Source organism: Aureispira sp. CCB-QB1, from assembly GCF_000724545.1.
Lineage (GTDB): Bacteria > Bacteroidota > Bacteroidia > Chitinophagales > Saprospiraceae > Aureispira.
The window spans coordinates 1-57,671 of the sequence record NZ_JHBV01000023.1; the positions used below are offsets into that span (position 1 = coordinate 1).

Consider the following 57,671-nt stretch of genomic DNA (forward strand, 5'->3'; position numbering starts at 1 on the left):
GCAAAATACAACTCTAAAGAACTAATCGATCAGAAGAGATGTAATTTTTTAACTGAAAACTATTTCTTTTTCTAGCTTGTCAATTTCCCCGCCTCATCTAATACAATTATCTTAAGACAGAATATAATCAATCATTATTTATTCTAATTTAATGGACAGTTAATATTATATACTATGTAAGAATTTTACTTGCCTCTCTGAAAAATAGTACAATAGAAGTGGTGTTGTGTCCAGTTCTAACAAATAACTTATTTTGTTTTTCTTAATAAAAAAATAGTTTTGTCCTATTTTATAATTAAGAATTACAAACTTAAGAAGTTTTATTTTTATGCATATTGTTTTGGTAATCAGAGCTTGGTGAAGTTTTGTTGTTCTTGCAGAACTTAAGGGGATCGCAATAGATATAGGCAATTGATATTGGGAAAGTAGAAGTTTCTTTTTATTCTGTAGCTTATGAAAAGTCAGAAAAGTAAAAATTGCTTAGCTTTGCACAATAATTTAATTGACAGGTTATTAAATCCCCCCAAGGATATGAAAAACAAACTGCATTTCGTCCCAAATTATGGGATGTTTCTGTGTTTACTATTTATCTTCTTTGCACAGTCCTCCAAAGCCCAATTAACCAATTTTCAACAGGTAACAACCAAATGTTATGGTGGGCCAACGATAAGTATGGGAAATACGACAGGAACTTTGGTTGGTAATGTAGGGTTTACGCCTTCTGACATACCTGTTGGGCACAAAATAGTCGATGTCTTGGTAGAAATTGTCTGGTCTAAAACAGATGATGGAAGTTGTACCTCAATAACAGGGATACCTGCCGATTTAAGTCATGTTGGATTTGTTATTCAAGCACCTTTTGGTCCGACAAGATACCTAGCGGCATCTGCTTTAACAGGTCCTTTTGCAGGAACTTCTTCTAGTTTTACAGGATTGTCAAATATTGTTCGTGACACCATTGTTTTTAGAGATATAGGCAATTCTTTATTGCCAGCATCTACACCAGTGCCAGGACGCGATACCGTTCGACCCAATCAAGATCCACTACGATTTTATTGTGGAGAAAATCCACATGGTTTGTGGAGTATTGGAGGAATTGATGATGCACCCACTTCAGGTCCTCAATTATGTATTCACTCCTATTGTATTACTCTTATCACTTGCGATGCGACACAATTAAAAGCTAGTTGCAAAACAAACCCTACTATTGGTGTTGGTGCAACGGGTGTACACGCCTTTCAATTTGTAGATTTAGATAGTATTAGCGATGTATCGTGCATGGTCAAAAATATTAGTTTTTCACCTGCTACTATTAATTGTTCGGATGTTGGCAGTTCGGTTCCAGTAACCATGACAATTCGAGATCATTTAGATAGTGTAGAGTCATGTGTTAGTTTGGTTTCTGTGATAGACAACGAACCTCCAGTAATATCTCAGTGTTTTCCAAATGTCTTAGGGACATTGTACTTGGATGCTACTGGACGAGATACTTTTTGGGCAGATTCTATTATTGCAACCGATAATTGTGGTTCAATGATTAAGCAAGTACGACCATTATCAGGAGGTCCGTGGCGTCCATACCTTCCCATTAGTTGTGTGACTGGCTTTCAACAGTTTGCGGCTCAAGTAAGTGATCCAAGTGGTAATATAAGCAATTGTAATATTATTGTTAATGTCATTGATACCATCGCTCCAACTGCAGTTTGTGGTCAAGATACCGCCTATTTAACAAATAATCCAAATGGGGCTGTGACGGTGTCTGCTACAGATGTAGATGGAGGTAGTTTTGATGTTTGTCCTCCTGTTATTGGACGATGGATTGGCAATCAATTTGCCCCACCTCCTGTCTATACTTGTGCCGATTTAGGTATTGATACTGTTCGTTTAATTGTTGCTGATGCTTCTGGTAATTTAGATACTTGTCACAATGCTATTATTGTAGTTGTCGATACTGTTGCCCCTGTTGCAATCTGTAAAAATGATACAGTTTACCTAAATTCAAGTGGGGTAGGAACTGTTTTTGCTAGTGATATAGATAATAACTCGGCAGATAATTGCAGTATAGATAGCATTAATATCAATGGTCTTTCTAGTATCAATTTTGATTGTTCTCATTTAAATAGTATTCAACAGGCAACTTTACATGTTTTTGATGCTAATGGAAATCGAGATTCATGTATTGGTTGGATTACAGTTGTTGATACGTTTCCTCCTATTGCGAATTGTAAAAATGCGTCTATTTATTTGGATGGAACGGGCAATGCTATTATTCAGGCAGATAGTTTAAATAATGGTAGCACGGATTTGTGTACAGGGACCAACCTAACCTTTGAAATAGCAGGAAATCCAACAGCAACGTTCAATTGTTCTAATATAACTAGTAATCCTAATGTAGTTGTTCTTACGGTTATTGATAGTTTTGGAAATAGCAGTACATGCAATGCTTCTGTTAGTGTGTGGGACACTATTCGACCTATAGCCTCCTGTACGAATACAAGTGCTTACCTTAATAATTCTGGAATTGCAACCGTATATGCTGCTGATTTGAGTGCAGGAAGTTGGGATAATTGCGGAGTAACCGACAGTTTTGTGAATGTATTAGGGAATGGCTTTACAACATTTAATTGTACGACTATTTTTACCCCACAATCTGCTACACTAATTGTTGAAGATGCACAGGGAAATACAGCTACTTGTATAGGAACAGTAGATGTTATTGATACGATCCGCCCAAGGGCATTGTGTGAGGCATCTATTGTAGCACAATTAGGACCAACAGGAGTCGTGACTGTTTTGCCCACTGCTATTGATTCGAATAGTACGGATAACTGCGGATTGGTGGAATATTTGATTAATAATGCGAGTTCAGAAGTTTATACTTGTGCAGATTTAGGTACGCAAGTTGCTACGTTGACGGTTCGTGATTCTTCTGGAAATAGAGCTACTTGTACGTCAAATATTACGATACAAGATAATATTGCTCCAACGGTATCTTGTCAAACTAGGACATTTTATATCAATACTTCAGGTGTTGTTTCGATTACACCTGATAGTGTGTTGGTGTACCCAACAACAAGCGATAATTGTGGAATAGCAAGTGCTACTTTTTCTACGGGAAATAGTATTACTTATAATTGTGATAGTATTGGAAGTCGCTCGGTGCGTGTATTAGTAGTAGATAATTTTGGGAATACATCAAGTTGTGTCACAACAGTAACGATTGTAGATACAATTGCACCAACGGCAAGCTGTCGACCCGTTCCTTTTACCTTGCAATTGGATTCATTTGGTATTGGTTGTGTTACTCCTTTTGATATTGATAATGGAAGTGGCGATTTGTGCAATTTAGATACGATGTTGGTCAATGGAGTAGATTCTTTTTGCTTTAACTGTAATAATTTAGGAACCAATACCGTCACATTATCTGTTTTGGATAGTTCTGGAAATCAAAGCACCTGTACGGCTAGTGTATTAGTAACAGATGCCATTAATCCAACAGCTTTATGTCATGATACAACAATCTATTTGGGAGCAACAGGAGTTGTAACAGTATTCCCAGCAGATATAGATGCAGGAAGTAGCGATAATTGCTCCTTTACGAGTAAAATAAACAATCAATCTTCTGTTAGCTTTAATTGTAACCAAGCTGGTGTCAACTCTGTTCAGCTGACAGTAACCGATAATGCAGGATTACCTGGCAATCAATCTCAATGTTCGGCTAATGTCACTATATTAGATACGATTGTCCCTGTTGCAGATTGTATTGCACCAGGAAGTCTCAATATTTACTTAGATGCCAGTTGTTTTGCCTCGATTCCTGCGGCTACGTTTAACAATGGAAGTACCGACAATTGTAATCTGACTAGTAGTGCTTATACGGTAAGTGGCTTACTAAATGCTACATTTAATGCGGCTAATTTGGGAACAACCCCAGTTACTTTAACCGTAACGGATCCTAGTGGGAATGCAACAACTTGTCATACAACAGTCAATGTAATTGATACCATTCGTCCGACAGTGACATGTGTTGTAGACACACTCCAATTAAATGTTTCTGGGACTGCAATGCTTACGCCCACAATGGTTCTAGGAACGTCTACAGACAATTGTAGTAATGGTTTAACCTATACCTTGAATGGAGGACAGTCGTCGTTAAATTTTGATTGCTCTGATGCAGGAATCAATCCAGTAACTCTAACGGCAACAGATTCTAGTGGAAATAGCAACTTTTGTACAACTACTGTATTTGTCGAAGATAATATTGCTCCCAATGCAAGTTGCCGTCCCAATCGAACCTTGAATTTAAATTCGGGTGGAACTTTTGGAGTATTGACTCCAAGTATGATTAATTTAGGAAGTGCTGACAATTGTTCCATTACATCTTATGATCTGTCTAAAGATACGTTTTTCTGTAACGATATTTATACCAATCCTCATACTGTTACAATGGTAGTTACTGATGTGAATGGAAATACAGATTCTTGTACTTCTCAAATTACAGTTCAAGATAATACAAATCCTACTGCATCTTGTCAGACAGCTACCGTATATCTAGGAGCTGGAACAGTAACTGTAACTCCAACGACCGTTTTGGTGCCGCCAACGGGAGATAATTGTACGGCGTTGACCTCTACTTTTGCAGGTCAAGGAAATAATATTGTTTATACTTGTGATAGTATAGGAACACATATGGTGACTGTTGTTGTAACAGACATTTCTGGAAACACAGCAAGTTGTGTAACAACCATAACAGTATTAGATACTGTTCCTCCTGTTGCCAATTGTACAACGGTTCCTTATACGGTACAATTAGATACGTTTGGAAATGGTTTTGTTACTCCGCAGGATATTAATAATGGAAGTTATGATTTTTGTGGTATTGACACCATGTTAGTGAATGGTACAGATTCTTTCTTCTATTCGTGTGCAAATATCGGAAACACAGCTGTAACATTATCTGTTTTAGATGCTTCGGGCAATCAAGAAAATTGTGCTGCCAACATTATTGTAAACGATCCTGTTAATCCAACCGCTTTATGTCACGATACAACATTGTACTTAGGGAGTACAGGAATTACAGTTATAACACCAAATTTGATTGATGCTGGTAGTTATGATAATTGTTCCTTTACGTCAACTGTAAATGGCTTTTCTTCTGTAAACTTTAATTGTAATCAAGTTGGAACCAATACTGTGCAGTTGATTATTACGGACGTATCAGGAAATACGACACAGTGCGCTGCTAATGTAACCATATTGGATACGATACCTCCTACTGCTAATTGTATAGGAGCTGGAAACTTGACCGTTTATTTAGATAATACTTGTTTTGCTTCGATTCCAGCGAGTTCTATTAATAATGGAAGTACAGATAATTGTAGTGGATCTTTGACTTACAGTGTTGGAGGCTTGCCTAATGCAACATTCAATGCAACTAACTTAACCAACAATCCCAATCCTATTACGCTAGTTGTTCGAGATGCTACAGGAAATGTGTCTACTTGTACAACGACTATAATTGTGAGCGACACGATTAAACCAATTGTCTCTTGTCAACCTGATACAATACAACTAACAGGACCCAATGTAGTTGTAGGACCTTTAGCAATTAATGCGGGGTCATCAGACAATTGTAGCGTTCCTACTTTAACAATTAATGGGCAGCCCTCTCTAACACTTGATTGTACAAACTTAGGAGTAAATACGGTTACATTAATTGGTACAGATATTAGTGGTAATGTAGATTCTTGTTCTACGACAATCTATGTAGAGGATATAGCTGCACCAGCCGCCAACTGTAATTTAAATACAACAGTGTCAATCGACCCTAGCAATGGATTGGCAATATTGCAACCCTTAGATGTTGATAACGGTAGTGTTGACAATTGTACGATTGTTAGCTATCTTTTGTCAAGGGATACGTTTGATTGTAGTGATCTAGTTTCTAATCCACACGCCGTTCAACTTTATGTTGTTGATCAGAGCGGAAATGCAGACACTTGTACCACACAGGTTACGGTAAGAGACACCATTTCTCCTACAGCTATTTGTCAAAACGATACGGTATATTTTTCAGGAACGACAATTAATATTAATGCGACTAGTCTAGATGGAGGTAGTTTTGATAATTGTGCGTTACAGAGTTTTACTTTGAGTCAAGACACCTTTGATTGTCCAGATATAGGAGTCAACTCCATCACCTTGACTGTTATGGATAGTAGTGGCAACACATCTACCTGTATCGCAGAGGTTACAGTGTTAGACACTGCGGCTGTTGCTATGGCTGGTACAAACCAATTACTATGTTCCGTTGATTCTACAAGGTTAAATGCAGCAGCTCCTCCGAGCCCATTGGTGGGAACATGGACGACTAATTCGGGGGCAATTATCGATGATCCTAATGCCGCCAATACCTTATTGACTAGTATTCCTGTTGGTATCCACGTATTCTACTGGACATTGTCTAATGCTACTTGTGCGAATCTATCTATGGATTCTATTGTAATAGAAGTGATTCCAGCAAGTCCAGATATTGCCAATGCAGGTATTGATCAAAACTTGTGTCAAGATACAACAACCTCTTTAGAAGCAAGCCCTGTTAGTGTTAGTACGGGAATCTGGACTCAAAGCACAGCGCAAGCTAATGCAGGGGTAATTATAGGAGACCCTTCCGATTCTTTGGCTACAGTATCTGGCTTGGTTCCTGGCAATGCTTATATGTTTGTTTGGGAATTGGCAAATGGTTCTTGTGGTGTTTATGCTAGTGATACAGTGGTCATTAATATTGATGCTATACCAACGGATCAAGCCGATGCTGGACCAGATGTAACATGCAGTCCTGATACCATCAATCTGGCGGCGACTATTTCTACAATGGGAGTAGGACAGTGGTCAACTCCAACAACGGCAATCATAGACAATCCAAGTCTACCAACTACTGTGGTTAGTAATTTTGCACAAGATACGACTATGCTAATCTGGTCTTTGTCAAATGGGGTTTGCGTAGATTACTCTTCTGATACAATGTATGTTATTTTAGATGATGTTAACCCTATAGCTATCATAGATAGTTTTAATCTTGTACCAGATGGAACGATAGCTACAATTGATGTTATCCTAAATGATGCACTGCCACCCAATTGGGACATTTTTATCCAAACGCCAATGATTGATGGTCAAATGACGAACTTGAACAATGGACAGTTTGAAGTAGATATTAATCGTGCCGTACTGAACCAATATTTTATTTACGAAATTTGTAATTCAGATTGCCCTGTTGTCTGTGATACGGCATTGGTGACAGTAGCTATTCAACCTCCAGGGGATTGTTATACTCCAACAGCATTTACACCTAATAACGATGGACAAAATGATTTCTTTGTTATTCCTTGTTTGCAGAATACTACTGAAAAGGCAGCTTTGGTCGTCTTTAACCGTTGGGGGAACTTAGTCTTTGAAACAGACAATTACGTTAGCGATTGGGATGGGACACACCAAAATCAACCTTTGCCAGATGGTGTCTATTTTTATATCCTACATATAGAAGGCAAAACACCACAAAATGGATCTATAGAAATTAAACGATAAACAACGACGCTATGAAAAAGTATATATATTTATCTTTATGTGCCTGTTTGCTTTCTTTTAATAGCCAAGGTCAACAGGATATTCAGTACACTCAGTTTATGTTCAATAAATTGAGTTTTAATCCTGCCTATGCGGGGGCAAAGTCTTCTTTTTTGCTTTCTGCTATCTATCGCAAGCAATGGGTAGGTATTAATAGAGCACCACAAACCATTACCCTTAATGGACATGGTGCGGTTCTCAAAAAAAAATTAGGACTAGGCTTATCCCTTAGTTATGATGAAATTGGTTTCTCAAATCGTGTTAATATAGAGACTAGTTATGCTTATATTATTCGATTTAAGAATGAATCCTTTTTGAGTTTAGGCTTAAGAGGTTCTATGTATTATACTCAAATACGTTGGGACCAAGCTGATTTAATTGATAATTTTGATGCTGCAATTCCTCAATCTACCACAAGCAGAATTTTACCGAATTTTGGAGCAGGGGCATATTATCAAGCTAAAAACTGGTACTTAGGTCTTTCGGTGCCGCATATTTTTGTGAATGAAGGGGATTTTAATATTGTAGCATCTAATGGTGCTGTCGAACCAGAATTTACACAGCATTACTATATGATGGGAGGGTTTATTTTTAACCTATCTAAAAAGGTTCAAGTACAACAAAATCTTTTATTAAAATACGTCGTTAATGCACCATTAGCAATAGATATTAATCTAAGTTTTGTGTTTGTGCATCGAGTTTTGTTTGGTGTAACTTATCGAGTAGGGTCATCTATTAGCGCTATTGTACAAATACAAGTAGCACCTCAACTACGTATAGCGGCAGCGTACGATTACAGTACCAATGCACTGAGAGAATATAATTCTGGGTCTATTGAAATGATGATGAGTTATTGGTTTATCAAGCGCAAAAAAATAGGAGAGTTGTACAACGAACGTTTCTTTTAGACCAATAGTCAAAAGAAAAGGGCATGAAAATTCTCAAACAAGTTAACTTTATAGAATAGAAAAAGCCTGCTTAGTTCCTTTTGGTGGATAAAGCAGGCTTTTGTCATTAATAAATCTCAAAATATTGTTGCCGATTTTTATAGTTGTTTGGTATAACAATTACTAACAACGGTTATCAGAACATACTAAGCAGGAAGTTGAACATTAGGAACTTCTCTAGAGTAGTTTAATAGATCATTAGGAGGCAGTTGTTCCACAATGTTGATTGCTTGATCATGGACTTTGATAGTAGGAATTGCTCCAAAGATCCAAAATAAATTGGTCAAATTGGGGAAGATGTTTTGTTTGATATTGATTTCAAAGCCATTATTATAGGTAGAACGATAGATGTAGTACATAAATTCTGGCAACATCTCTGCTTCGTTAAAAGCCTTAGCAACCTCGTCTTTTAGTTGGAAATTGATAAAATCTAAGTTGTGAAATAGACTCCCTTTGTTGGTTGAACTTAACTTCTTAACAATATCCGTGAACCAACCTTTAGGTTGACTATATTTAGAGGTTTGTACAAGGCGATAATGGCGGTTTAGATGAACTGAAAGCTCATCGCCATAACCACTGCTTTCTTTTGTCCAGAGTAGGGCATTTAATTCCGTAGTATTTTTAGTTGTCTTGGCAACTTGAATATATTTATTGATATCCATACAACCAGCAATAACTCCTCCGATTAGGTTGATGAATGTTTTACAGTCTTCTGGGCTTGCAAGTTTCAGGTTTAAAGTATAATTTTCGATGTCCAAGAATTTTTTGGAAGTAATTAAATTAACTTCCTTCTTGCTAGGCGAGGCAGCATACATATCAGCCAAAGTAGCTTCAGGATTATTCAGCCTAAGTCGTATTAGAGGTAAATAACGCCTTTCTGCAATTCGTTTATAGTGAACATTCCACTCCAATTCTTCTAACGCTTTGTTTATCTTTTGCTCATTTCTAGACTCTAGTTTTAGTAGAATTTTGACTAACTCTTCGTTATAAGCCGTATAATAAGGACCATGATTGAAATCAGAAATATCGGCTTCGATTTTAAAATGAACATTTTGATTTAACTCTAAAGATAGCGGAGAAGGAGAAATAGCTACTTGAGTGGTATTTTTGATAACAAAATTAGTTCGGTATATCAGGAGCCAAATCGCTTCCGTTAAATTAGGGGGAGTAGATTGGAAAACATCAATTTCAATAGAAGGAGCCCAACTATCCAGATCATCTTTGTGCTTTTTCTCAAATAGAAAGTAAATAAATTCTTTTAAAACCAAGGATTTGTTGGCTGTTTCAAAGTTGGTATGATCAAATCGCCACTGGTAACATCGTTTTGCCGCTCTTACCTTTTTGGCAATTTTAGCAAACCATCTACTATTAGAAGACAAATCAATAGGATCCTTTAAAGCATTTTTTAACATCTGAAATTGAGTTTCATAAAATTCCCACAATTGGTCGTAACTCGTAATGGATTTAGCTTTTGTTATATAAGCATCCATATCCAAACAACTCGCGACAATTCCACCCACCAAATCTACTACAGCTTTAGAGTTGCTTTCATCCAAGTATTCAAAATCATAGCAATTTCCTGAAGAGAGTACCTTTTTGACCAAATCTACCTCTTCATCACTAGGCGAAGCAGCATGAATGTCCGCTAGAGTAGCTTTAGGATTATTTAGTCGAGCTTGAATAAGCTTTAGGTAACGTTGTTCGGCTTGTTGTTTTAAAACAGGCTCATTTTCTAATACTTGAAGAGCGGCATTGATTTTTTGCTCATTGCGCGATTCTAAGTCGCTGAATAATTGTTTAATCATGTTAGGTGTTTTATTGTTAGTGGAGGTGGATGAATTATTATTACTATCATTAGGAACAACTATGTTGGGAATTTCTCTAGAGTAGTTTAATAAGTTGTTGGGAGGGATCTGTTTTTTTATGTCGATAGATTGATCGTGAATTTTAATAGTAGGTACGCTTCCGAAGACCCAAAATAAGTTGGTTAGATTAGGGAAAACATCTTGTCGAATGTTAATTTCAAAACCATTGTTATAGGTAGAACGATAGATATAATACATAAACGCTGGTAAGACAATAGAGTTGTTAAATGCTTCAGCAGCTTCTCTGTCCAATTCAAAATGTATAAAATCTAAGTTGTAAAATACATTATAGTTATTGGTCGATAAGAGTTTTTGGATGATTTGACCAAACCAACCTTTAGGGTTGAGGTCTTGTTGACGCAAAAGAGATAGTTGCAAGGTATTGCCATAGCCATCTTCATCTCGGCGCCATAATAAATTATTTAATTCTTCTTGGTTTTTGGTTGATTTAACCGCCTCTATGTAATTGTTGATATCAATAGAACCAGCAATAATCCCTCCAATCAAATCAACAAAAGCTTTACTTTCTTTAGCCGATAAATTTGTAAGGTTTAAAGTATATTTTTCAGGATTTAGATATTTTATCTTTTTTACGAGTCGAACTTCTTCTGGACTAGGGCTTGCTTCTAAAATATCGGCAAGTGTTGCATTGGGCTTATTGAGTCTCGCTTTTATAAGTGGCAAATATCGTTGTTCTGCAATTTTTTTTAAATCAATATTTTCTTCTAAGGCACGTAGTGCTTTCTCAACTTTTTCTGCTTTTCGAGACTCTAGTAACGTTAGAATTTTCTCAAGTTCAGATTTTGTGACTCTTGATAAAAAGAAATGGTCATTTTGAGAGAATGCCCAAGCTGATTCATTGCTAATTCTGAAAAGATCCCATTTTTTTCGACCTAGGCTTAGGGGATTGTCTGGTAACTCAATGGTACTATCCAGTAAATTAATATGGTATTTCAGTGGCAATATCCAAGCAACTTCTGTTAGGTTAATAGTAGTTGATTGAGCAATATCAATGTAAATCGTTTCATATCCTGCCAAAAAAGCATTAGAAGGGGTGTGAGGATGTTTTTCTCGATACCCAAGGATGAAATACATAAACTCTTTTAAGACAAGAGATTGGTTGGCATAGACAAAAACAGTATGATTAAAATAAATGGTTTTAAAAGTTTTGGCAGAATAAATTTTCCTAGCAATTTTGGCAAACCACCGGCTGTTACTAGATAAATCAATTTGTTCTTTCAAAGGGGCTTTTAGCCCATAGTTATTATTGTCCAAAAAGATTTTTAGATCCTTGTAATTGTCAATACTTTTGGCTTGTGTAAGATGAGCTTCTATGTCCAAGCAACTTGCAATAACCCCTCCAACCAAATCAACAAAAGCTTTGCTTTCGGATTGCGAAAGATTATCTTCCATCAGCCCTTCAAAACTCAACGATTCGTCGGAAGATAGGCGTTCTCTGATTAAATCAACCTCTTCTTTGCTAGGAGAGGCAGCATAAATATCTGCTAAGGTAGCCTCAGGGGTATTCAATCGAGCTTGAATAAGTTTTAGGTAACGCTGTTCAGCCTGTTGTTTAAGGGCAGGCTCATTTTCTAGTTGTTGAAGTGCTGCCTTAATTTTTTTTTCGTTGCGTGATTCTAAATCACTAAATAGTTGTTTGATCATATTTGATTTGGTATGCTTTTGAAGACCAAACAAAACTATCTAGTATTATTATTAAAAGCAAATCAAAAAAATAGAGCTTTTAAGATGCTTACAGTTGTTGTTAGTTGGTTAATGTGTTGAATACTAGTTGGTTTTGTGCTTGTGTTTGTATATTTGTAAAAATAATTCAGATAAAATTTTCTAAGTAATAAAAAATAGTAGCAGCGCAGCTAACTATTGAAAAAAGAAAACCACCTCAAATATTGAAGCGGTTTTCAAATTCATTAAAACAAAGTACTTAAATTCTAAGCTTTGTGTACAAAACAAAAAAGTATATTAAATATAAAATTATACTATTCCAATTTACATTTATTTAACCAAGAGTTGGGTAGAGTTACTATTTTATACTTGATAAAAAAAATTCTGTTCTATACGATAGCCTAAAGCTAAAAATTAAAAATCTTACTGTTTGATAATACGTTGGGTCCATTTTTCTTGATCTGTTTTTGCTGTCAAGAAGTAGACACCTGTAGGGAGTGATTCTATATTAATCGTCTGTATTTCGGAAGTAACTTGTTTGCTGTTGACGGTTTTTAGTACGCGTCCCATTGCATCAGTTAAAGTATATTGAACGTCGGTAGCAGTGGTAAGATTCATCTCTATCTGAATATTCTTTGTAGCAGGATTTGGAGTAACCATCAATGGAGAGTTATTCGCTTCTACTTGAGCAATGCTTGTTGTTGTTGAATCTGGTGCAAAGTGAATACCAATTGAAGGTACATTATCCAAGCCATATCCTAATCCATAAGAATTAGGGGTTTGCCCCACAGCAGTTTGTGTAACTCTAGATGTATTAATAAGAAGTGTATCAGGTATGCTCATAAGTCTGTTTAAAGCATAGTTTTGATATTCACCAGCTATAGATATACCATTGCTATAGTTGAATGAAGCACCTCCACCAGAAGCAGCAGTTTGCACAATCGATATGAAATACATTTGATCATCTTCTAAAGCACCCATCGGATTTCCTAAAGCATCAACAAAGTTGGTTGCTGTTGCAATGCCATAACTTTTGGGAGCCATAGACGTCAGATTAGTTAGCAAAACATATCCTTCAGCTACCAAAGTCAACTCATCGCTTCCAATATAGCCATTCGCAGGAGTAGCTCCTGAACCATCGTCTATGGTGTAAATATTCACAACCAGTGTTTGAGAATCAGGTCCACTGTAAGTAGGAATAAAGTAGCGGAAATCAATAGAATCTATTCTAATATTGTTGGTCTGCCCTTTTGGAAAATGGTATGCAGATCCCCACTCAAAGTGTGTATAATTGCCATTGCCAGGGAAATAACGTCTAGAATATGCTACACGATTATCGGATGTACTCAAACCTGCTTTAGATAAATAACTAGAAGTTTTACTAGTAATGTTGAATGAATGGTAAGCAGTATCGTTATCTGTAGTAGCATCTGAATGGTCGTGAGTTACCCAGTATTTTACACGATATTCTCCAGCGCCATTATTAATAATAAAATCAAGATTTTTTAAATAGGCAATAAAAACCTTGCCATTGTACTGTCCGGCTTCTAAGGTGTCCACGTTGAGTGTATCACTATAAACATTGCTCACTAGGTTTCCTGTATTGCTTTCATAAAAATCAATTGAAACACGCATTTGTGCATTGTCTTGCGGATACAATGTTTTGCCACCAAAATTGATCAACTTAGCACCCCAGAACCACTCTTTTAAATCGGTAGGATCTATGTTTGATAAAGGAAAGTATTGGTTGCCACTTATTCTAACAATATCTCCTTTACCCAAAACATTGTTAACGTGTGATGATTTTCCAATTGCAATATCATAATCAGGAGCAATTTCAATGCTAATATCATCAATAGATGCAAAGAAATAGTATGTATCAAAGACAAATCGTATGCGGCATTCTGTTAAATTGGTTACTCCTGCTGTTACGGTAGGCATAGGCACACTAACAAAACCAGCTACATCTTCTTCTTGCAAAATTCTATAATCAAAAGGCGTACTCCAAGTAGTACCATCGTCTGTTGACATAGAAACGCTCAATTCGTCGGTGTTTACTCCATTGGCAACATATTGAGAGAAAAACTTAACGACAAGAGCGGAGTCTGTATACCCAGTTAAGTCAATTCGAGGTGAAATTAATTCCCCTCTATGCTTTGCAGGAGAAGAACCCGCTCCTACGCTGATACTATCGTTATCCAAAAAGTCAGAATCAAAGATAGCAATTCCATTACTTAAAGATGGCGAAGGAAGTGGAGTTGGATTATAATAAGGGGGGCTAGAATATAGACCTTGAGAATGTCCTAAAGTACTTCTTGTCCAAAAAGCGTGGCTAGCACCTCCTGTTGTATTGCCCCAATTTTCATAAACAGTTAAAGCCGTCCAAGCATTGGGATCATAAGGTCCTATGGTGTCTTGAATAAATGAATTCTGAAATTCAGCTTCTGCAACACCTACAGAGGAGCCAACTCCCCAGATTTTTGTTTGAGCAAGGGCATCAGTGTTAAGAAATAAACTTAGTGCAAGCGCACTAGTGAATAATAGACTAGATTTAAACATATAGTTTTAGTTGTAATTAAGATAAATAATATTTGATAATTGTAAGGAGAGTAGATAAATAACTATATAGATGATATTAAGTAATCTAACGAGAAGCTAAAAAGCTTCTCGTAGAACTACTAAATTGCTAAATGAAAGGATAAACTAAATTTAACAGTAACTTTGTCTTTTTCTTTAATGCTAAAGAAAAGGGCAAAATTTTGATTGCTGCTGCTAAGGGGAAATGAAAAAATTAGTATCAAGCTAATGCATAGGAGACTTGATGTGTATTGACTAAGTCTTCTAAAGCTCTTTTTAACAAAAACAAAGCTTCTTGATGCTTTTCATTTTGAATTAATATTCTAAACGGAGTAATCGCATTGTTATACAAATCTTTTAACAATTCGTTTTTGTTAGGGTGATGAGCAATAACCGAGGTCACAAAAGGCGATATAAAATAATACATTTCATAAAGCATTCCTCCATAGAGATAGTCTCTCATAGAAGTATCTCTAAATGCTCTAAATAAATTCAGTTCTTTTTCAATAGATAATGTTTCAACAGCTAACGTTGCTATACATGGAGCATCTGGTATGCTATCTGGATCTAGTTGACCATAATCCATATAAATATCAGGAATTGGTTGCCCTAATTGATCCAAAGGTTGAAGTACTGCAGGAATTGTCTTATCTTTAAGTCCTAAGTGGAATTGAATGGAATGTGTTTGAGGAATATTTAAGATACCCAACAATGAATTAATTCCAAAATAAATTCCTCTAGTAGCATCCTTATAGGTTGCATGAATCCCTTCGGCATAATACCCCACAAAGTTATGAACCATTTCAGCAACTTCTGTTATTGTAAACAAATCGCCTTGGTGATTATAATAACCACTTTTTGATACCAACGGGCTCCAATTTTCAACATCGTCAGCAGGAGTAACGCATGGTACTAGAAATAAGTGAATAGAATTAGGATTGAGTAAATCTCTCAAACCATACATAAAGCGTATTCCTGTGATTTTATCAGAAGATTGAAGCGTTTGATAAATTAAATCACAAGGAATAATGCAGGTAGCATTGTTGATACTAGGGAAATGGTTTTTAAAATTGCCAGTCAAAAATTGAAAGTATTCATTAGAAATAAATGAACCCACATTCTTGGCGTTTGTCTTTTTTGTTTCTTGCATATTTTTGGATTTTAATTAGAATGACGCAAAGTTATGAGACTAACTGAAGTAAGGCAAACCTAAAAAATGGTACTTTTAATACCCCCAACGTTACTTAAAATCATATAAGATTTTGATTAATAACTAAATAGAATGAATAGGATAAACACAGCCAAACTACATCGATTAATTAAAACACTAAAAAAAGAAGAGAAGCGATTTTTTAAACTATTTACTAAAAAACAAGACAGAAAAGGAGATGTTTTATATCTAAAAGTATTTGACTATTTAGATAAGTTAGAGGAGGTTGATCGAGACAAATTCAAGAAAAAGTTTAAGACAGTCAAGGGGTTGAGTGGGTTGCAAAATTACTTGTACAAATTAATCCTTAAAAGTTTGCGCAACCAGCCTACTTACCAAGATGTTGATGTTTTGCTGAGAGAGGGGCTAATGGATTTAGAGATACTTTACAAAAAGGAACTATTTATTGATAGCCAAGAAAAGTTAGAGCAATTGTTAGAGGTGGCGGTACAGCATGACAAAGTATTTTTTCTGCCCATGCTTCACGAATGGTGGTTTATCTTGCAGAATACTTATTTTCATTATCACGAAGTAGACAAATCTTTGTTGGAAAGTAGTATTGAGATGTATACTAATTCTATTCAAAATTTACAACAATATCATCTCTATAGAACTCAATTGGGGCGAATGATGTGGTTGGTAAAAGATCAAGATTCTAAGAATATTGTCGAAGATCTGAATCAAATCATCAAGTTCTTTCCAGAATATGATTCCAATGACAAACAGGGCAATATTGCCATTCGAATTCAAGAACTTCAGTTTCGAAGAGTCCATGCCGCTATTTTAATGGATAGTTCGAAGAGTTATTTTTATAAAAAAGAGTTGGTACAAATGCTGAAGGAATTACCCCCCAAATCCTTTGAAGTGTACGAAGAATATTATTACAAAGCCCTTGCTGCACAGATGGGGAGCGCTCCGAGCTTAAAAAATTTAGCAGAGACAATAGAAGAGATAGAAACTTTTACGGATGGCAAAACAAAGCACCTAGACAATCATTTATTGATACAAATATTAATTAATAAAATAGATTTGTATCTCTTAACAGGAGCCTTTCAAAAGTTTGAACAATTCATCCAAGAGCGCAAAGATATTGTAGAGCTTATAGTTCATTCGGGTAGCCAGTATTATCGCGATTGTTGGTATTATAAATTGATGCTTTATTATTATGGAATAAAGGATTACGCCAATGCTTTGGATACGTTTGAAATGTTCTTGAGCGATAAGGATGTTAGCATGATGTTCAAGCGCCCTAGTTTGTATCTAAAAATGATTATTTATTATGAAGAAGAGGAGTACATTTTATTGGCTTCTTATCTTAAAAATTTTACTCGTTTTTTAAGAAAAAGAGAAGCATTGTTAGACCCCGAAAAGCAGTTGATCACTTTAATGGGAAAACTTATTAAGCTTCCTGATTCTGAGCACAAAGCTATTCTAATTCAAACCAGAAAAGAGATAGCCGATTATTTGACGACGATTGATGCTGCTCAAAAAGAATTTTTAATCTATTTCAATTACATCGGTTGGATGGATAGCCAAATTTTTAATGTTCCTTTTGCAGATCTTTTCTTTATGCATTTGGGGGTAGTTAAAATTGATTCGATAGAAGAGAGACAAAACGCATTGTTTTTGGAAAAAGATAATCAAGAATAGAATGAACCGAGTAAATACAATCAAATTACACCGACTGATTAAGTCGTTAAAAAAAGAAGAAAAACGATTCTTTAAGCTTTTTACTAAAAAACAAAAACGAAAAGAAGAGGTTTTTTATCTAAAAATATTTGATTACCTAGATAAGTTAGAAGTAGTTGATCGAGAGAAGTTTAAAAAGAAATTTAAAGGAGTGAAAGGTCTAAGTGGGCTGCAAAATTATCTTTACAAACTGATTCTTAAAAGTTTAAGAAACCAACCTGCTTACCAAGATGTTGATGCTGTTTTGCGTGAAGGTTTAGCTGATTTGGCAATCCTTTTTCAAAAGGAATTGCTAGTAGAGGTAGAAGAAAAAATTCAAGAACTGCTAGAACTGGCCATATTGCATGATAAGGTCTTTTTTCTTCCAATATTCTACGATTGGTGGTTTGTTTTACACAACACTCGTTTTCGTTATGCTAATATAGAAGTGTCTGATTTTGAAAGAAATACACAGCGATACGAGGCAGCAATCAAAGCTTTAAACGCTTTTTATTTCTATAGAACGCATACAGGAAAGTTAATGTATACCGTAGAGGGAAAAAATTCAAGACAGGCTTTTGATGCTGTTCTTGCCATAAAAGAGTCGTTGCCAGTGTATAATCCTCAAGAAAATACCTATGGTATTACGACAAGAGCACAAGAGTTGCAATTGAGAAAAATGTTAGGAAATGTTTTAATGGATCCCAACGATTCTTATTGCTATTCTCATCAACTTTACGAAGAACTCAAACAACAGCCGCAAGAGGTTTTTGAACATTGCAAATTATACTATTATTCGTCCTTGATTAGTATGTTAAACTTTGCGCCCAGTATCGACCAAATGCACATAATTATAGAAGAAATAGAATCGACGGTCTTAAAGTATCCTAAGAATATTGAGAATAAAAATATCCATATGCATGTGCTTCTGGGTAAAATGGATATACATCTTTTATTGGGGGATTTTGAGCAATTTGACCAACTTCTCATCGATAATAAGGAAAAGGTAGCATTTATCAAAAACTACTCGCACAGTCATTATAGAAGTTTGTTTCATTACAAAAAAGCGTTGTACCATTATGCTAAAAAAGAGTACTATGAAACGCTAATTATTATTGATGATTTTTTGCTGAAAAAGGAGGTTAATAGTTTGATTAAAAACCCTAGTTTGTTACTCAAGATGATTATTTACTATGAAGAGGAGGAGTATGTCTTGCTCACATCATTGTTAAAAAATCTTCGACGATTGCTTAGAAAAAATGAATTGTTGCTGGAAACTGAAAAGGGATTAATTGACTTGTTGAATAACTTGATTAAATTACCCAAACAAGAGCACAAAGAAAAAATGATTGCTATTCGAAAGAAAATGGTGGAACAAATTTCCAACTCGCCCAATTACAAGGAGGAGTTTTTAACATTTTTTAATTATATAGGTTGGATTGATCACCAAATAGATGGTTCGCCTTTTAAGCAGTTGTTTTTTAGGCATACTGGAGTTATTGAGGTGGGGGAGGCTGAATAGTGAAAATAATCAAACAAGAATTGAAAAAAGAATAACAAAGAGCGAATGAAACATTTAATAGTTGTATTATTTTTTCTGATGAACTGTTCTATAAAGATTGTTTTTTGCCAAAGATCCGATAGGGATCCACTATTAAATTCTAAAACTAAAATCATGGAGGCAATAACTCTAAGAAATGATAGTCTCAAACTAGAGCTGCTTGAAGCGTTACTCAGTAAAAAAGGAGATAAACGTATTAATAACACATGGTTTGAATATACGAATGAAGCTACTCAACAGAATTTTAACGCTAAAAAATCAAAAACTATTCAAGAGGCTAATTTAGGAACTAATCAGTTTATTGCATTATATTTGATTAGTGCCATCTATTATGGGGATTTAGAATTTTGTGAACAAATTCAAATTCAGTACATGAACTCAACGAATGAAGTTTCTCAAACAACGAATTTGAAATATAAATTGTGTCGAACATTCAAAGGAGAATCGTTTGTAAGATATAGAGTTGTTGATAATAAAATAGTTACGAAGTTATATCTTATTTATAAAAGGTGGTACAAAGCTGCTAAAGCAAAGGGATTAAAGAATGTTCCTCCACCACTAAATGGCACTGTATTTAAGTGGGATGGGGAGCGATAGATGTTTATTGAAATGCTCAGGAACAAACTCTTTAAGAAAAAAAGATATCAATATAAAACAACTCCTAGTTGTGATAATAAGATATATCCATTTAATTGTCCAACAAGTACCAAGACAATCCTTATCAATAGATAAAGTGATCCAACTGTTTGTATTCGCTTTTTTTTAGACACAGAAAAGAATTGTTTATATTTCAAAATAACCATTACGTTCGTAACTGTGGAGGGTTTGCAAAAGGTCTAAAGGAAACCTAAATTCATACCTCTTATTCATTTTTACTACTGTATTCAACAACGTCATTTATGGATATTGATTTTAAAAAAAGAGTGCTTTCTACGATACAAGAATGTTGCAACCAATCGATTGCCGAAATAGATTTTTCTATTGGAATCTCCCAAAATAACACTTTTATAAAAAAAATAGAGCAAGATGCTGGGCTGGTTTTTCATCAGGACATTCACGAGTTCTATAAAAAATTAGATGGATTTCGATTATCGTGGGTTTTAGAAAAAAATAACCATAAAAATCTAGAATTTCGGAATCAGATCTGGGGAAGTATCCATTTTTATAATTTAGAAAAAATTTTCATTCACAACAATAAAAAAGCACCTTGGAAGGATATCTTATGGTTTGATTTTGAGCATGATGAAAAAGAAACCTTGCAATTGTTAAGACCTTTTGATTTTCATAATGGGGATATCACATCTTGTGGATGTTTCAAAGTTGTAGATGGATTTGTTAGCAACGAAGTTTACTATTATGACTTAGAGTATGGGATTATCAAAATGAAAATGAATTTCTTAGATTATGTAGATAAAGTGTTGATGTATAAGGGATTTATGAATTGGCAAAGGGCGTTTGTTGGGGGGCGAAAACGGGATGTAATAAACATGAACAAGGCAGTAGATGAGTTCCTGTCATGACGCTAGTACACCGTTTTATTAGTTATTATTCGTTTTTTATGACTTTAAATAACTTCAACTATTAAACCAACTTGAAAAGTTTGAAGTGTCAACTAATCTCTCGATCCCTAAAGTTGGATTTTCTTTTAAATTTAAATTGTTTTTTTTCAACCAGTCAGAATAATCATTGATGATTTTTTTATCTGCTTTGTTTTTAATATAAGTTTTATTTATGTAATTAGTGGTGAAAGTTTGGCTAGGGTGTGGAATTAAGTTTGGGCTTAATTTATGGTTTTCAATCGCAGACAAATAATCATATATAAACTCAGGACCATAAGGCATGATTTCTAGAAAATCGTTAATGCTTTCACCGAAAACGTTACATGGTGTACCTTCACTATCAATCCAAACAATATTTTTCTTATTATCTTTTTCCCAAATACATACGACTGATCCTGATTTATCAGAAAAAATAGGCACCAATTCTTTACCATTCAATAAACTTGAAAAGAAAGAAGGATTCTTGATATATTCATAACCAAAAATATACGTTGAAAATTTTGAAATGAGATTTTGTATTAGCATATTCTAATATTCGTTGGGTGATCGACTAGTTACGGTCTAGAATCGTTACTTTATTGATATCTAAGGTAATTAATTATATATTTTTTAAATATTTAACCCCTTAATTATCAATTAATTAAGGGGTTTTGTGGAGCTGGAGAGAGAATACTGAGCAGCTCTTAAGTTTAACTAAATCAGTTGCTTATATATTTAATGATAATGCTATTCAAGCTGAAGCTATTATCTTTGTAATCCTTTTTTATCCAATGGATAGGTAACAGGTTAATTTTTTTGTAGACTTAATAATATATCTAATATATATTGGAAAATGAGTTGTCGTATGTCATGTCACAAATAAAGAAAAAAGCTAACTAACTAAAGCTATAGTTTGTGGGAAAGCCTAAATTTGTTCCCATTTTCAAAAAGTGCGTCCAACACGTCCAACACGTCCAACATGAAAAACTACGAATAAGAGCTAAAAACGCTGAAAGCCTTTATATATAATAGATAGAGTTAGATAAATAATAATAATAATAGTGTTGGTAGCTGTTGGTTCTTGTTGGAAACAGCCCTCAAAATGTTGGTCGGTGTTGGTCTATTATACTTATTTATATAAGTTATGAAAATGTTAACAAACCAACAATTAAGGGGTTCGTCCAACAAAAAAGGGGCTGTTTCCAACAAATCCAACACAAGTCCAACAGGGTTTTGTTTTGAATGTCAATTGTTTATATAAAATGTTGGTCGTGTTGGTCGTAAAATCCGAAAATTTAAAATCTAGGAACTAAAAAAAGAAACACCCCCGCTTTTTGAACTTGTCACTTTTTAGGGATAGAATAGATGTTTTAATAAATATATTCTATCTCTACCGATCCTTTGGCTGAATCAAAAGTAAAATCTAGAGTTATGTTAGTATCAGTAAAAGGAAATGCTCTTGCTAGAGAAGGAATATATGCCCCAAGTGCCATTGTATGATCAGAGGTTCCATCCTCATCATATAATGCTATATCATAACTAATCCCAGAGGAAAGCTCTATATTAGGTGTATAGACTAAAGGCAAAGAGTTTGCGGTAACATTTTGTATAATTGGACTTTGGTAATGTTCTATTTTTGACCAAGTTCCTGTATTAGATAATGTGGATTCTGTTATGGTTAGGTATGCATCTGGTCCGCTTGAATCGTGAGGATCCCAGTTAGATTGATAATCTACATTGGTGAGCGTTATTTTTTTTATCTTGATTTTACGAGGTTTACTTTTTATAGTAATTTCTTCTGTAGAAGTATAGTTTTTCCCTCCACTGGTTACGGTTAATTCAACAGTGTATGTTCCTGCTGTTGTATAAGTATTACAATATGGTGAACCTCCTCCATAGCGACCATTACCAAAGTTCCAAGCATAATTATCATATCCAGTACTAGAGGCTTCAAAACATATACTTTCGCCTTCATATAGATCACCATCGTAGCCTATACTAAAAACTGGTGGTGCTTTTTCACAGGAATTAAAAGCGGTTATTGTGAATAATCCTAAAAGGAGTAGAGCGAATAGGTTTTTCATTAGATTCAAGATTAAAAAAGTGAGTTAAAACAGGGATTTGACCATATACAATAGGACGTTATATACTAGTCTATTTTTGAGAGAGCAGCTCAATGATGGCTTCTTTGTCTTTTAGTTGTGCCTTCAGCTGAGTAACAATTTCATTTAGTTGGGTAATCGTTGTATTTAGATGTTCGATTTCTTTTAAATATAAGGTTTCATTTATACTTTTGTTTTCTATGCTATTATGATCTCCAATACTAGATATGGTACCTTGGTTTATTATTTTTTGCTCCTCCTTTGATAATGTTTTTTTAGTAAACATTTCTCCTTCTCCTGTTAATAACCAATGAACATCTATTCCCATATTAGCTAATGGTATTAGTAATATTGAACTAGGCAAGGTTTCATCTTTTACAGCTCTAATTATAGCTGTTCTTGACACATTTAGTTCTTTTGCTAAAGTGGTTGCGTTTTTTTTGTGTATGTCTAGTATTAGTTTAAGTCTTTCTCCAACAGTCATTTATGGGTGTATTGAATTTTGAATTGATTTTTTTAGATCAAAAAATGTTCTTTAAAGTTTGTTTTTGTGCTAATAAAGTCATTTATTTGTATAACAAAGTTACAAACATTGATACCTGAAAGTTTCTAACATTGACATAGCAAAGTTGGCAACATTGACCCCTCAAAGTTGGAAACATTCGGCATTAAAATACAACTTTTTGCTAATATGAAGGCAAAAAAAAGACTGTAAATAAGGGTTCATATAAAAAGAAGGTCGCTATTGTTGTAGCATTGGAATTTCAGGGGTGTTATTTCAAACCTTCTTTTTCCTTTAAAAAATCGCCTCATAAGAGGTTCATTTGGGTTTTAAATTAGGGTTTTAATTTTCTAGCGTGCCGTGGGATGGTACGCTAGTTTCCCTAAACCAGCTTGCACTCAAAAGGAGTGGTCATAAATATGAATTTAAATTAAAAAAAGGGGGAAGGCTTTCTAAGTCTTTCCCTATTCAAACCACTCTATTCAATTATATATATCGGTTCCTCAAAAAAAGAAGGAATTCAAAGCCTCCCACACTGCTACTTATGCGGTGTGGCGAAGCTTTGCCCAAAACCAAGCAACAACAATGCAAACATTCGACAAATACTTACAAGAAAACTTAACAAAGGCAGATTATGACAATCTACCGACAAAGCTCAATATGACTAAAAATAAGCTTGGAAGGCGTTTGAGAGAGCCTAGTCTATTCACCTATAAGGACTTATTAATTATTAACGGCTTGTTACTAAATGGTGTAAGAGCAATAGACTTGGTAGAGAGGTTAGATGCAGGGATTGATACACTTACCGTTCGAGAAATGCGCCTTTTGCAAGTAGTAAATTCTTAAAATATTGGGAAGTGAAGGAAAGGGCAAATACAGATCTACACTTAAAACAGTATCCATTTTTAACTCAAGAGTTTTTTACGGATCCTAAATTGTTGCTTGATATTCTGAATATGCTAATTGAATCTCCAAGGAATCAAGAGCGAATAGTATATGGGCATGATGGACATGTTGTTTCATTTGATATAGAAGATAATGAGGACAATAGAATACTACTTAGTGGACTTAAAAGTAGTGTTATAAGCGATTGTGATAAGTTGAAGGTCTTTAATAAAGCAGAGTTGGAGCATGATGTCAAAGGAATTGAATTAGTTGGATTGCTTTATATACATATTCAAACTTATAGCCATGAACACTGGATATACTATGATGAGTATGAAGTCGAATTTTACCAATCTAAGGAAACATAATACTAGACAACACAAAACAGCAGACAGAAAATGAAAAAGAAAAGAATGAAAACAGTAGAGCGTGATGGAATCAAGATTGAAATTAGCTTTCAATGTGGAGAAATGAATTATGACATTAAAAATGGAGCGCAAAGAGCTAAATCCAATGATTTGCACCAAGCATTATCCAGCGCTCAAGTACCACAACGGAAAACAAATTTTTTAATCAGAGGTGTTAAACAAACGCTTGGTTTATAATAGGATGATAAATGAACAACAGGACTTTCTTACTATTGATTTTTGCCAAGGGAACACAGCGATACGTACATTTTTTATTGTTCTATTCTTCTTTTTATGAAGAAGGGCAAAGGGTCAAAAAAACGCTTGGAAAGGGTTGGATTCTTTCTAACATCCAAGATGCTGAGGACACAGGAGGAATTTTATTTGATGCAGGTAATTTGCCTGTGAATACAAAGTGCTTGTTGGAGGTGCAGCAAGCAGAAAAGGAGGAGCTGAGCCAATTGCTCAACAACCAATAGGAACGATACTTAAACATGCAATTAACATAGATGAACAGGGCAGACAAAGGGTCTGCCCTCTGCTAAGGTTTATTGAAAAACTTATGACACTTTGCTTTGATTCTGAATGCTTAGCGACTAACAATATTATTTATCTATTAAAAACAAATTTCAGATGAAGCCAAAGAAAAAAAGAAAGGCAGCATTGCCCAAAACCGAAAAGATTATTGGTAAGGGCATTCGAGAGGAAGATCTCAATCAAAAACGATTACAAAAACTAAAACCAAAGAAAAAGAAGTAAGCCTATGAATAGAAAGGATTATAAACTAGTCTCTACCCTTGATGATAAAAGTGGATATTCAGGATTAGATCGTTTCTGGAATCGACAAGGATTTCAAAGTTTTTACAAGTCATTTAGAAAAGGTTCGGACCTACCTAAATACATAAAAGACAACCCTGTTAATGTATTATCTGTACAAGATCGCTACAAATTGAGAGGAATTCAATTTGGCAATTGGTTGTCTCAAGAAGATCGGTTCAATTATACAGCAGCACTTTACATTTGCTTGTATGATTTGAATAAGGTGCTCAAATTCAAAGATAATAACATAGGCTTAGATGGTGCTTTAGGAATTGCATTTGGAGCCAGAGGAAGAAGTAAGGCACCTGCTCACTTTGAAGCGTCAACAGATATTATCAATATGACACGATACAAGGGGGATGCTTCGGTTCCTAAAAGGATTCGATTTGTCAACTCTGGGGGCGTAGGTGCTTTGGCACATGAGTACGGGCATTTCTTGGATTACTACTTTGGAGCACACTATGAGCCTTATTCTGGTATCTATGCGCTCACAAATGGGCGCTCAGAGAACAAAAGTAGAATTGACTACCCAAAGGCGAACAAAATGCGAATTATAATAGAAGACATTTTGGAACAAGCTTATTGGGCTGCACCAGGAAAAACTTCTGCTTATTATCAACGGATTCGCAAAGTGACAAAAGATGGTTATTGGGTTAGAAGGAATGAAATTTTTGCCCGTCTATTTGAACAGTACATTAGTTATAAGCTCAACAAAATAGGCGTGAACAATAGCTTTTTAAATGACCCCAAATACAACATGCTATTCTATTACTATAATCAAAAAGAACTGAAAAGGGTAGTGCCTTTATTTGATGCGTTGGTTGCAGAAATGAGGACACATTTCTAAACTGATTTTTTTACTGAGGCGGTAGGGATCTATCGCCTCAATAAACAATAAGCTAATGACTGATAAAGCGGAGCGTTTGGGAGTTGGTCATTTTAGAGTAAATGGTCAAGAAATAAAATTCGCACCAGTAGAAGGAGCCACCTTTGAATGGACGAGAATTGAGCACCAAACGGAATTAACAGATTTAGAAGAAAAGAAGGTAAAAGCTTTGGGCTATGATCGAGATAAAGTGCTACAAGTGAAAGCTTGTTTGGAGCGTGGAATGACCAAAATGGGTATTCATAAGTTGACGAGTATAGCAAGAAGTACTATTGATAATTATCTAAAAATCATGTCCAAAAAAGACATGAAAATACACTAAAAAGACATGGAAACTACAAAAAATCTCGATTGTGTATTTTTTAACTCATTGGTTTGTAGTGATTTGTTTACAGGAACTACATATCCTATTTTATTGATACTAGTGCCCCTCTTCTTGTTGATAATAGGGGGTTATTGGCAGCATAAACGGGGCATTGCTCAAGCGGCTAAACGTCAAGATCAAGCTGAAGCTGCAAGGCTGTTGAAATTGATGCACATGGTCAAAGATTATAGTTTTAGACGTACGCCTATTGTCTGCTCTACCAAAGATGAGAAGTTATACTATGAAAAAGTATTGAGGGAATACAATAATGTAGGGCGAAAAGTGGAATACATCGAGCGCAAAAAAGAGCAAAGCAGCCACCAATATCAAGCTGTCAAAGCTCAATTTACAAGATACTATTGTGCTGCTAATAGAGATGTAATTCGCATGGGGGAAGAAAATGCAGGGCTTTACTGGGATGGATTGATAAAGAAAGGTCTGTTAGATTATTTGAGCACTCCTAAAGGACCGAATTGGGAAGCTTCTCAAAAGTACATACTAGAAGTAACAAAATACCTGGTAAAAAATGATAAGCCTAGACCTAGTGATCAAGCCAAACAGAAGCTGGCTCTTGATATAATGCCTAGTGATAGGATTGGTTAATATAAAAAACATAAATCAATGGATTTAACTACAAATGAGGCTATAGTTGATTATCAACAGGATATTTTCTTCAATTCAATAGATATACTCAGAATGTCAGTAAAGGAAAGTGCTATACCTCTTGCTTTTATTGAGGAGGTGAAAAAGTCAATTGAGACGGATGCTGTTTGGGTTGCTTGCCAAAGAGCAGAAGTTCTTGAAAAAATAGAGGTTGAGAACTTTCTATGTTTTGGAACCAAGGCTCCTACTGATGAACTGGCAGCGGCTCATCTGACTCTATTCGGTAGTTTCTTGCAGCTAGTCTATTCTGTTGGATTTAGAAGAATGAAAGTAATGCGGTTCAAAATAATTGTCAGAACGGCTATTCATAACCTTGAAGTATTTATCAAAGAAAATCAAAATAATTATGAATCATAGAAAATTTAATGCCTTAAGAAACAACTTATCAAATGCTATAATCTTACTAGAAGAATTGGTGAAAGATGGTGTTGTCAACATTGTAGATTATGTAGAACTGAAATCAGCTATTGAACATGATTATAAATTAATACTAAAGGAACGTCCTAATAATGAAAGTGAATTCAAAGCGTTCGCACATAAAATGTGGATGGGAGACAGAGCTCTAGCCTTGGATCCCAGTACTATCAATAAAGAGGTTTTGGTAGGAATGTATATTTTTCACTCTTTTGCTAGTGTGGCTGTTTGGTTCTCCTTATGGGAAATGGATGCAAAGCAATTAGGAATATTGATAGAGGGGCAAATACATTCAATGGATGAGTTCAGTAAAGCATATTCAAAAAACACCTTAAAAACAGATGAAAATGGAAGCAAATAAGACCAAAGAGCTACTAAAAAAGTGGCATTCAGAATACCCAACGGCTTGCAATATCCTTATGAAATCCATAGAGGCAATTGATGAGCAATTAGAAAATACTTCAATCCCTAGTGATATGATTGCAGAATTTCATCTTGCAATAGGGCAAGATATTATTGCACACATGCAAAGCGATACAAACGAAGGAAACTTGGAAGCCATTCGTTTTGATCAGCTGAATAGTTTGATGGAATTTAATTGGTGTGGCAAACGCTATGTAAAGTTTAAGAATGATTTCTCTGGTCTAAAACCTAATTGCAAGTGCATAGATACAGATACCTTTCACAAGTTCAAACCTGATGATAGTTGTTTGATTCCTACCAAATTTGTCAAGCATCAAAATTCTGTTTCTTGTTAGCGATCAGTGATTGCTTGCCTATTGAATTGTCAAAGAAAGCTAATGAGCTTGACCACGTACAATCCTATTTAAAAAGATAAATACCCTTAACATGTATATAACGAACATAGAGACCTTACAGAAGCAGTTTAAAATAGAGGATGTCGTTAAGAAATACTTTCCTGAATGGAATGGATCCGCAAAGATGTGTTGTCCATTCCATAAGGAAAAAACACCCAGCTTCTCCATATCTATTCCAAAGAATATAGCCACTTGTTTTGGAGGTTGTGGAACGCATAACCCTGTGAATTTTGTAAAAAAAATGGAGGGCTGTGAGTGGATTGAAGCCGTTGAAATTTGTGCAAAATTGCATCAACTAGAAATTGTTTACGACAAAAAACTAAGCCCTGATCAGATCGCCAAACAGAAAGCAAAACAAAACAAACAATTTAGCTTATTGGCAACAAACAAACTGGTTACAGAGGCTTATTTTTCCCAAGCTTATGCTGAGGGGGTGCCTGATGTGGTTGAATTTAAAAACGATGCTCAAATTCGCAACTTATCAAAAGAAACGGTTGAAAAGTTTCAAGTTTGTACCACTCCTAATTCATGGGATTTTATACAGAGACAGAAGCTAGAGCAGGAACATCTTTTAGTACTTGATATTATTGCTAAGAATGATAAAGGTGGTTTTTATGACGTGTTTAGAAACAAACAGCTGTTCCCAATACATGGCAGAAATAATAAAATAGTAGGTTTTGCAGGCAGGCAATTAGAGACGAACAACAAATATCCTAAGTATAGAAATACCAAGGAAACGGCTATCTACAGAAAAAAAGAATTGCTGTATGGTTTGTATCCGCAAGCTTCAATTATTAGAAAACAAGGCGTTGCTTATTTATCAGAAGGTTATTGGGATGTGTTGACTCCTTATGATAATGGTTTTAAAGGGGTAGTGGCTACTTGTGGCACGGCATTAACTACTCAACAAGCGAAACTATTAAAGCGCTTTACTACTCGTGTTTGTTGGTTGGCAGACAACGATTCTAATAAAAAAGAAAATGCAGGATTAAAGGCAGTTAAAGAAGCTTTGCCCATTCTGATCAAAGAACAGCTGCAAGTTGATCTTGTTATTTTTCCAGAAGGAGAGGATCCTGATAGTTATATGCGTTTGGTAGGCTATACTAAGTTTGAAGAGTACGTACGACACCACCGAAAAGATGCCATTCTTTGGTATGTAGAGGAAGCTTTTGAGGATAGCCAGAAGAGCGCTTTTGATGTTGCTTTTATAACAGAATCCGTTATTGATGTTATCAAATACATACAAAACGAAAATGTTATTGATGTTTACTGTGCTCAAATTACGAAGATTCTAAATACTAAAATCAGTACATTCCGAATTGAACTGAATGAGGCGAAGAATGAACTTATCAAAGCCTCTTCTGAAGATGGTAATTTAGAAGGAGGACTAACCAGGGACCAAAGCCTAAGCGTATTCAAATACGGCATCTATGAGATGAATAATATGTTGATGTGTAGTAAGGCAGATGGGGATCATGTTTCTGTTTCTAATTTTATTGTAAAGCCTTTGTTTCATTTATCCTCCAAAGAAAATCCTAAGCGACTTTTTGAAATTGTAAATACTCAAGGTCAACGAAGGATATTAGACACAGAGACAACCAATTTAGTAAGCTTAGATAAGTTTAAGAATATAGTTGAATCACAGGGGAATTTTGTGTTTTCTGGGAATGCGATTCAATATGGTCGCCTAAAGCGCAAGATTTATGATATGATGCAGACTTGTTATGAGGTGGATGTTTTGGGCTATCACAATGATGGATTCTATACCTTTGGTAATGGTATTTATACCAAAGAAAAAGGCTTTGTTCCTTCGGATAAATACGGCGTTTTAGAGTTCAATAAAAAGCAATATTTCTTGCCTGCTTTTAGCGACATCTATAAAGATTCAGACATGTTGTATGATGAAGAAAAAAACTTTATCTACAAAGAACCAAAAATTAACTTTAAAGAGTGGGCAGCGTTGTTTTGCAAGGTGCATGGAAAGCATGGGCAAATAGCTTTATGTTTTTATATAGCGGCTCTTTTTCGTTCCCATATTCAAAAGCATGTGAAGTTTCCCTTATTAAATTTATTTGGACAACCTTCTACTGGTAAAAGTTTGCTAGCAGAAAACCTACTGTATATGTTCAGCAAGAAGGCAAAAGGCTTTAATATCCATAGTGGAACGAAGGTCGGTTTGTTTAATAAATTGATGGTAGTACGGGATGGCTTAATTTTATTTGAGGAGTACAAAAATTCAATTGATCACCAAAAAGTAGAAGCCTTAAAATCTATCTATGATAATCTAGGTAGAGAACGGGGGCAAAAGGCAGCCAGCAAGAATTTAACGACTCCTATTTATTCAACAGCAATCGTCTCAGGTCAAGAGTTGCCAACTGCGGATGTGGCATTGTTTACACGCTGTATTACTTTGGCATTTTCAAAAACAAACTATAGCCAAGAAGAAAAAGAACGAGCTGCTAAATTACAATCCTATCGAGGTGTTTTATCAGGTGTAACAGCTCATCTTACCACTTTACGCCCATTGGTAGAAGAGAAGTTCTTAGATAGCTACAAAAAGCGATTTAGAGAGCTTAGAAACCATTGCCAATCAGAAGGAGTTTCTTCTCGTATGATTGAAAATAATTCGATTCTATTAGCAGTCTATGAAACGCTAAAAGATACGCTAGATTTTCCTTTTAAGGACGATGATCTATTTCACAATATATCGGATAATTTGTTTGAGCAGAATAGACAGATTAGCAAAGAGAACGAGGTCTCTGTGTTCTGGGCCTTGATTGAATTTTTGTCTGCCTCTAGGCTAATTACGCATGGAGAGGATTATGTGATTAAAATTGATCCCAAAAAGGACCCCAATAAATTACTACTGTACATCAATTTTAATAGAGCTTATCCCTTATACAGAGAAAAGCACAATACTCAATATGGTAAACAGGGCTTGAATAAGACAAGTTTACAACACTATTTGAAATCGCACCATACGTTTCTAGAAACTAAAAAAGCGGTTCGGTTTGGTAAGAAAAATACGTCTGCTTTTGTCTTTGATTATGAAAAATTAGACTTGAGCCTAACAGGAGCACCAGAGGAAAAAGATACTCAACCTGGTTTTAGTGCCAAGGATTGGGCAGAGCAGGAGGAGCATGAAAGAATTATGAATCAATCTAAAACGGAAGCTGTATAAAATGATATTAACCCGACTAGGTAATAAAAGAAAATTATCAAAATCAATATACTCTTACTTTCCTCTACATCAAATGAGAGTAGAATTGTTCTTTGGAGCAGGAGGATTGTTTTTTAATGTTCCAAAACCTAAATACAACATTTTAAATGATTTGGATGATGATGTTACCAATTTGTTTTTAGTAGTGAAAGAACAAAAACAAGCCTTATATAGAGCAATAGAGTTATTGCCTATTAGCAGCTCTTTAGTGAAGCATTGGAGTCAAAAAAAAGAATCTGATCCTTTGTATAAAGCTATTCGGTTTTTGTTCTTGAGCAACTTTACTTATTTGGGTAAGGGGAATACTTTGCGACTAGGTTTAGATAATGCAAAAGCAAACTTATTGAAGCAGATAGAACCCACATTTGAAGCTTTAAAAGATGTCAAGATAACCAACTATGACTTTAGAGAGGTATTGAGCAAAATATCTTATTCTAAAACAGTTCTTAATAAAGAAAAGGTCTTTTGTTATTTGGACCCTGTTTATTTAGATACGAACCACTATTACAAAGTTCCAAATTGGACCAAGACAGATAGTTTAGATTGTTTGAACATTATGCACGATTCAGGGATCAAATGTGCTATGAGCGAATTTGCACATCCTTTTATACTTCAAGAAGCTAAAAAACGAGGATTTAACATCATTCCATTACGAGAACGTCAGAATATCAAGAACAGGAAGATAGAAGTGCTCATTACTAACTACCAAATTCAGCCTACTTTATTTTAATAAGATTCAATCATTATGACAGAAAAACAAAGAAAAATTATCAATCTACTGCGAGCGAACAAAGAGCCAATGTCTAAGAGCGAACTTTTAAAGCATTTTGGACACTGGTATTATTACAATGCTTCTAAACACTTGGGAGATATATTATCTAGGATGGTAGATAATAATTTACTGCACCGCCCTTCTCGTGGTTATTATGCTTTAGGAAACAATGCTACACCAAACAATCAAATGAGCCTTTTTTAAGAATAAATATTTTGAAGATGAATTAAATGAATAATTATGACAGAGAACAAAAGATGTGTAGTAATCCTAGTGAAAGGATATGATAGAAGGAGATATTTTAATTCTTTTGGAAAGAAGAACCGTTTATGTACTGCTTGGAGTTTAGCAGGTGCAAAGATGTTTTTATCTGAAGAAAGGAAAGAATATAAAGCCGTTGTAAAAAAGCTACAAGCAAAGAATTTAGAATATGAAACGGTTGAAGTCTCAACTTTTGATGATTCTTTTGAATTTGGGTATCAGGGATACTACTTTACCCCAATAAGGAAGAATTTTTATCTGTTTGCTTGGGGAAGGTATGAATTTGATATAAGAGATTTAAGAGCCTATTTTTTTCAATCTAAATACAATAAAACAGACAAGTTAAATATCAGCTTTGAAGCTCGTTTTTATATGATTATTGGTGAGGTTTTAAAACTAATAGGCGATAATGATTTAGAAGAAGTTTTGAGCGATTATAACAAGGCAGTTAATAAGAATCTTGAGCCTGTTAAATTTGATGATGATTTACCATATTAAGCCCTGAAATAACTGTATTAGTGTTTGACAAAAAGGCTTTTTAAGAATAAATATTAACACCCCTACTATTTATTTTATAATCAATAACAATTTAGAACAATGAAATTGAAATTTCAAAAAGAATTAAAAGGGGGCAAACCAACTGGTTTTGCAGAAAAGATTTTAGCAGGCTTGTATATAAAAGCTAAGAACTCAAAAGAAAAAGAGTTGTTAAAAGAATGGCATCAAAGAATGGCTAAGAAACAAATCATTGAGCCTTTTCTCAACTCTATACCAGATCGGTACAAACGATTCCCACCCAAATACCACACGATAAGAAGCCTCAAAAGCCCAATAGATATTGGTGATGATATAGAGTACTGCATCGCTGTAAGCAAGTCTAAGTATGTAGAATTTGCACCTTCAAAAAAGGTTTTATCTATTCAATATCTTCGTGTGCAAAAAGAACTTAAAGAAGGAACCATCCATTGGGGGCTAGACATTTCTAATGATAAAGAAACCTGGTTCTTTTTCTATGATGACATACAGCAATTAGCGCTTAATAATGGCTTTGATACTGCGGAAGGTTTGTTGGAATATTTAATTCCTGAAATGCCTGAAGAGGGCAAAGCATTAGAGGTAAAGAAAAAACTGGTGCATTGGACGAATTTAAGCTACCCTGCGCAGGCTTTAGAAGATGTGAATTCTGATATTGCTGAGAAATAATTTCCTCTTAAAAAGGAGTGTATAAGGTTACAAAAATGAATTTATGCACTCCGTTTTTGATGTAGAAAATGCCAATAAATGACTAAAAACCAAACTTTCGTTCATATCTCTCTACTATTTTAGCCCAGATTTTAGCCCAACCTTTCTTATGACTTCAAGGTGATCTAATTTTGAATAATTATTTCAACACTAAAAAGTCATGTTATGCAATACTTATTTTATATCAGCTTGCCCCTCATTCTCAGTCTTGTACTAGGAGTGAGGTTTTTGAAGTTTGAAGGGCACCAAAGACCAATATTAAACGAAGCTCCTAATGCACCCACCAATCCCCAAGGGCATAAAAAACGCCCTCCTCAAAAAGCAAGGTGCCAGCAATACTACCAACGAAAAAAACTCATCAATAGGACTAGGAATAGGTTAGCACGAAAAAGTAAACAAATTAATAGACGTATAAACAAACCTTGAAATTTATGGAAAGAGGCAACCATAAGAGCGACATCGTTAAGACACCAGGACTATTAAAAGAAGAGTTATTAAGTGTGCTTCAAAAACGCATTGACACGATTATAACAATTCAATCTAAGTTGATGGTAGAAGGATCAGAAGAGCGCTCTGCGGACATGGAAAATCATATTAATAACATTGTCCAAAAACATCTGCTAAACCTGGTAGATGAAATTAAATTATCTATTCAAAAAATTAAATCATTATGATGCAAAATGAAAACAACACCCCAGAAAACACCCCTGAAGTTATTGCTAAAAAAATAAGTGACCTAGACCCTTTAGCAGATAATGAAACGAATACTGAAAGTGATTTTGAAACTAATCTGGAAGATTCTGAGAATAATTCTGGAAAGAATCTGGAAGATTCTGAAAATAATTCTGGAAAGAATCTGGAAACGGTTGAAAAGCCCTTGGAAACGGACTTGGAAGAAATTGAGGAAGAGGATGGAAAAGTTTTGGAAGAATATGAAAATGGAGAAAATGGAAATAGTGGAACAGCATTTCAAGGAGAAAAGGTGACAAAAGTGGAAAGTACAGAAGACCCTTTGGGGGATGAGCCTGATCCAGAGCCAGAAGAACCAGAAGAGCCAGAGGTTAGCGATGAATTTAGATTGTGGCTGAGCAAAATGGCAGTAGATGGAATAAACTATCTAGATGAGATCAAAGCTCAAATTTGCGTTGCTTTTGGAGGTGGTTATGCTTCTGACTATGCAACAAACTCTTTTGTTAAAAAATCACTGATAACATCCGCCAAAGAACTAGCCAATCAAAAAGACCTAAAACCACCTTCACCAATGCAGGTATTCTTAATGTCTTTGGCAGCTATGACAGCACCCCCTATTTTGTTAGTCTTATTTAGACGACACATAAAGCCTGCTCCTCAAAATGTCAATAGAGAAAAGGCAGAGGCAGATGATATACCTGAAGCAGTTACAGATTATACCAATACAGCAGAATATCAGGAAGGAAGAAAACAATTTAAGGTTCATCCTAGTGGCGCTTATATGTATGGTTTGGGTGGTCGTAACGATTATAAAAGCGCAGGAGTAGCGGACTGTTACCCATCACCAGAGGTGCAAAAATTAATTAACGAAGGAAAAACAAGTAGTGAAATTAAAAAAATAATTTATGGCTAAACCTTTTATCCTTGTCACATTTGGAGAAATGGATGCAGGGAAGACGTATAATTTGGAGATAATCGTTAATGGCACGGCACGGACTAAAATTGTGTACAATTATGGGCAAAAAAAGGACTGGGAAGGCTATGAGCCAATAGAACTGGTCGAAGATAAAGGGAAGCTCTATTTTTTGCATAAGAAAAGTAGATTCCTTTTTGAGACCGCTTTTATGAAAAAGTTCAAGGGCAAAAAAGTGAAAATAGCAACGTGTTTTGATAGGAAACCATTGGATTTATTTTATGTCCAGGTTGCTAAAATGGATTCTAGTGTTCAATATGCTTTTTTGGTGATAGATGATGCGACCGCTGTTTTTGAAAATAGCTTGACTAGAGTAGAAAAAACGTTTATTTCTCGATGCAAGCATTCGGATATCAAAATAGCATTAGCCTCACATGATCCCCATTATTTTCCTAGACAATTATGGGGCTTGGTTACTCATGTAAGGCTGTTTAGAACAACCAATCCGCCGCCATTATCTAAGAAAGATATTATTCCATGTTTTGATGCTTTATTAGAAGCATGGGAGGTCTTACAAGATGCACCGAAATACTCTTATTACACATTAGATGTGAAACAAAAAGAATTAACATACACCCCATATAAACAACTATAAACTATGTTAGAACAGCTTAAAGGTCAGGCGTTAAATGTTGCTGTAAAAAAACTGGCACCAGGAATTATCAATAATATTTTGAAGAGCTTTGAGGCGCTGATAGATGAAACGGCTTCAAAGCACGATGTTTCCCCTTTCTTGTTACATGTTTTGATAGAAAAACAGGAAAAAGAAGTTGTGGCGCTTGTCTGTTGGGAAGATATTATTTTAGATACATTTTCTTTGATGAAAATGATAGAGGAAACATTTAAACAAAGTTTTGAGAATGTGCCCGTTTTTCTTCGTCCAGGTTTGGAGAAAATGATGGATGGACTTTCTGTTAATGAAATTGTTCTAAACCATTTAGACAATTGCCATTTGATCCTTCGATTTAATGAGGACGATGAGCTAGAAAGTTACAAGGTTCAAGGGGAGCAGGAAAGCTTATTGAATTGGATGGAGTTTGTGGCCAATGTAAACATTGAACTGTAAGTATGACGGGTATCACCGACATACAAATATTAAATCCCATGCCCAAAACTAAACTGGGCAGATACCGTGGGAAAGTGGGGGCTTTTATCATTCGAGATAAAGACCAGGTACTTTATGTGGGGTGGGCAAACGATGTATATGGCTGCTGTTGTCGCTATTTTTACAAAGGAGGTCCACTCCAAGACTACGAAATCAAAAAGGCTACTTTTGAAATATTGCTTTGCCCTGAGCGTAAAGCAAAAAAGATTACTCGGATATTAAGAGGTTATCTACAGCCCTTACACAATAACGCTTCTATGCCCCCTAAGTTGAATAGAAGGGAAAAACAACAAACCAAAAGATTACTAAATGTGTATCGTCAAGATTCCTTTTTTGAATCTGCCAAAGGCGAGCACCAAACCGATGAAAAATGATAACATCAGAAATAAAAACACTTCAATACCAATTGAGAAAAGTATTGAGGATTAGTTTGTCCATAGATGGGATTTATGGGCGCTCGACAAAACAAGCCGTTAAAGAATTTCAAGCACTTCAAAACTTGACAATTGATGGCATTGCAGGACCCAAAACATTGGGAGAATTGAAACAGGTTTATTATGCTCTATTTAGAACCAATACTGCTTTGCTGCACTTTGGAACTAGACGTTTTGTAGTATTTGTAGATGCAGGGCATGGAGGGATAGATGAAAACGGGCGCTATGTAACGCTAGGGAAAAGAGCCTATCATCAGGAATTGGAACTGCATGAACGGGGGCATTATTATGAAGGATTTGAAAACCGACTTGCTGCTGAAGCTTTTATTCAAGCTTGTACTAAAGAAGGTATCCAGTGTGTGCGAATCTATCACCCGTATAAAGATACTTCTTTGTCTGATCGAACCGAAATAATTAGGAGTTGGCTTCGACGTGGGTATTATGGTTATTTGCATTCTTTTCATTCTAATGCCATTTCTAGTAGCAATAGCCCTCAAAAACTTCGAGATACAACAGGGTTTATGGTTTTCACAACGATTGAGAATAATTTTTCTGATCAAATTGCAACCCAACATTTTAAGCATGTCCAAGAAATGACAGAAGGGAAGTGGATTTATAGAAAACAGCTGAAGGATGGAGATGTTGATTTTGAAGTTAATTTTCAAATACTGAGGGAAACAGATTTAGTGGAGTTTTTAGACTTTTTTGGGGCTATCTTAGAAGAATGGGGCTTTCATACCTCTAGTAAAGATGCTGCTTTTATTACCAATCCAACTACTAGAATGCAACGGGTTCAGGCTTCTTTAAAAACGGCGCTCTGGGTTCGGAATCAATTTAATTTACCACAAATCACATATTAAGCGATGAAAGAAACCATTCAATTCATTTTAACGATGGTCTTAATGGGGTATATTATTTGGCTCCATCAGTGCAAAGGAGGGGGGCATGATAATCATACTTCAAACCAGTATCATCCTGATACGACGATTGTAGTAGATACTATTTTGCCAGCTCCTATTATTGTGCAGTTGCCAAGGCAAACCGTGCCTACACCAACCATTATTTATATTGATAGCTCTAAAAATATTGTACAAAAAGAATCTATTGATACGGCGATCCATCAAAGTGTGCAACTATATCAAGATATATTATTCCATGTTTTGATGCTTTATTAGAAGCATGGGAGGTCTTACAAGATGCACCGAAATACTCTTATTACACATTAGATGTGAAACAAAAAGAATTAACATACACCCCATATAAACAACTATAAACTATGTTAGAACAGCTTAAAGGTCAGGCGTTAAATGTTGCTATAAAAAAACTGGCACCAGGAATTATCAATAATATTTTGAAGAGCTTTGAGGCGCTGATAGATGAAACGGCTTCAAAGCACGATGTTTCCCCTTTCTTGTTACATGTTTTGATAGAAAAACAGGAAAAAGAAGTTGTGGCGCTTGTCTGTTGGGAAGATATTATTTTAGATACATTTTCTTTGATGAAAATGATAGAGGAAACATTTAAACAAAGTTTTGATTCGGAATCAATTTAATTTACCACAAATCACATATTAAGCGATGAAAGAAACCATTCAATTCATTTTAACGATGGTCTTAATGGGGTATATTATTTGGCTCCATCAGTGCAAAGGAGGGGGGCATGATAATCATACTTCAAACCAATATCATCCTGATACGACGATTGTAGTAGATACTATTTTGCCAGCTCCTATTATTGTGCAGTTGCCAAGGCAAACCGTGCCAGCACCAACCATTATTTATATTGATAGCTCTAAAAATATTGTACAAAAAGAATCTATTGATACAGCGATCCATCAAAGTGTGCAACTATATCAAGATAGTTTGGAAGACGAAAACTTGACGGTATACTATCAATCTGTCGTAGAAGGGGAATTGTTACAAAATAGTTTGGACTATAAACTCAAAATTCCCAAGCAGATCACGAAACGAATAGAAATAACAAAACCCGTTCCTGCTCCTGCCAGTGCGTTGCTCTTTAATACGGGAGTAGGGGTAAATCCTCTAGGCATTACGGGCGTAACCGTAGGGATGCAATTTATTAGCAACAAAGGTTGGGCGTTGGGGTATGATTATGATGTGTTGCAAAATCAACATGAAGTGACATTGGGCATTAGATTATGGAATCAAAAAAAGTTTAGATAAACAGTCCAGGTAAAGATTAAGAAAAGCTTTGAAATATAAGTTGAAAAGAATTTGGAACACCTTGGGAAAAGGTTTGGAAGCACTCTAATTGTTAAAAATTAGGGTGCTTTTTGCATTAGAGAGGTACTAATACGCCACAAAATAAGGGATAGAGAGATATGCACGGAGATAACTAATTTTTAAAAATGTTATATGAGCGATGAATACAGCGTTGTAAGGCTATTTTTTTGTGCCGTTTTTGTGCACATCTCCGTGCATATCTCTCTACTTCTGCACCAGCTATGTAGTCAAAAAGTTGCTTTGAGGGGACTTTCTAAGCGATATTTGTATTCGACAACAAGCTAAACCTTAAAACTTATTTAAAATGCTAATACCTGACAAATCAGAACATGATTTAAGAACAACATTTTTTATTGACCCTGCAAGTTTAGTGATGCTAGGGGTATTGATTTTAATGTTGATGGTTGCTGATAAAACATTGAGCAAACTAATCCTAAAACGATGAAAGAACTGTATAAAAAACTAATGACTTGGTTTTTTAGCTGCTTCAATTTTGGAGTTTGGATTAATAAACCTAAGGATCTGGACACTCTTCTACACAAGATGGAGCAGTTCGGTTTATTAGAGGAATCGTACGAGCTTCAAATGGTCTATCACACCTTAATTATCAATGAAGCATTCAAAACAGTAATAATGATTATTTCCTTATGCTGCTTGATGATTGCGAATGTAGACAAAATCTTAAATATGTGGGATAGAGTTGTTAATAAGGTCAAAAGCTTGAAAAACAAATAATCTTTTAAAACTAAAAAAAGCACTCATGAAAGAGAAAAGAATTTTATTTCCTGTCGGTAATCAGTATTTCCAAGAATCAGCTTGGGTTGAACTAGCGGATGGTTCTAGATCACGTAAGCCTGTAAGTGGTCAACCAAAAGTATATGACAAATTATTCATTGAGCAGGAGGTTGCCAAGGGAAATGTTGTCATTGACAATTCTATGGCTATCGTGCCTGGTAATTCTGCTTATGCACCGACCACTACTGGTATAGCTCAAGAAGAGCACGGACAATATGAATTGACCTTGCAAGCTGGTGCAGGTGGGGGCGTTGTCAGAATTGGATTGGATGACACTGGTTTGCCTATTTTTGGAGGTACAGCAGCCGTTCAGGATGTGACAGTAGGGGGAACTCATGGCGTGAATACAATAAAAGCCATCGGTCGTTTGGCTTTTTATGGAAAACTAAAACTGAAAAAGTTGCATTTTGAAGCTTCTTCTGCGGATGTTTTTTCAGAAACGCCACGACTAAAAGAATTTTCTTCTGTAGGGGAATGCAAATTGGACAAAAAAGTCTATTACCCTAAAGCGACATCTGAGGACGACAACAAAGACATTCGTACCATGACAGAACAATATTTAGCCACTAATGGACTGAATTTGATGATGGATGGTATGAATTATCTAGAAATTGCCATTCCTGCGAATGAGAGTGTCAATTTGACCCTTTACACTTGCTTTATTAAGTAGGCAGTACCAAAACAACTAAAACTAAATCAAAAACGCCAATGCGCTCTGGGCGTATTGGCGTTTCTTTTACCCTAAACTTATAAAAAATGGCATCAGCATCAGTATTCGATAGTATCAGCACAGGGAATATAGAATTATTCTCTAACCTTGGAAATCATGGAATGAGTTCTGAAGATGTTGCTGCGATGTTAATCGAGATGGCAAAAGCTCAAGCCAATATTCAAAAAGAGGCTGAGGTCAACGAGCAACAAGAGCGAGAACGTCGATTGATTATTTCAATAAGTGCGACAATAGGCTTAGGGCTATTTCTTCTAATCATTTATCTTTTATCACAAAAACTTAATTATCGTGGAAAACAATAGTCAGTTTACAATAAGAAAAGAACTTACGGCTCTAAATACACCAGCGCCAAGTGTTACAACAACCTCAACAAACGGCACTAATAATGCATCTAATTCCAACACAACGGACCCCAATACCAATACGACCACTACCACTACTACGACAGGAGAGAATAAACCTGATACGAATACAGGTGGTACAGGAACTACTACTACAGTAGAAGATAAACCTACTCCTACCAATGCTAGTACTGAAGACAAACCAAAGGCAGAATGCTCCACATTTTGCAAGGTTTACAATGTGTTGCATTTGGGGATGTATGCGGGTGTTATTCTGCTTTTATTGGCGTTGTCCTACCAAGCTGTCAAATCAGTGGGTAAGGCTGCTAAGGGGTAGTTTTATTGCTAAAAAACAATTTATTCATGCTTTAAACTAAAACTAACCATGAGCAATGAGAGCCAATATCGGTTAAGAGACGAACGTCTCAAAAATGGTAGTACAGGGGATTCAAGCCCCCCTGACACAACTACTGATCCTAATGCTAATTCCAATACAACTACTGATAATACATCAGGCGACAAACCGAAGCCTACTTTTGATCAGATTATGGCTAGTATTGGTGTATTTCTGGGCGGTGCTGCGGAGTTAACCGACTCTATTAGTGGTGCTGCCAATGGGGGGAATTCTACACCTACAAACAATTACAATAACACAGGACAAAACAATAATACAAATACGAATAAACCAACGGTTAGCCCTTGGATCATTGGTGGTGCCATTACGGTCTTTTTATTATTGATTGGTCTAATAATCCTAAGTACTAAAAATGGAAACAACAGTAGCAACACCAAAGCCTAGCACTAAAAAAGGTCCATCTGCTTTCTTGATTGGGTTATTGATTGTCATCTTAATTGGTGGTGGTGTAGGCGTGTATTTTTTCCTCAAGCCCAAAAAGGACGATGGGAGCAATTCTAATAATAGTAATAATAATAGTGGGAACCAAGGGGGAGCTAGTGGACGTAATGTAACCAATACACGATTTCCATTGACACCAGAACAAATAGCCGCCTTAACTGCAAGCCCATCCGTGGGACCTCAACCAGGAGAAACAGGATACAATGCTGCCAATCCTATTTATTGGAAGGATCCTGCCTTTCTTACAGCTGTTGAGATGGAATATAGAAAAATTCAATCAGAACAGAGTGGACCAAGAATGGATGCCATAAGAGCTTTGTACAATATAGGAGAAGGAATGATGGGGCGAGATAAAGAAGAGCAAGAATGTATTGAGCAATTGTTCGAGCAGCTGCCTAATGTGGATTTTAAAAACAATCCCAATCGTAAGTATTTGCAATTTCCTGTTTATGGAACGTCTGAACTTAAAGGAGGCTTATATAGAGCCGAATTGCAAAATCTTATTGATTCAGGGTGGGAAGGTTTGAATTTAACTCGACTAAGAGACCCTGATGAGCCATGGGTTTTAAAAGAGATTGGACTCAATTTATTGGTTGGGACAACTTGGGAGAATACCCCCACGCCTCATCAAGTACAAATGTCGTTGGCACCAAGAAATGAATTAAACTTCTTTAAAAAGTTCAATCGTTGTTGGGTCTCGGATTGGCATCTTGCTGACAAGTATGTTGACAAGAGAAATTCTAAGCTAACCATCATTTTTGCGGAAGACCCCAATGCTAGAGCCTGTTATTGTGCTACGGGAATGTACGGTTTTGTACAACGCTGGATTGCAGAAATAGATCGTTTGGATGAAATGGTCCGAAAAGAAGCTTATGAGTCTTTGATCAAAACAGAGAAGAATCCAAATGGTAAGTATTATGTAACCTATGTGAATCCAGCAACGGGGAAAGATGATCGAGCAGGGAAAGGAGATAAAATGAACGGATAATATTCTAAATTCAAAACAATCATGGCAAAAATAAAGCAAACACAAATTGACGAAAAATACCTATGGATGGGCGGTGGTTTACTGGCTGTTGTTATCATCATATTTATTTTTGGTCGATTATCAGGGAAGGAGGATAGTAATGATCCTAGTGATGCCAACCCAAATATAAAACCAATTACAGTGAGCACAGATTCGGGGAATATTGAATGGGACCCCTCAGCATTGGTTAAAGAAATTCATACTGCATACAAGGTTAATTGGAGTTCAGGAAGATGCAAAGCGCTTACTACTTTATTGAGTTTGCAAGATGTTCAACTCAAGGCAGTAGCAGAAGGTTACCATCAGGTATATGGAGAAACTTTAAGAAAAGTACTAAGCGGTGCTTATGTAGCTTGTTGGAATTTTCCTTGGCAGGATGATCCTCATTACCAAGTAATCCAACGTATGGATGTGCTCCAAATTCCATAAAACCTATTATCAAACTACTTAAAAAACAATGTTCAAAAGAACAATAAAAATTTAATATTGTGAGTGATCAACCAACAACTAAAACAACGGCACCAAAGCCTAAAAAAGCAGCTTCAAAAGGTTCTAAAAAAACGATGCTAGTACTAGGAGTTTTACTAGTGTTAGCTTTGGGAGGTGTCAGCTTCTATTATTACAAAAAGAATAAAGAGCTGAAAAAAAAGCTAGCTGCAAAATCTAATGGGGCTTTGACGGAGGAACAGAAAAACAGAGAGTCAGAGGAAACAAATGCTGCTCCTCAAGACAAACAGACCCCAGATCAGCAATCAACGGGCGAACCTTTAACAGATTAGTTCACTAAAGAAATCTAAATAAAACATGACAGCGAAAGCCAAAAAAAATGTAAAGCCTATGATGGCGGTGGCTCTTCTCGCAATCCTTGTTATTGGCTACTTTACTAGAGATAAGTGGATGTCTTTATTCACGACTGGTAAACTAGCCTCTAGCAATGGAGGGAGTACAACGAGCAGCAAAAATAATTCTTCTAGCACGTCTACAGGAATCAAAAAAGATTTGGTGCTCCAAATGGGAGACAAAAATGATTCTGTGAAAGAGCTGCAACGCTTACTCAATTTAGAGTATGATTATCAAAAGCAGCACGGCACAACACCACCGACAGAACCAAAACTAGCCTTGGATGGTGCCTTTGGTCCTAAAACGGAAGCAATGTTGATCTTATTCACAGGCAAAAAAACAATTACAATCAATCAGCTTATTAAACAATTAGCTGATCAGAAGAACTAAAACCATTTTCTTATGCCTTTAATTATTTTGCCATTCTTAGCAGGAGCAGGAGCAACGGGATACTGGTGGTGGTCAAGTAGTACAGAAGAAAAGCCGACGTTTTCAGGAGAGCTATTCAAAGTATTGCAACCATTTCTAATTATTCTAATTGTGCTTTTGGCGCTAAGGTGGTTATACAAACAAGGTTCTACAGCTAAAAAGAAGTAATATGAAAAAGAGGGATGCAGGAATGCTAGGAGGTAGCCTAATGTTGTTGGCTATATTTGCGTATGGTCTAAAAAATAAAATGGGGTGGCAATATTGGGTATTTACAATTCTTATACTGCAACCAGCAGGGATAGGAATTGGAATGGCTCTAGGAAAAGAGGAAGAGGAGCTGAATGAGAAGCGTGAAAAATCCTAGCAGATAGCAACAATACGAAAACCATGCAACAAAAACACATTATTATTTTATTAGCAATTCTTTCTATTGGAGTGAGTGGTTTTTCAGCTTATTACTCTTTGAAGAATTTGCCTAAAGACTAAAACCATGAAAAGTCGTACTAAAGTATTCATTGTATTGCTCGTTCTAGCCTTGGGAGGTGTTGCCATCTATCAATGGCAGCAACAACGCAATGAACCAATTATAAAGATTGTAAACAGCAATCAAAGTACTAAAGAGGTCGCCTTCAAAATGTCTTACAAAGATATGAAGTTTGAATCTAGTCTCAAGCTGGGCGGTGTCCGCAGGCAAAAACTAGGAAACTATACTTTTGAGGCGGTTACTCAAGGTCAAAAGATTGTGTTGTCCATCAAAGACAATAACAACAAGGCTCTAACTACTAAAACCGTAACATTTGCATAGTCTGAGCAAATATAAAAAGCAGCTGATTGCAGGAGGGATAGGCTTACTAATTCTAGTATCCATCTTGATAAAAAGCCAAGAAATCCACATAGTAGACAAAACAAGGTCTTTGATGCGTTCTAGTACCAAAAGTTACGGTACTAGAACGCTAGACCAAATTAATAAAATTATTGTCCATCATTCTGGATCCATTGGGCAACGAGCGGAGGATTATGCTCGGTATCATGTTTTGTCAAAAGGATGGCCAGGTATTGCATATACCTTTGTCATTGAAAAAGAGGGAACCATTATCCAAGGCAATTTCCTTGAAACCATCTCGAATAATACTTCAGGGCAAAATACATCTAGTATTAGTATCTGTTTAAGTGGCAACTTTACTCAAGAAGAACCAACACTAGAGCAGCTAAAAAGCCTAAAGAAACTTATTGTTTATTTGCGTAAGACATTGCCTCAGCATTTGCAAGTAGCTGGGCATAGGGATTATGGAACCACAAGTTGTCCAGGAACAAATTTATACAAGCATCTAAAACAATTTCAATTAGCATAAGATGAAAAAAGAGACTTTAAAATGGGTTGTGTTGCCCTTGGGAGGGTTTTTAGTATTCCTGCTAGTGATCAAGTTTTTATTTGAGCGTAGGGTGGCTCTGTATATAAATGCTTGTACAAAAGCATTTGGGAAGCTTGATGCTTTACAAAAAGAGTCTATTGAGGAAATAATAAGAGCTTTTGATAAGTATGGAGACAAAGATCCTAATAAGTTGGCTTACATATTAGCAACGGCTAGACACGAGAGTAATTTTAGACCTATTGAAGAGCGTAGAGCTTCAGCGACTCAAGTAGATGTTTATAATCAACAAAATGAATATTGGAGTACGGGGTATTATGGACGTGGCTTTGTACAGTTGACTTGGAAGGGGAATTATTCTAAAATGTCAGATTTTCTAGGTGTTAATTTGATTGATAATCCTCATTTAGCTTTAGATAAAAAATATGCTGCTCGAATTTTGGTTTATGGGATGATGAACGGCTCTTTTTCTGGCAAGAAGAAGAAGCTGAGCGACTACATTAACGAGCAGGAGCAGGATTATTATAATGCTCGAAATACAGTTAATGGAACGGATCGAGCAGAGAGAATTAAAAACTATACACTAAACCTACAACAATATTTATAACATGAGAGTAGAGCCTAGTCCTCAAGCGTTCACAGTGGGCGCTTATAACATCACTAATGAAACCTTAAATTTTGAACGAACTTTTCAAATAAGAAAGACAAAACGGAAACCAATTGGGGTAGATGTAGCACTATTTGCCATCCATTTCAAGACTTTAGATGCCAATCAAGAATATTGGTATTATCCTGATCAAGCTAGTAGAGATGCCGATTTTTTGATTTTGGATGCAATTACTAATTTTGATACGGGTTCAGACCCTACTATAATTACTAAGCTTCAGGAGCTGATAGATAAGCCAGACTTTGAGTCTGTTTTAACGATAGGAATTGATAGCGATTCATTGGAGGGAATTGTGTATGATACGGTGACTTCTGAAACTTATGGTGTAGGAGGTGGAACGGTGCCTACGATTGTACAGGAAGAGGAAACCCCTAATATAGTGGAATGGACTTCTGTTAGCAATAGTCATAGATTGATTGTGCCTTTTAATTATGGTTTTCAGGCAGAGAATATGAGCCTATATTTTGAGTTTGAAACATTGGCAACAAATATAGATCAAAATAGGTACTATTTTTATTTTCAAAAAATGGATGGAGGAACACCAACAACTATCCTAACAGTATCTAGTGACATCTTTAGATTAGGGCGCTCTAATGGTAGTAGACAAATTATTGAGTTAAAATATGATAATAGTCTAACCAATTACCAGGACTTTAGACTATTGATTCAACCCTTTGCTAGTAATGTGAATTATCCTGCTACTTATCGGTTAAAAGCATTAGGGGTCTTGCCTTCTAATTTTTCTTATGACAATTTGGTAAAAGAGCTGCTGAGCATAGAAAATAATATTCCTACTGGGACAACTTATTTAGATACAGATAACAACCCTAAGAATCTAACGGGTGTGTTTTTACCAACAAGCAATTTCCCTTCAGAAAACTCATTAAAGGAAACGCTAACGACAATTTGTGAAAACTTAGTAAAGAGCGACTATGAAAAAATAATTGTTGCGAATGATTACACTCGAACAACAACTTATTTAGATGAAGGTGATGCAGGAAACCGCCGTATTCATACCATTGTTCATTCTAGTACGGTTCTAGGTTTAACGGTAACAGAAACGTTTGCTTATGCAGGATCGCCAGGAGATTATTATGTTTCTTCAATGACCAGAGCATAAATAAGAAAAGCACCCCAATTGAGGTGCTTTTTTTTATTCCGTGATAGAAGGAAAATTCTTTTGTAGATTCCATAAATCAGCCACACCCAATTGTCTTAGATAGGCATCGACTTGATCTAAAGAATGATGCCTCAGCTGAATTTGTAATTCTTTTAAACTGATCCCTGCCCGAACAGCTGCCACAGCTCCTGTATGTTTCCAGGAGTATAATTTATAGCGGTCCGTATCAAAACCCAACCGCTTTAATAATAAGCGGTGTTGTTTGCCATAAGTATTTAAACCTATTTTCCCACCCCATCGACCAGGGAATAAATATTCATTAGGATTTTTACCTGAAATTTTTCGTTGAACGATAGGAAAGAACGCATCAGGAATAGCGACATATTCCTGCTTGCCATTTTTGGCAATTTTAGCAGGGATCAGAATGCGTTTATCCTCAAGTATAATATCACCTACTTTTAAGAAAGTGAGTTCTGATCGAGGACGAATAAAGCAGTAATACACAAATTGGACAGCAAACCATAAGTCTGGATTCTCTTTCTTCAGTACACCAATTAAAAAGCTTCGTTGAGATTCTGTGAAATATTGGGCAGGGACACAGTTCGCCTTTCGTTTTTTGATGTCCTCCATCAAATGCTCCTTATTATGCCAAGATAAGGCATTTTTTATATGACGTATGTAGTCATTATAGGTTGATTCTTTGATTTTGCGCTCATTAGTGAGATAATCAAAAAAGAAAGCATTAACCGTTTCTTTTGTTAATTCCTTGCCTCTGGTCCAATCAAAGAAAATTTTAAGTTTTGATCTTTTACATTGATAGGTCTTTTTTCTCCAAGTAGATTCTTTTTGTTTTAACTCCCTCAATATTTGTTTTTCAAACTGGGAAGCAAAGCGTATGGTTTGTTGGAGTTTTAATTCTGACACAATTTTTTGAGCTGCTAACATCCTTTCTTCAATTGTATTAAAACTGTTGATGTTGCCGTATTTGCGTCTTCGGTGCCCATTCTCATCTTCATAGTGAACAAACCATCTAGAGGATAAAGATTTATTGCCATGAAATATTTTGGGCAAAAATTTTTTAATCATTGTTTTTAACTTTTTTATACCCAAGAGATATAAAAAGAAAACAATGATAATATTATGAATTATCATTAAATACATAACTGCCTGATAGGCAGTCATGTTGTAAGTCTTGTGGAGCTGGAGAGATTCGAACTCTCGTCCAGTCAAAGCATCCATAAGCTTTCTACATGTTTAGTTGTTAGTCGGATCTCAAGTAGCAATATGTCTAACAACATACGAGTCACTACTCCAGCCTCTTCTTGTTTCGCCAAGCATTACGGAGACACGCACACTAGGCTAGCCTAAAGGGTTGGTTGATGCGAGGCACGCTGTGTATTAGGCGTCAAGCGTGGGTCGCAATGGTTCCTATATCACTCCGTGATTAGGCAGCCATGGCATAGTTATTATTGCCATTTAAAGTTGTTTATGTGCTATATTTAACGAGATAATCACACCTGTCTCGACATGCTTACTTACAGAACATTCAATGCTGTCAATTCCAGTCAGCCCCGTTTTGTTGCAAATTAGAAATACTTGTTATTTCTTAGGTTGGAAGTGGAAGGGTATGAATTCCGCTTCACGGTTTGCAAAGTTATAACTAATTTTGAGGTCTAAAAGTTCCAAGGAAGATTATTTTTATAAAAAAAAGTTCGTGTAGGGAAATTTATCGTCACAAATGGTCTATTCGACTTTCAGAATAGGTTTTTTAGGATAATTTTTTAATTGAAAAAGGTGAAAAAAAAATATAAATTGCTGATAGATAATGTTTAGTAGTCTATTGGTGCGAAGGAAGATGTTTATTCTCAAAAGATTTTAAAAATTGCTGTTCATTTAAGGTGCTTTTAACTTCAAAATGGCTAAATTCCACCATCAAAAAAAAGTAAAACACGCAATTATGAAAATAGGAATTATTAGAGAAGGAAAAGTGCCACCAGATTCTAGAGTATTGTTCACACCTAAGCAGTGTGCCACTTTACAAGAGAAATACGATCTTCAGTTTGTTGTACAACCGTCACCAGGGCGCTGTTTGCCAGATGAAGCGTATGAATCAGAGGGAATTAAAGTGCAAGAGGATGTTTCCGATTGTGACGTATTGATGGGAATTAAAGAAGTTCCTAAAGAGCAGCTGATTCCTAACAAAAAATACTTTTTCTTTTCACACACAATCAAAGCACAACCATATAATCGTGCTTTACTACAAAAAATCTTAGAGGAGAACATCACTTTGTTTGATTATGAGGTGTTAACGAACGAGAAAAAACAGCGAGTGATTGCTTTTGGGCGTTTTGCAGGAATTGTTGGCGCGCACAATGGTATGATGACTTATGGCAATCGTACAGGAGCATTTGAACTAAAACAAATGCACAAATACGACGATTATGCTGCTGCAATAGCTTATTACAAAACATTGTCCTTTCCTAAAATGAAAATTGTTGTGACAGGAACTGGACGTGTTGCCAATGGTGCGGCAGAAGTATTCGACCATATGGAGATAAGAAAGGTTAGCCCTCAAGATTTTTTAGAAAAGGAGTACGATGAAGCTGTTTATACACAGTTGGATTGTGAGCATTATGCAGCTCCTAAAGAAGATAAGCCCTTTGAATTGATGGATTTTTATCAAAATCCACAAAACTATAAATCAATCTTTGAGCCTTATACCAAAGTTGCTGATTTGATGGTCAATGGTATTTATTGGGCAAATGAGGCACCCGCTTTCTTTACCAAAGCTGCTATGAAGGAGGAAGATTTTAACATCAAGGTAATTGCCGATGTTACCTGTGATATTGCGCCAGTGGCTTCTATTCCATCTACTTTATTTGCTACAACAATTGCAAAGCCTGTATTTGGATATGATCCTGAATCGGAATCAGCTGTAGAGCCTTATCAAGCACATACGATTGATATGATGACAATTGACAATCTGCCTAATGAGTTGCCAAAAGATGCTTCAAAATCATTTGGAGAACAATTTACAGCGCATGTAATAGAGGAATTATTGGGACTCAAAAACACAGGAATGTTGGAACGAGCAATGATTGCCAAAGATGGACAACTTGGACCTCACTTTCAGTATTTAACAGATTATGTTCAAGGAGCATAATTATGTGTTGGAGAGGCTCAGTAGCCTGTGCCTACTATAAGGTAGGCGGGGAAAACAACCATGCGTTTCCCCGCCTATATTACTATTAAAATCTATTAATTATCATAGGTTGCCATTACACTTAATAACCACTTAACAGCTTCTTCTTCAGATGTAAATAATTGAATGGGATTGGTTTTTCTTTTGCCTTTAGAAACAAATCGTGTTCTTAAAGTGATGAAAAGGTTACCAATAATTTTAGAAGAAAAGGATTTTGTGATTAAGGCAGTGGTGACAAACTCTTGTTCAAAGTCATTGTAATATTTAATGATGTCTTTTTTCATGTACTTATCAGGCATCCATGCTATGACACATCTTGGATCATTACCAACTATTTCTTCCATCATCGCTACGTTTTCTTTCGCCCCTTCTAGGGTAAATTCTTCAAGGTCCTTTTTTGCTTTTATTTCGATGATATTATCAGGACGGATTTTGATTGTTAATTCTTTAGTTTGATACTCCATAGTATTTGGTCTATTATGGTTGTTTAGTCGAGATTGGTCTAAAAAGTTGTTTACAATAGCGTCTTTTTTACTAGTAGCCTGTTGCTTTTGATCTTTTTATTAAAAAAGGACATACAGCACTATTATCAAATAGGAATAGCCTATTTAAATAACTTCTAAATCCAGAGTTAAAACTAACTAGAAAGTTAATAAAAGAAAAAGAAAATCGTCATTTTATTTTTTTTTAATATTAACTAAAAATAAAAGTAAAATACTTTAATAATCAAAAAGTTTAATTTGATTCTGCTAAAGCAATCATTAACGTTTCCAATTTCTTTTTCATCATGTATCCAGAACAAGAATAATTATTGACAATCATACTAAAAGCCAGCTTTTTTCCTCCTTTAGTGGTCACAAAACCTGTATAGCTTCGGATTCTGTTCATAGAACCACTTTTTGCTCGTACATTATTTTCAGCAGAAGAGTTGCGGCACATATTGCGTAGAGTTCCTGTTCTACCAGCAATAGCCATTTGGTTATAAAAATCTCCAAACGTTTTTTTGTCAATGTACATTTTACGCATAATTTCAGCAAATGTTTTGGGAGAAACACCATTTCTAGCAGACAGCCCACAGCCGTCTTTCATGAAAAAGCCAGACATATCCAATCCTCTGCTTCGCCAAAAGTCAGTGACTGCCGCAATCCCATTTTCTGTGCTACCAAGACCTTTAACTTTGGCTCCAATCGCTTTTAATAAAGCTTCACAATACATATTGCGACTATCTTCATTTGTGTGTTTACAAATGGCAGTCATAGAAGGAGAGAAGTGCGTATGAATTTTTCTCCTAGCGTTTTTGTCTTTTAGTAAACGTTGTGTGGTTTCTTTTTTAGACACGGGGATTCCTTCAGTAATCAAAGCGTTGCGCAAGTCATGAGCACAGAGTAGGCTGGGGTCTGGAGTTGCGCCCTTGATATCAAACCAACCACTTCCTTTGGGAATTGTCCCTCGAAGGGTCACTTCTGTTCCATAAGGAGCAGCATAAACATACGCATTGTCCCCTGTTCGGCTTCCAGCACTAGTTACTCGGTTATCAAATTTAAGTTGAGGAATATTAGGAACAGTGTGATCAACTGTTGGGGTAGCTCCATAATCCCTTGCTTGTTTGAAGTGGATGTAGTACAAATTGTCGTGATAGTTCAAGCCAGATGTTCCTGCGCCATAATGGTTGCCAATATCACCCCATTGCCAAGTGGGAATCATTACTTGGTCGTCAAAAAAACTTCCATCACCAACAATAGCACCATTGATTTTTTGGATGCCTGCTTTTTTTATGACAGCAACAAATTCTGCCATTAATGCCTCTTTGGTAGGAACTTCTTCCATAATTGGAGATGCCAAAGAAGGATCGCCAGTACCTCTAATGTACAAATTGCCGTTGAGCGTTCCATTTGAGATAGACCCACTATATTCTAAGTAGGTTTTAAATTTATAATCGCTTCCTAAAATAGCCAAAGCAGAACCTGTTGTAATGACTTTCATAGAAGAAGCGGGAATTAATGCTCGATTAGGTGAACGCTGCGCATAGATTTGATTGGTATTGATATCTATGGCACAGAATCCAATAGAAGCATACTTTAACTCATTGTCATTTTCAAAGCTTTTTAGAGCGGCTTCTATTTTTGTTTGAGCATAAGAAGAAAGTGGAAAAGAAAGGAGAAAACTAATCAGTAAGGTTTTGTACATCTTGTGTTTGTTTTGATAATCTTTAATAGGTCGTTTGTTTTTTTTTAGCTTGATAAAATAGAAAAAGGAATTTTAATAATGAAAAAAAAAGAGTTGAATCTCTTGGTTGATTTAAAATGGGGGTGGGCTATTTTGTTGTAAAAATTTGTTTCTTTCTTCAAAATCTCTATATTCGTATTATGCAACGGACAAAACACATATTATTGGTATCAGAATTGACTTGTATTAGCAAGGACAAAAAGGCTATGGTATGTTGTAAAAAGGCGGATAAGAAGTATCCTCGACTTCGGTGCATTTTGACATAAACAAAGCTAACTTCTTATACAGTGAAAAGCGATTGGTCAAAATGAACCAATCGCTTTTTTTTATTTATAGGATATTATATTCTTATTAATTCTTTTGCATAATTTATAAAATTTTAAGCATCATGTTATTAAATGACGAGACACAACAGTTTGAAATCGGTGGCGTAAACGCATTGGAAATAGCAGCCTCTTATGGTACCCCTTTGTTTGTTTATGATTCTAATAAAATCATTAGCCAATACAAAAAAATGAAACAGGCTTTAGGTCAAGTAAAAAAGCTTAAAATTAATTATGCCTGCAAAGCTTTGACGAACTTAAGCGTTTTGAAGCTACTCAAAAACTTGGGGGCTGGTTTGGATGCTGTTTCTTATCAAGAGATTCGATTGGGCTTAGAAGCAGGTTTTGCGGCCAAAGATATTATCTATACGCCTAATTCTGTGTCTATAGAAGAATTGGAAGCGGCTATGAAACTAGGGGTTAAGGTAAATATTGATAATATTGAAACCTTGGAATACATGGGAGTTCATCATCCCAATCAGACGTTTTGTATTCGAATCAATCCACATATCATGGCTGGAGGAAATGCCAAAATTTCAGTCGGTCATATCGATTCTAAGTTTGGAATCTCTATTCATCAAATGCCTTTGGTAGAGCGTTTAGTAAAAACTTTGAATATCAAAGTAGAAGGTGTACACATGCATACGGGCTCAGATATATTGGATGTGGATGTCTTTTCTCATGCGGCAACGTTGTTGTTTAATGTTGCTCGAAAATTTGATGATTTAAAATACATTGACTTTGGTTCTGGATTTAAAGTGAAATACAAGTCTAATGACATCGAAACTGATATGGAACAGTTTGGAGAAATGATGTCAGAGCGGTTTAATGCTTTTTGCGAAGAAACGGGAAAAGATTTAACATTAGCATTTGAACCTGGGAAATTTCTAGTTAGTGAGGCAGGTTATTTCTTGGCTAGAACCAATGTCGTTAAGCAAACCACTTCAACTGTCTTTGCAGGCATTGATACAGGATTTAATCACATGATACGACCTATGTTTTATGGTGCGCACCATGAAATTATCAATGCATCGAATCCCAATGGGAAACCTAAAATATACACTGTAGTTGGTTATATTTGTGAAACAGATACTTTTGGTTGGAATCGAAAAATTAATGAAATTAAGGAAGGAGATGTTTTGTGTTTTAAGAATGCTGGGGCTTATTGTTTTTCTATGGCTTCTAATTATAATAGTCGGTACCGCCCAGCAGAAGTTTTAGTCCATAATGGACAGGCTCATTTAATTCGTCAACGAGAGACATTTGAAGATTTGTTGAGAAACCAAATAGTACCTGAATTGGATTTCAGTAGTGAAGAAGAACAGTTGTTAAATGCAGAGTAGAATGTTGCTTGCTTGAAGCGCAACGTTATTATAAAACATTAGCTTCCCCATCCATAGAGGAAGCTAGTGTTTGTTTATTATTCGCGAATGACCCTCACTTTGATTCTAATATCTTCCTTGGGACGAGCATAGGCATCCGTTTCTTTGTAGCAAATGCTATCAATGATATCCAATCGTTCGTAAACACGCCCAAAAACAGTGTACTCCATATCCAATTGGGGAGCACCGCCTAGTTTATAATATAACTTTCGTTGTTCTTCTGTATAAATAATATTATATTCTCGTTCATTCTTGTCTAATTGTCCAGGAGAAACAGAGCTACCATGAACGATGTAAAATTGAGAGCCCGAAGATTGCTTATCTGGGTTCATTTCATCAGGTTGACGAGCAGCAGCAAGAGCGCCCTTAATATGGTAGTAATGTTGTCCAATTTCCGCATCTTGTTTGTATTGGGGACCACCATTTCCTAACCGTTGTCCTTTTTTTGCCATTCTAGAATTTGGATCACCTCCCTGAGCCATGAAATTTTTGATCACTCGATGAAACATTAGGCTATCATAATAGTTTTGTTTGGCTAATTTGATAAAATTGGTACGATGGTTTTCAGCATCAAAAAACAATTCAATTTTCATAGTGCCAAACTTAGTTTCCATCTCAACTAAGGCAGAATAAGGATTCGGTTCTAATTTTATCGTATCAGGTTCTACAACTTGTAAGTTACCTGCCTTTCGAACGACTACTTGTCGACCATCTTTGGTGGTTGTTTTGTCACCCGTAGATGTGTTAGAAGAAGTTGTTGTTGTAGAAGTCACACAAGCAACCATTAATAAAAATAGAGAACCTATTGAAGCAAGAAAAATAAAATTGTTTTTAAGCACACTAAGATTTTTTATAATTAATACGGAATTGAATCAAGAATGTCATACAAAATGAAAGATAAATATTTTTTCTAATTGAGACAAAAAGCAGCAAAGTAGCAAGCTATTTGGAGCATATTATGACGATAAGTAGAAAGAATAGATACTTTTATTGCGACATAAATTAATTCAATTCCGTATAAGTTAGGAGTTTTGTAGAAGTACAAATATACAGAATCCGCATTAATCTACGAATCGACATAATACTCCTTCTTAAAAGTTTACAAAAATCTTTCCTTTTTATTTTTTCTAAACGATTACTTGACGACACCACTATTCTTGAGTCATAGATTGATAGGCAAGCAAAATAGATTTTTAGAAAGGGCTACTCCATTCTGGTTTGTTAAAATAGCTACTGTCTGTCAGTGCGTGCAAAAAGGCAACAATATCAGCTTTGTCACTTGCTGTCAAGGTTTTTATAGTAGGAGCCGTTGTCAATTCAGATGCTAGATTAGGAGCGTAATGTCCGCCTGTAGCATAGTGATCAACAACCTCCTCTAAGGTTTGGAAACGCCCATCGTGCATATATGGAGCTGTTAGTGCAATATTTCGCAAGGAAACCTCTCTAAATTGACCATTTTCAGGTGCATTTCCTGTTGCTTCTCCGTAGCCATTGTCTGCAAAGTCAAAAAGAGTTTGTGCTGAATCTAAACCATTGTTAGAAAATTCATTTCTAGCAAACAAAGCTTTGTTTCTAGAGAAACTATGACAATGGGCACATTCTGCGTCTTTAGAACTTGGTGCTCCAGCAGCATCACCAATAAATAAGGTCATGCCACGAAGTTCTTGGCTATTCAAATAAACAAAAGGAACCCAAACATCTTCATCATACCTAGAGTTGGCAGAATTGAGTGTTCGTTCAAATTGTGCAATGGCTTTGGCGACTAATTCTCTATTGATGCCATCATAACAATCAACACCAAAAGCTTCTCGGAACATTTTTGGGTAGGTGGGGTGCTTGCGCAAATCCGCCTCTACCTTTTCCCAAGTATTATCCATTTCTAAAGGGTCTTCAACAGGACCTTTTAAAATTTGCTCTTCTAAGGTTGAGAAACGACCATCCCACATAAAGTTGTGTTTTCGTCCCTTTACCCAACTGTATCCTATATTGATCAAAGACATAGAACTACGTCTTGCAATTCGGTTGTCAATACCTTTCGATTTTGCCAAACCATCCGTAAAAGCCTTGTTAATATCATGGCAAGAGCTACAGGAAATGGTAGAATCTCGAGACAAAATAGGATCATAAAATAGATGACGCCCTAACTCAATACCTTGTACAGTGATGGGATTATCATCAGGATGTTCCATTGGTGGAAAACCATTAGGAGACTCAACGGTATAACTAGTTGGATTGTAAGGAATACTGGTTAAATCACAAGGACTAAGAGGTCCAATATATTCGGTTTCTTTACAGGCAATAATACCAATTATTATAACCGTAAAAACAAAAATTGATTTATAATGCATTGTATCAGATAGTTTTATACGCTTTGGGGTTAAAGTACATTTTTAGTTGATTGGATAAAAAATTATTTTCCAATCAAGGATGTACTAAAATGGACTTAAGACTGAATTGTCATAGCAGCCGCTAAATTTTCGATTACTTTTTTAGCTAAATTATAATCAGCAGAACCTACCGCACCAGAATGCGTTTGTTTGTCAGTGACCATATCAATTTCACTGCCTGTTTTAAAGAAAATATCCTTGGCATCAACATACACTGTAATTTCTGTTGTTTGATTGGCTTCGATGTCATAATTTTTAGCAAAAGAAAGTAGTTGATGCATGCCATTTACGCCAGAGTGGTATAAAAAACCAGAAGTCGTACCGTTGGACTGAGTAATATCACCTTCTAATTTACATAAGATATAACTATTCCAACTTGCCCAGTGATTGCCATTGAGACCAAGTGGAGAATCAGAATTATAGTCGCCAGGAGTTGTATTGTTGATAGCATCGGATAAACCAATACCTAAATCTAGAGCGGTATAACTTCCTACAGGAAGG

The 57,671-nt window shown here is 35.7% G+C and carries 62 protein-coding genes and 1 other RNA gene (1 of these 63 running past the window's edge); 50 read left to right on the forward strand and 13 right to left on the reverse strand.

Annotation, left to right across the window (positions count from 1 at the left end):
* Positions 1-531 precede the first annotated feature (531 nt).
* On the forward strand, positions 532-7,587 hold the full coding sequence (locus CG11_RS10745; protein ID WP_052596005.1) for a gliding motility-associated C-terminal domain-containing protein: 7,056 nt from the start codon (positions 532-534) through the stop codon (positions 7,585-7,587).
* 11 nt (positions 7,588-7,598) lie between these two features.
* On the forward strand, positions 7,599-8,534 hold the full coding sequence (locus CG11_RS10750) for a type IX secretion system membrane protein PorP/SprF (RefSeq protein WP_052596007.1): 936 nt from the start codon (positions 7,599-7,601) through the stop codon (positions 8,532-8,534).
* A 185-nt stretch (positions 8,535-8,719) separates the two neighbouring features.
* Here the strand turns inward: CG11_RS10750 and CG11_RS10755 are convergent, their stop codons facing one another.
* From CG11_RS10755 to CG11_RS10765, 3 genes are all read right to left on the reverse strand, one after another.
* Positions 8,720-12,103 (reverse strand): hypothetical protein, encoded by a 3,384-nt coding sequence (locus CG11_RS10755; protein ID WP_052596010.1) that lies wholly within the window; start codon positions 12,101-12,103, stop codon positions 8,720-8,722.
* Positions 12,104-12,544: 441 nt separating this feature from the next.
* Positions 12,545-14,680 carry a T9SS type A sorting domain-containing protein gene (locus CG11_RS10760; protein WP_052596013.1) on the reverse strand — a complete coding sequence of 712 codons (2,136 nt, stop codon included), beginning with the start codon at positions 14,678-14,680 and terminating at the stop codon, positions 12,545-12,547.
* Between the two features lie 238 nt (positions 14,681-14,918).
* Positions 14,919-15,848 carry a hypothetical protein gene (locus tag CG11_RS10765; RefSeq protein WP_052596015.1) on the reverse strand — a complete coding sequence of 310 codons (930 nt, stop codon included), beginning with the start codon at positions 15,846-15,848 and terminating at the stop codon, positions 14,919-14,921.
* A 132-nt stretch (positions 15,849-15,980) separates the two neighbouring features.
* Here CG11_RS10765 and CG11_RS10770 point away from each other — a divergent pair, with 132 nt between their 5' ends.
* From CG11_RS10770 to CG11_RS10785, 4 genes are all read left to right on the forward strand, one after another.
* Positions 15,981-17,558, forward strand: a complete 1,578-nt coding sequence (locus tag CG11_RS10770) for a hypothetical protein (RefSeq protein ID WP_052596018.1) — start codon at positions 15,981-15,983, stop codon at positions 17,556-17,558.
* Between the two features lies 1 nt (position 17,559).
* On the forward strand, positions 17,560-19,098 hold the full coding sequence (locus tag CG11_RS10775; protein WP_052596020.1) for a hypothetical protein: 1,539 nt from the start codon (positions 17,560-17,562) through the stop codon (positions 19,096-19,098).
* 153 nt (positions 19,099-19,251) lie between these two features.
* Positions 19,252-19,734, forward strand: coding sequence for a hypothetical protein (locus tag CG11_RS10780; protein WP_156039741.1), 483 nt, complete (start codon positions 19,252-19,254; stop codon positions 19,732-19,734).
* Positions 19,735-20,036: 302 nt separating this feature from the next.
* Positions 20,037-20,657, forward strand: a complete 621-nt coding sequence (locus CG11_RS10785; RefSeq protein ID WP_052596025.1) for a hypothetical protein — start codon at positions 20,037-20,039, stop codon at positions 20,655-20,657.
* A gap of 54 nt (positions 20,658-20,711) precedes the next feature.
* On the opposite strand, the gene CG11_RS10790 is transcribed toward CG11_RS10785, so the two are convergent.
* From CG11_RS10790 to CG11_RS10800, 3 genes are all read right to left on the reverse strand, one after another.
* A complete protein-coding gene (locus tag CG11_RS10790; RefSeq protein WP_052596028.1) occupies positions 20,712-21,221 on the reverse strand; it encodes a hypothetical protein in 510 nt (169 codons plus the stop codon).
* Positions 21,222-22,045: 824 nt separating this feature from the next.
* A complete protein-coding gene (locus CG11_RS10795; RefSeq protein WP_052596030.1) occupies positions 22,046-22,759 on the reverse strand; it encodes a PKD domain-containing protein in 714 nt (237 codons plus the stop codon).
* A gap of 70 nt (positions 22,760-22,829) precedes the next feature.
* Entirely contained in the window at positions 22,830-23,261 is a 432-nt protein-coding gene (locus CG11_RS10800; protein ID WP_052596032.1) for a helix-turn-helix domain-containing protein, read from the reverse strand.
* Positions 23,262-23,864: 603 nt separating this feature from the next.
* On the opposite strand from CG11_RS10800, the gene CG11_RS10805 reads away from it, so the two are divergent.
* The 42 genes from CG11_RS10805 (at position 23,865) to CG11_RS11000 (ending at position 47,650) form a co-directional block, all read left to right on the forward strand.
* The gene (locus CG11_RS10805; protein WP_156039742.1) at positions 23,865-24,125 is read left to right on the forward strand and encodes a hypothetical protein; all 261 of its coding nucleotides are present in this window, start codon (positions 23,865-23,867) and stop codon (positions 24,123-24,125) included.
* Between the two features lie 11 nt (positions 24,126-24,136).
* On the forward strand, positions 24,137-24,532 hold the full coding sequence (locus CG11_RS10810) for a hypothetical protein (RefSeq protein WP_052596038.1): 396 nt from the start codon (positions 24,137-24,139) through the stop codon (positions 24,530-24,532).
* A gap of 30 nt (positions 24,533-24,562) precedes the next feature.
* Positions 24,563-24,769: a hypothetical protein gene (locus tag CG11_RS10815; RefSeq protein ID WP_052596041.1), complete on the forward strand. Its 207-nt coding sequence runs from the start codon at positions 24,563-24,565 to the stop codon at positions 24,767-24,769.
* 11 nt (positions 24,770-24,780) lie between these two features.
* Positions 24,781-25,050, forward strand: coding sequence for a hypothetical protein (locus CG11_RS10820; protein ID WP_052596043.1), 270 nt, complete (start codon positions 24,781-24,783; stop codon positions 25,048-25,050).
* Positions 25,051-25,204: 154 nt separating this feature from the next.
* Positions 25,205-25,330, forward strand: a complete 126-nt coding sequence (locus CG11_RS30930) for a hypothetical protein (RefSeq protein WP_255351930.1) — start codon at positions 25,205-25,207, stop codon at positions 25,328-25,330.
* Between the two features lie 4 nt (positions 25,331-25,334).
* A complete protein-coding gene (locus CG11_RS10825) occupies positions 25,335-26,237 on the forward strand; it encodes an LPD1 domain-containing protein (RefSeq protein WP_052596045.1) in 903 nt (300 codons plus the stop codon).
* A 55-nt stretch (positions 26,238-26,292) separates the two neighbouring features.
* Entirely contained in the window at positions 26,293-26,598 is a 306-nt protein-coding gene (locus CG11_RS10830; protein WP_052596047.1) for a hypothetical protein, read from the forward strand.
* 6 nt (positions 26,599-26,604) lie between these two features.
* Positions 26,605-27,243, forward strand: coding sequence for a hypothetical protein (locus CG11_RS10835; RefSeq protein WP_052596049.1), 639 nt, complete (start codon positions 26,605-26,607; stop codon positions 27,241-27,243).
* A gap of 18 nt (positions 27,244-27,261) precedes the next feature.
* Positions 27,262-27,660, forward strand: a complete 399-nt coding sequence (locus CG11_RS10840) for a hypothetical protein (protein WP_052596052.1) — start codon at positions 27,262-27,264, stop codon at positions 27,658-27,660.
* Entirely contained in the window at positions 27,650-28,078 is a 429-nt protein-coding gene (locus tag CG11_RS10845) for a hypothetical protein (protein ID WP_052596055.1), read from the forward strand. Before CG11_RS10840 ends, CG11_RS10845 begins: the two co-directional genes overlap by 11 nt.
* Positions 28,065-28,475, forward strand: a complete 411-nt coding sequence (locus CG11_RS10850) for a hypothetical protein (RefSeq protein ID WP_156039743.1) — start codon at positions 28,065-28,067, stop codon at positions 28,473-28,475. Before CG11_RS10845 ends, CG11_RS10850 begins: the two co-directional genes overlap by 14 nt.
* A gap of 91 nt (positions 28,476-28,566) precedes the next feature.
* Positions 28,567-31,716 (forward strand): DNA primase, encoded by a 3,150-nt coding sequence (locus CG11_RS10855; RefSeq protein WP_072010992.1) that lies wholly within the window; start codon positions 28,567-28,569, stop codon positions 31,714-31,716.
* 1 nt (position 31,717) lies between these two features.
* Complete coding sequence (locus CG11_RS10860) at positions 31,718-32,485, forward strand: DNA adenine methylase (RefSeq protein WP_072010993.1); 768 nt, start codon at positions 31,718-31,720, stop codon at positions 32,483-32,485.
* A 15-nt stretch (positions 32,486-32,500) separates the two neighbouring features.
* On the forward strand, positions 32,501-32,731 hold the full coding sequence (locus CG11_RS10865) for a hypothetical protein (protein ID WP_052596064.1): 231 nt from the start codon (positions 32,501-32,503) through the stop codon (positions 32,729-32,731).
* Between the two features lie 36 nt (positions 32,732-32,767).
* Positions 32,768-33,286 (forward strand): hypothetical protein, encoded by a 519-nt coding sequence (locus CG11_RS10870; protein ID WP_052596066.1) that lies wholly within the window; start codon positions 32,768-32,770, stop codon positions 33,284-33,286.
* Between the two features lie 99 nt (positions 33,287-33,385).
* On the forward strand, positions 33,386-33,991 hold the full coding sequence (locus CG11_RS10875; RefSeq protein WP_052596068.1) for a hypothetical protein: 606 nt from the start codon (positions 33,386-33,388) through the stop codon (positions 33,989-33,991).
* Positions 33,992-34,195: 204 nt separating this feature from the next.
* The gene (locus CG11_RS10880) at positions 34,196-34,456 is read left to right on the forward strand and encodes a hypothetical protein (RefSeq protein ID WP_052596070.1); all 261 of its coding nucleotides are present in this window, start codon (positions 34,196-34,198) and stop codon (positions 34,454-34,456) included.
* A 5-nt stretch (positions 34,457-34,461) separates the two neighbouring features.
* On the forward strand, positions 34,462-34,704 hold the full coding sequence (locus CG11_RS10885; protein WP_052596072.1) for a hypothetical protein: 243 nt from the start codon (positions 34,462-34,464) through the stop codon (positions 34,702-34,704).
* Positions 34,701-35,633 (forward strand): hypothetical protein, encoded by a 933-nt coding sequence (locus CG11_RS10890; RefSeq protein WP_052596074.1) that lies wholly within the window; start codon positions 34,701-34,703, stop codon positions 35,631-35,633. Before CG11_RS10885 ends, CG11_RS10890 begins: the two co-directional genes overlap by 4 nt.
* Positions 35,626-36,288 carry a hypothetical protein gene (locus CG11_RS10895; RefSeq protein ID WP_052596076.1) on the forward strand — a complete coding sequence of 221 codons (663 nt, stop codon included), beginning with the start codon at positions 35,626-35,628 and terminating at the stop codon, positions 36,286-36,288. Before CG11_RS10890 ends, CG11_RS10895 begins: the two co-directional genes overlap by 8 nt.
* A gap of 3 nt (positions 36,289-36,291) precedes the next feature.
* Complete coding sequence (locus tag CG11_RS10900) at positions 36,292-36,759, forward strand: hypothetical protein (RefSeq protein ID WP_052596078.1); 468 nt, start codon at positions 36,292-36,294, stop codon at positions 36,757-36,759.
* Positions 36,760-36,797: 38 nt separating this feature from the next.
* The gene (locus CG11_RS10905) at positions 36,798-37,172 is read left to right on the forward strand and encodes a hypothetical protein (RefSeq protein WP_052596081.1); all 375 of its coding nucleotides are present in this window, start codon (positions 36,798-36,800) and stop codon (positions 37,170-37,172) included.
* The gene (locus CG11_RS30375; protein ID WP_052596083.1) at positions 37,169-38,092 is read left to right on the forward strand and encodes a peptidoglycan-binding protein; all 924 of its coding nucleotides are present in this window, start codon (positions 37,169-37,171) and stop codon (positions 38,090-38,092) included. Before CG11_RS10905 ends, CG11_RS30375 begins: the two co-directional genes overlap by 4 nt.
* Positions 38,093-38,095: 3 nt before the next feature.
* Positions 38,096-38,407, forward strand: a complete 312-nt coding sequence (locus CG11_RS10915; RefSeq protein WP_052596085.1) for a hypothetical protein — start codon at positions 38,096-38,098, stop codon at positions 38,405-38,407.
* A 101-nt stretch (positions 38,408-38,508) separates the two neighbouring features.
* Complete coding sequence (locus CG11_RS10920) at positions 38,509-38,784, forward strand: hypothetical protein (protein WP_052596086.1); 276 nt, start codon at positions 38,509-38,511, stop codon at positions 38,782-38,784.
* 25 nt (positions 38,785-38,809) lie between these two features.
* Complete coding sequence (locus tag CG11_RS10925; protein WP_052596088.1) at positions 38,810-39,415, forward strand: hypothetical protein; 606 nt, start codon at positions 38,810-38,812, stop codon at positions 39,413-39,415.
* A gap of 364 nt (positions 39,416-39,779) precedes the next feature.
* Positions 39,780-39,920: a hypothetical protein gene (locus tag CG11_RS30165; RefSeq protein ID WP_156039744.1), complete on the forward strand. Its 141-nt coding sequence runs from the start codon at positions 39,780-39,782 to the stop codon at positions 39,918-39,920.
* Positions 39,917-40,210 carry a hypothetical protein gene (locus CG11_RS10930; RefSeq protein ID WP_052596090.1) on the forward strand — a complete coding sequence of 98 codons (294 nt, stop codon included), beginning with the start codon at positions 39,917-39,919 and terminating at the stop codon, positions 40,208-40,210. Before CG11_RS30165 ends, CG11_RS10930 begins: the two co-directional genes overlap by 4 nt.
* A gap of 25 nt (positions 40,211-40,235) precedes the next feature.
* A complete protein-coding gene (locus tag CG11_RS10935) occupies positions 40,236-40,940 on the forward strand; it encodes a hypothetical protein (RefSeq protein ID WP_052596092.1) in 705 nt (234 codons plus the stop codon).
* An 86-nt stretch (positions 40,941-41,026) separates the two neighbouring features.
* Positions 41,027-41,302 carry a hypothetical protein gene (locus tag CG11_RS10940; RefSeq protein WP_052596094.1) on the forward strand — a complete coding sequence of 92 codons (276 nt, stop codon included), beginning with the start codon at positions 41,027-41,029 and terminating at the stop codon, positions 41,300-41,302.
* A complete protein-coding gene (locus CG11_RS10945) occupies positions 41,289-41,678 on the forward strand; it encodes a hypothetical protein (RefSeq protein WP_052596096.1) in 390 nt (129 codons plus the stop codon). Before CG11_RS10940 ends, CG11_RS10945 begins: the two co-directional genes overlap by 14 nt.
* Before the next feature lie 48 nt (positions 41,679-41,726).
* Positions 41,727-42,140, forward strand: coding sequence for a hypothetical protein (locus CG11_RS10950; RefSeq protein WP_052596098.1), 414 nt, complete (start codon positions 41,727-41,729; stop codon positions 42,138-42,140).
* Positions 42,109-43,185 carry a hypothetical protein gene (locus CG11_RS10955; RefSeq protein WP_052596100.1) on the forward strand — a complete coding sequence of 359 codons (1,077 nt, stop codon included), beginning with the start codon at positions 42,109-42,111 and terminating at the stop codon, positions 43,183-43,185. The genes CG11_RS10950 and CG11_RS10955 overlap by 32 nt, the downstream gene beginning before the upstream one ends.
* A 21-nt stretch (positions 43,186-43,206) precedes the next feature.
* Positions 43,207-43,653, forward strand: coding sequence for a hypothetical protein (locus tag CG11_RS10960; protein ID WP_052596102.1), 447 nt, complete (start codon positions 43,207-43,209; stop codon positions 43,651-43,653).
* A 59-nt stretch (positions 43,654-43,712) separates the two neighbouring features.
* Positions 43,713-44,003, forward strand: coding sequence for a DUF4366 domain-containing protein (locus CG11_RS10965; RefSeq protein ID WP_052596104.1), 291 nt, complete (start codon positions 43,713-43,715; stop codon positions 44,001-44,003).
* A gap of 25 nt (positions 44,004-44,028) precedes the next feature.
* On the forward strand, positions 44,029-44,454 hold the full coding sequence (locus CG11_RS10970) for a peptidoglycan-binding protein (protein ID WP_052596106.1): 426 nt from the start codon (positions 44,029-44,031) through the stop codon (positions 44,452-44,454).
* A 12-nt stretch (positions 44,455-44,466) separates the two neighbouring features.
* The gene (locus tag CG11_RS10975) at positions 44,467-44,661 is read left to right on the forward strand and encodes a hypothetical protein (protein ID WP_052596108.1); all 195 of its coding nucleotides are present in this window, start codon (positions 44,467-44,469) and stop codon (positions 44,659-44,661) included.
* 1 nt (position 44,662) lies between these two features.
* Positions 44,663-44,857 (forward strand): hypothetical protein, encoded by a 195-nt coding sequence (locus CG11_RS10980; RefSeq protein WP_052596111.1) that lies wholly within the window; start codon positions 44,663-44,665, stop codon positions 44,855-44,857.
* A 126-nt stretch (positions 44,858-44,983) separates the two neighbouring features.
* Entirely contained in the window at positions 44,984-45,298 is a 315-nt protein-coding gene (locus CG11_RS10985) for a hypothetical protein (protein ID WP_052596113.1), read from the forward strand.
* Complete coding sequence (locus CG11_RS10990; protein WP_156039745.1) at positions 45,291-45,845, forward strand: peptidoglycan recognition family protein; 555 nt, start codon at positions 45,291-45,293, stop codon at positions 45,843-45,845. Before CG11_RS10985 ends, CG11_RS10990 begins: the two co-directional genes overlap by 8 nt.
* Position 45,846: 1 nt before the next feature.
* Positions 45,847-46,470: a glycoside hydrolase family 19 protein gene (locus tag CG11_RS10995; RefSeq protein WP_052596118.1), complete on the forward strand. Its 624-nt coding sequence runs from the start codon at positions 45,847-45,849 to the stop codon at positions 46,468-46,470.
* Between the two features lies 1 nt (position 46,471).
* On the forward strand, positions 46,472-47,650 hold the full coding sequence (locus CG11_RS11000) for a hypothetical protein (RefSeq protein ID WP_052596119.1): 1,179 nt from the start codon (positions 46,472-46,474) through the stop codon (positions 47,648-47,650).
* Between the two features lie 33 nt (positions 47,651-47,683).
* Here CG11_RS11000 and CG11_RS11005 read toward each other — a convergent pair whose 3' ends face one another.
* Together CG11_RS11005 and ssrA are read right to left on the reverse strand one after the other, a co-directional pair.
* Positions 47,684-48,736, reverse strand: a complete 1,053-nt coding sequence (locus CG11_RS11005; protein ID WP_197043824.1) for a site-specific integrase — start codon at positions 48,734-48,736, stop codon at positions 47,684-47,686.
* 106 nt (positions 48,737-48,842) lie between these two features.
* Positions 48,843-49,223, reverse strand: a transfer-messenger RNA (tmRNA) gene (gene ssrA, locus CG11_RS29055).
* A 384-nt stretch (positions 49,224-49,607) separates the two neighbouring features.
* On the opposite strand from ssrA, the gene CG11_RS11010 reads away from it, so the two are divergent.
* Positions 49,608-50,813 (forward strand): NAD(P)-dependent oxidoreductase, encoded by a 1,206-nt coding sequence (locus CG11_RS11010; protein WP_052596216.1) that lies wholly within the window; start codon positions 49,608-49,610, stop codon positions 50,811-50,813.
* 95 nt (positions 50,814-50,908) lie between these two features.
* Here CG11_RS11010 and CG11_RS11015 read toward each other — a convergent pair whose 3' ends face one another.
* Positions 50,909-51,316 carry a hypothetical protein gene (locus CG11_RS11015; RefSeq protein ID WP_052596124.1) on the reverse strand — a complete coding sequence of 136 codons (408 nt, stop codon included), beginning with the start codon at positions 51,314-51,316 and terminating at the stop codon, positions 50,909-50,911.
* Positions 51,317-51,587: 271 nt separating this feature from the next.
* Positions 51,588-53,039: a D-alanyl-D-alanine carboxypeptidase/D-alanyl-D-alanine-endopeptidase gene (gene dacB / locus CG11_RS11020; protein ID WP_052596126.1), complete on the reverse strand. Its 1,452-nt coding sequence runs from the start codon at positions 53,037-53,039 to the stop codon at positions 51,588-51,590.
* Positions 53,040-53,466: 427 nt separating this feature from the next.
* Here dacB and lysA point away from each other — a divergent pair, with 427 nt between their 5' ends.
* On the forward strand, positions 53,467-54,744 hold the full coding sequence (gene lysA / locus CG11_RS11025; RefSeq protein ID WP_052596128.1) for a diaminopimelate decarboxylase: 1,278 nt from the start codon (positions 53,467-53,469) through the stop codon (positions 54,742-54,744).
* A gap of 77 nt (positions 54,745-54,821) precedes the next feature.
* Here lysA and CG11_RS11030 read toward each other — a convergent pair whose 3' ends face one another.
* The 3 genes from CG11_RS11030 to CG11_RS11040 all read right to left on the reverse strand — a co-directional run.
* Positions 54,822-55,622 (reverse strand): peptidylprolyl isomerase, encoded by an 801-nt coding sequence (locus CG11_RS11030; RefSeq protein WP_052596130.1) that lies wholly within the window; start codon positions 55,620-55,622, stop codon positions 54,822-54,824.
* A gap of 354 nt (positions 55,623-55,976) precedes the next feature.
* Positions 55,977-57,131 carry a cytochrome-c peroxidase gene (locus tag CG11_RS11035; protein ID WP_052596133.1) on the reverse strand — a complete coding sequence of 385 codons (1,155 nt, stop codon included), beginning with the start codon at positions 57,129-57,131 and terminating at the stop codon, positions 55,977-55,979.
* 95 nt (positions 57,132-57,226) lie between these two features.
* Positions 57,227-57,671: the 3' portion of an MbnP family protein gene (locus CG11_RS11040; protein ID WP_052596136.1), read on the reverse strand. It continues 332 nt past the right edge of the window; the window shows 445 of its 777 coding nt (coding positions 333-777); the start codon falls outside the window, past its right edge; it ends in the stop codon at positions 57,227-57,229.

Coding starts and splice junctions, on each gene's coding strand:
- CG11_RS10745 (WP_052596005.1), top strand. CDS start 532: ATGAAAAACAAACTGCATTTCGTCCCAAATTATGGGATGTTTCTGTGT.
- CG11_RS10750 (WP_052596007.1), top strand. CDS start 7,599: ATGAAAAAGTATATATATTTATCTTTATGTGCCTGTTTGCTTTCTTTT.
- CG11_RS10755 (WP_052596010.1), bottom strand. CDS start 12,103: ATGATCAAACAACTATTTAGTGATTTAGAATCACGCAACGAAAAAAAA.
- CG11_RS10760 (WP_052596013.1), bottom strand. CDS start 14,680: ATGTTTAAATCTAGTCTATTATTCACTAGTGCGCTTGCACTAAGTTTA.
- CG11_RS10765 (WP_052596015.1), bottom strand. CDS start 15,848: ATGCAAGAAACAAAAAAGACAAACGCCAAGAATGTGGGTTCATTTATT.
- CG11_RS10770 (WP_052596018.1), top strand. CDS start 15,981: ATGAATAGGATAAACACAGCCAAACTACATCGATTAATTAAAACACTA.
- CG11_RS10775 (WP_052596020.1), top strand. CDS start 17,560: ATGAACCGAGTAAATACAATCAAATTACACCGACTGATTAAGTCGTTA.
- CG11_RS10780 (WP_156039741.1), top strand. CDS start 19,252: ATGGAGGCAATAACTCTAAGAAATGATAGTCTCAAACTAGAGCTGCTT.
- CG11_RS10785 (WP_052596025.1), top strand. CDS start 20,037: ATGGATATTGATTTTAAAAAAAGAGTGCTTTCTACGATACAAGAATGT.
- CG11_RS10790 (WP_052596028.1), bottom strand. CDS start 21,221: ATGCTAATACAAAATCTCATTTCAAAATTTTCAACGTATATTTTTGGT.
- CG11_RS10795 (WP_052596030.1), bottom strand. CDS start 22,759: ATGAAAAACCTATTCGCTCTACTCCTTTTAGGATTATTCACAATAACC.
- CG11_RS10800 (WP_052596032.1), bottom strand. CDS start 23,261: ATGACTGTTGGAGAAAGACTTAAACTAATACTAGACATACACAAAAAA.
- CG11_RS10805 (WP_156039742.1), top strand. CDS start 23,865: ATGCAAACATTCGACAAATACTTACAAGAAAACTTAACAAAGGCAGAT.
- CG11_RS10815 (WP_052596041.1), top strand. CDS start 24,563: ATGAAAAAGAAAAGAATGAAAACAGTAGAGCGTGATGGAATCAAGATT.
- CG11_RS10820 (WP_052596043.1), top strand. CDS start 24,781: ATGAACAACAGGACTTTCTTACTATTGATTTTTGCCAAGGGAACACAG.
- CG11_RS30930 (WP_255351930.1), top strand. CDS start 25,205: ATGAAGCCAAAGAAAAAAAGAAAGGCAGCATTGCCCAAAACCGAAAAG.
- CG11_RS10825 (WP_052596045.1), top strand. CDS start 25,335: ATGAATAGAAAGGATTATAAACTAGTCTCTACCCTTGATGATAAAAGT.
- CG11_RS10830 (WP_052596047.1), top strand. CDS start 26,293: ATGACTGATAAAGCGGAGCGTTTGGGAGTTGGTCATTTTAGAGTAAAT.
- CG11_RS10835 (WP_052596049.1), top strand. CDS start 26,605: ATGGAAACTACAAAAAATCTCGATTGTGTATTTTTTAACTCATTGGTT.
- CG11_RS10840 (WP_052596052.1), top strand. CDS start 27,262: ATGGATTTAACTACAAATGAGGCTATAGTTGATTATCAACAGGATATT.
- CG11_RS10845 (WP_052596055.1), top strand. CDS start 27,650: ATGAATCATAGAAAATTTAATGCCTTAAGAAACAACTTATCAAATGCT.
- CG11_RS10850 (WP_156039743.1), top strand. CDS start 28,065: ATGGAAGCAAATAAGACCAAAGAGCTACTAAAAAAGTGGCATTCAGAA.
- CG11_RS10855 (WP_072010992.1), top strand. CDS start 28,567: ATGTATATAACGAACATAGAGACCTTACAGAAGCAGTTTAAAATAGAG.
- CG11_RS10860 (WP_072010993.1), top strand. CDS start 31,718: ATGATATTAACCCGACTAGGTAATAAAAGAAAATTATCAAAATCAATA.
- CG11_RS10865 (WP_052596064.1), top strand. CDS start 32,501: ATGACAGAAAAACAAAGAAAAATTATCAATCTACTGCGAGCGAACAAA.
- CG11_RS10870 (WP_052596066.1), top strand. CDS start 32,768: ATGACAGAGAACAAAAGATGTGTAGTAATCCTAGTGAAAGGATATGAT.
- CG11_RS10875 (WP_052596068.1), top strand. CDS start 33,386: ATGAAATTGAAATTTCAAAAAGAATTAAAAGGGGGCAAACCAACTGGT.
- CG11_RS10880 (WP_052596070.1), top strand. CDS start 34,196: ATGCAATACTTATTTTATATCAGCTTGCCCCTCATTCTCAGTCTTGTA.
- CG11_RS10885 (WP_052596072.1), top strand. CDS start 34,462: ATGGAAAGAGGCAACCATAAGAGCGACATCGTTAAGACACCAGGACTA.
- CG11_RS10890 (WP_052596074.1), top strand. CDS start 34,701: ATGATGCAAAATGAAAACAACACCCCAGAAAACACCCCTGAAGTTATT.
- CG11_RS10895 (WP_052596076.1), top strand. CDS start 35,626: ATGGCTAAACCTTTTATCCTTGTCACATTTGGAGAAATGGATGCAGGG.
- CG11_RS10900 (WP_052596078.1), top strand. CDS start 36,292: ATGTTAGAACAGCTTAAAGGTCAGGCGTTAAATGTTGCTGTAAAAAAA.
- CG11_RS10905 (WP_052596081.1), top strand. CDS start 36,798: ATGCCCAAAACTAAACTGGGCAGATACCGTGGGAAAGTGGGGGCTTTT.
- CG11_RS30375 (WP_052596083.1), top strand. CDS start 37,169: ATGATAACATCAGAAATAAAAACACTTCAATACCAATTGAGAAAAGTA.
- CG11_RS10915 (WP_052596085.1), top strand. CDS start 38,096: ATGAAAGAAACCATTCAATTCATTTTAACGATGGTCTTAATGGGGTAT.
- CG11_RS10920 (WP_052596086.1), top strand. CDS start 38,509: ATGTTAGAACAGCTTAAAGGTCAGGCGTTAAATGTTGCTATAAAAAAA.
- CG11_RS10925 (WP_052596088.1), top strand. CDS start 38,810: ATGAAAGAAACCATTCAATTCATTTTAACGATGGTCTTAATGGGGTAT.
- CG11_RS30165 (WP_156039744.1), top strand. CDS start 39,780: ATGCTAATACCTGACAAATCAGAACATGATTTAAGAACAACATTTTTT.
- CG11_RS10930 (WP_052596090.1), top strand. CDS start 39,917: ATGAAAGAACTGTATAAAAAACTAATGACTTGGTTTTTTAGCTGCTTC.
- CG11_RS10935 (WP_052596092.1), top strand. CDS start 40,236: ATGAAAGAGAAAAGAATTTTATTTCCTGTCGGTAATCAGTATTTCCAA.
- CG11_RS10940 (WP_052596094.1), top strand. CDS start 41,027: ATGGCATCAGCATCAGTATTCGATAGTATCAGCACAGGGAATATAGAA.
- CG11_RS10950 (WP_052596098.1), top strand. CDS start 41,727: ATGAGCAATGAGAGCCAATATCGGTTAAGAGACGAACGTCTCAAAAAT.
- CG11_RS10955 (WP_052596100.1), top strand. CDS start 42,109: ATGGAAACAACAGTAGCAACACCAAAGCCTAGCACTAAAAAAGGTCCA.
- CG11_RS10960 (WP_052596102.1), top strand. CDS start 43,207: ATGGCAAAAATAAAGCAAACACAAATTGACGAAAAATACCTATGGATG.
- CG11_RS10970 (WP_052596106.1), top strand. CDS start 44,029: ATGACAGCGAAAGCCAAAAAAAATGTAAAGCCTATGATGGCGGTGGCT.
- CG11_RS10975 (WP_052596108.1), top strand. CDS start 44,467: ATGCCTTTAATTATTTTGCCATTCTTAGCAGGAGCAGGAGCAACGGGA.
- CG11_RS10980 (WP_052596111.1), top strand. CDS start 44,663: ATGAAAAAGAGGGATGCAGGAATGCTAGGAGGTAGCCTAATGTTGTTG.
- CG11_RS10985 (WP_052596113.1), top strand. CDS start 44,984: ATGAAAAGTCGTACTAAAGTATTCATTGTATTGCTCGTTCTAGCCTTG.
- CG11_RS10995 (WP_052596118.1), top strand. CDS start 45,847: ATGAAAAAAGAGACTTTAAAATGGGTTGTGTTGCCCTTGGGAGGGTTT.
- CG11_RS11000 (WP_052596119.1), top strand. CDS start 46,472: ATGAGAGTAGAGCCTAGTCCTCAAGCGTTCACAGTGGGCGCTTATAAC.
- CG11_RS11005 (WP_197043824.1), bottom strand. CDS start 48,736: ATGATTAAAAAATTTTTGCCCAAAATATTTCATGGCAATAAATCTTTA.
- CG11_RS11010 (WP_052596216.1), top strand. CDS start 49,608: ATGAAAATAGGAATTATTAGAGAAGGAAAAGTGCCACCAGATTCTAGA.
- CG11_RS11015 (WP_052596124.1), bottom strand. CDS start 51,316: ATGGAGTATCAAACTAAAGAATTAACAATCAAAATCCGTCCTGATAAT.
- dacB (WP_052596126.1), bottom strand. CDS start 53,039: ATGTACAAAACCTTACTGATTAGTTTTCTCCTTTCTTTTCCACTTTCT.
- lysA (WP_052596128.1), top strand. CDS start 53,467: ATGTTATTAAATGACGAGACACAACAGTTTGAAATCGGTGGCGTAAAC.
- CG11_RS11035 (WP_052596133.1), bottom strand. CDS start 57,131: ATGCATTATAAATCAATTTTTGTTTTTACGGTTATAATAATTGGTATT.